Below are 40,805 nucleotides of genomic sequence, written 5' to 3' on the forward strand. Positions count from 1 at the left end.
CTGTCGGTGCGCAGCCCGAGCCCGCCCGGCTCGAAGTAACCGGCGATCCAGTTGAGCAGCATCAGGCCGATCGCGCCGAAGGCGGCGGCCACCACGAACTTGGTGAACTTGGGCGTCGGCCGGAAGATCCTCAGGGCGTAGACGGCGAGGGTGCCGCCGAAGGCGACCATCGTCCCGACGACCGCCTGCAGGACGATCCCGTCGTACGCGGTGTTCATCCCGTGGCTGAGCACGCCGATCGCGATGCCGTAACAGACCGAGTAGCCGAGGATGAGCGCCGGATTGGTGCTCTGCCGGAACGAGACGATCAGTCCCAGGACCAGGCCCACGATCATGGCGGGGAAGGCCAGGCCCCAGCCGACGTCGAAGTACCACGACAGGGCCGCCGCCAGGAAGAGCGTGCCCAGGGTCATGGAACCGCGTACGACGACGTCGTCGATCGTCATCGCGCGTTCGGCGGGCGGGGCGTACGACGGGGCCGCGTACATGTCGTTCAACTGCCCGACCGTCGGCGTCGGGCCGGACCACGACGACCGGCCGGCCGCCCCCCGACGGGCGAATATGGGGTTCCTGCTCTCCACCGCTGCCTCCAGGACGCGACTTCTGCTCAGCCTTCCACGGCTTCCGTGCGGATGACAGCCGGAAGGGAAGACTCCCCCGCCCGGCTCCGACACTTCACCGACCCGCTCAACGACCGGACTTCGGGCTGAGTTCCCACCGGCCCCGCCGACGGTTCCGGCCATGTCCCCCACAATCCGGGACAAACTTGGATAGTTCCTTTACTTGAGTCATTCAAGTCTGATGTTAGCGTGGGCTTCATGCGTAGAGGTGGAATCGGTGGACGGGAGCGGCACTCCCGCTTCTCGACCGCGGCGACCCCGGTGTCATATCCGGCGCCGTCGGTCCGCCTCGTGCCGCGGTCGATCCGAGGACGTCTCACGGCTCTGGTGACGGTGCTGGCCGTGACGCTCCTGATCCCGTCCGGGATCGTGGGAGCGCTGACGGCCCGCCAGGCCTTCGCCAACCCGATGTGGCAGGACGCCCGGCGGCAGGCCACGCTCACCGCCGAGTCCATCCGGGCGGGCCGGTTGATCGACCCCATCGTCCCCACCGTCGAGGGGGTCGACCTGGTCCAGGTCGTGGCGGCCGACCATCAGGTGCTCGCCGCCTCCTCCACCGTCGCGGGAAAGCCCGCGCTCAGCACCGAGCGGCCGTCCGGGTCGGAGCCGCTGCGGGACATCGAGACCTGCCCCAAGGCCCACACCGGGTGCCTGCGCCTGGCCGCGGTGCGAGTCACCCCCGCCCCGTCCTCCCCCGTTGTGTACGCCGGCGGCCCCGCGCCCGGCATCGCCTCGGTCGGAAAGTTCGACCTGCTCTTCACGGTGGAGGTCGCCATGCTGCTGCTCATGACCGCGTGGGGGACGTGGAAGGTCGCCGGTCGCACACTGCGTCCCGTCGAAGGCATCCGACGCGATCTCGCCTCTATCAACGTGCACGACCTGAGCACGCGCGTGCCCGAACCGTCCGGAAACGACGAGGTCGCGAGGCTGGCCCGGACGGTGAACAGCACGCTCAGCCGCATCGAGGAGGCCAAGGAGGCCACCGAGCGCGCGCTCACGCAGCAGCGCCAGTTCGCCGCCGACGCCTCCCACGAGCTGCGCACGCCGCTCGCCGGGCTGCGGGCCCAGTTGGAGGAAGCCCAGATGCACCCGGGCCAGACAGATCTGGGCGAACTGCTGGAGCGGGCCCTGGGCGACGTCGACCGGCTGGAGACGATCATCTCCGACCTGCTCCTGCTCGCCAGGGTGGGCGCCCGCGGCCGTGCGGAACACTGCCCGATCGACCTGTCCGAGCTGGTCTCGGACGAGGTGGGCCGCCGGGCCGACCGGATCCCGGTCCGGCTGTCCCTGGAGAGCGGCATCGTCGTCAGCGGGCTCGCCGCCCACCTCACCCGGCTGCTCACCAACCTTCTCGACAACGCCCAGCGGCACGCCCGCCACCAGGTGGCCGTCGCGATCCGCAGGGACGGCGCGGTCGCCGAGCTGTCGATCTGCGACGACGGGACCGGCGTGCCGCCGAGCCAGCGCGAGCGGATCTTCGAGCGGTTCACCCGGCTCGACAGCGCCCGCAGCCGCGACCAGGGCGGGAGCGGCCTGGGGCTGGCCATCGCCCGCGACATCGCCTCGGCCCACTGCGGCACCCTGGTGGCGGAAGAGTCGCCGTCCGGCGGGGCGCGCTTCGTGCTGCGTGTTCCGATCGTCGGCTGCGGCGAGGAGGACGCCGCGCCCGTCCGCAACCGGGCCCTCAGAGCCGTCTGAACCAGTCGCGCACGGCCTCGATCCCGCCTCCGCCGAGGGCCACCATCAGGGCCACCCTCGCCTTCGCCGGAGCGATCCCGCGTGCTCCGACGGCGCCCACCTTGCCCGCCAGGCCGTACCCGTCGGGCAGGTCGTCCAGGGACGCGGAGCCCGTTCGGGACCGTGAGGCGACGACCACCGGCACACCCCATCCGACCAGTTCGTCGATCGTGCCGAGCAACTCAACCGGCACGTTGCCCAGGCCCGTCCCCTCAAGCACGACGCCACGCGCCCCCGCGTCGACGACGGCGCCGAGCAGCGAGGCGGGCATCTCGGGATAGGTCTTGATCAGTGCCACGTCGGCCTCGGGCTCGCCCAGCGCCTCGGGCGGCCGGGGCGGCGGCACGCCCAGCCGCTCGACCCGCCCCGCAACGACCCGGCCGAACAGCGGGTGGGGCGCGGAGGAGAAGGCCCCCCGCACCGCGTGGGCGTCGACCTCGGTGACCCAGCGCGCCGCGTGCAGCAGGCCGTCGAAGCAGGCCATCGCCCCCGCGCCCACGAGCGCCGGGTCGGCGGCCGCCGCGAGGGACGCGGCGAGGTTGCCGGGGCCGTCGCCGCCCGGCTCGTCGAGCGGACGCATGGCGCCGGTGAACACGATGCCGCCTCGGGCCGCGGCCGGTCCGGCGAGCAGGTCGGCCAGGAAGGCCGTCTCCTCCAGCGTGTCCGTGCCGTGCGTGACGACCACGCCGTCGAAGCCCTCCTCCAGGATCGCCGTACGGACCCGGCGCGCCAGGCCGAGCATGGTCGCCGGCGAGGTGTCCCAGCTCGGCTCCGCCCGGACGTCCACCGGCGTGACCCGCACGTCGGGGGGCAGGCCCGCGACCTCGCCGAGCAGTTCGCCCGCTGTGGCGAGCCCGGCGAAAGGCCCGGTGAACGGCCCGCTGGATGACCCCGTGGATGACCCCGTGGATGACCCCGTGGATGACCCTGTGACCGGCCTCTTGACCTGGCCTGTGGAGGGCCCGGTGCGGTCCCGCCGGCGGGAGTAGGCGATCACGTCGCCGGTGGCCAGCAGGAGGACCCGTCTGGTCACCGGCCGTCCTCGGGCGTGTCCGCCGCGTCGGCGATCCCCGCGTGGCGCTCCAGCCGTTCGAGGCGCTCCACCAGCGGGTGGAGCTCCCGGCGGACGGCAGCGGCCACCAACTGCGCGGGGTCCTGCGCCTGGGTCTGGCCCTGCGCCTTGAGGTGGACGTAGCCGGCGAGCGCCGACGCGACCGCCCTGCGGGTCAGCCGCGGCTCCGCGCCACGCGCGCGGAGCAGTTGCCCGGCCTTCCCGTCCGGCTCGGCGACCAGGCCGAGCAGCAGGTGCTCGCACCCGATGTAGTTGTGGCCGAACGCCTGGGCGTCGGTGACGGCCAGTTCGAGCGCGTTCGCCGCGGTCCCGTCGAACCGGATCGGCTCCTCGCCCCCGGAGGAGGTGGTGGGCGGGGGGCCGCCCAGATCTCGTTCCAGCTCGGCGGGTTCGATGTCGATGGCACGCAGGACGTGCAGCGCCAGGTTCTGGCCCTCGGCCAGGATCCCCGCGAGCAGGTGCTCGGTGCCCACGGCTCCGGCGCCCTCCGCCCGGGCGCGTTCGACGCCCAGGCGGAGGGCCTGCCGGGACCTGGGGGTGAAGTGGGCGAGCCGCCCGGACGACTCGTCGATGTCCATACCCCTCACCACGGTTTCCCTGATCGCCGTCACCCGTCGCACGGCCTGCTCCAGGGCCCGCTGGCAGATCGCGGAGACCGGCAGTCCCGCGTCCTTCACGGCCTCGGCCAGCTCGTCCGGCAGGTACACGTTGATTTTTGGCATGACCCCTTTATAACCCCTTAGGGGGTACATGTCGATGGGAGGACGTCGAGACGGCCTTCAGGAAGCTGGGCGCGTCACTCCACCGCACACTCCGTGACCGGGCCCGAGCCGCCCTCGGCCGCCACCGCGTGATGGCCGTCGCCGGCCCCGGACCCCAGGCCCTGGACCCGGACGTGCCCCTCGGCGTCGGAGGCCCGGCCGGGCCCGGATCCGTCCCGCGTGACGTGGCCGCTCGCGTCCGACGGGATCCCGAGTGCCTCGGCGTCCTTGCCGACGTAGACCTTGCCGTCCTTGCTCGCGACGATGTTCGCCTCGCCGGGCGGGACCGTCGCGACCAGCTTCCCGTTGTGGTAGACCTTGCCGTCCTTCACCTGGATCCGGTCGGCGCCCGCGGCGCCGGGCGGCGGGCAGGACGTCGTGGCGTAGGGCTGCGTACGGTACGTCGGCCCCGGGTCCGTTCCGCTCGCCTGGGCGGCCGCCGCGACAGAACCCGCCAGCCCGAGGGCCAGGGCCCCCACGAGGATCAATCGGGAGCGCTTCATCAATCTCTCCTTCTCGTTCGGTTTGCGCGCCCAGGCTGCCGGGACGTGCCTGAAGCGGAGCTGAAGGCGCCAGAAATGATCTTCAGGCTCGCTTTAGGTGGCCTCGGCCAGGCTTTACGTCATGCGGGTGCTGCTGGTGGAAGACGAGGAACGGCTGGCCGAACTGCTGCGCAGCGGGCTGGCCGAGGAGGGCTTCGCGGTCGACGTCGCCAGGAACGGGCGCGAGGGCCTGTGGATGGCGACGGAGAACCGGTACGACGCGATCGTGCTCGACGTGATGCTGCCCCTGCTCAACGGCTACGCCGTGTGCCGGCGGCTGCGCGACGCGGGCGACTGGACGCCGATCATGATGCTCACCGCCAAGGACGGCGAGTACGACGAGGCCGAGGCGCTGGACACGGGTGCCGACGACTTCCTGTCCAAACCGTTCTCCTACGTGGTGCTGCTGGCCCGGCTGCGCGCGCTCGTCCGGCGGGGCGGGCGCGAGCGGCCGGTGGCGCTGACCGTGGGCGACCTGGTCGTCGACCCGGCCGGGCTGCGCTGCCGGCGCGGCGGCGCCGAGATCACGCTCACGCCCAAGGAGTTCGCCGTACTGCACGCGCTCGCGCGGCGGCCGGGCGAGGTGGTCTCCAAGGCCGAACTGCTCGAACAGGCCTGGGACTTCGCGTACGACGGCGACCCCAGCATCGTCGAGGTCTACATCAGCGCCCTGCGCCGGAAGATCGACGCGCCGTTCGGCCGGTCGAGCCTGGTGACCGTCCGGGGGGCCGGATACCGGCTGGACGGTGGATCATGACCCGCTGGTCGGTCCGGCTCCGCGCCACGGCGGTCGCGACCGCGGCGGTCGCGGTGGCGCTCGCCGCCGTGGCCGCCGTACTGGTCGTCACCCTGCGGAGCAGCCTTGAGGCCAGCGCCGCCGAGGAGGCGGCGCGGCGGGCCGACTCCACCGCGCAGACGCTCTCCGTGAGCACCGAGCCCGGCTCGGCGTCCGTGCCGGGCGGCGAGGGCGGCGTGAGCGTCGGCGGCGGCGTGGGCGTCGGGGCCGACCCCGACGTGCGGGTCGGCGTGGGCCCGGGGCCGGTCGCCTTACAGGGATGGTCCGACGGCTACGTCACGGCGACACGCACCGTGGCGACCGAGAAGGGCCCGCTCGTCGTGCAGGCCCGCACATCGATGGGACCGGCGCGCGACGCGCTCAACGCGCTGCTGCCGCTGCTGTCCGTCGGCGTTCCCGCGGTGCTCCTGCTGGTCGCGGGGCTGACCTGGCTGCTGGTCGGGCGGGCGCTCGCGCCCGTGTCGGCGATCAGGACGAAGTTCGCCGAGATCACGGCCAGCGACCTGCACCGCCGGGTGCCGGTGCCGGCCGCACGAGACGAGGTCGCCCGGCTGGCCCGGACCATGAACGCGACCCTCGACCGGCTGGAACGCGCCGTGGAGCGGCACCGGCGGTTCGTCGCCGACGCCGCGCACGAGCTGCGCAGCCCGCTCGCGACCCTGCGGACCCGACTGGAGCTGGGGCGGCGCGAGAGCCCCGAGCTGACCCGGGAGGCGCTGACCGACGTCGCGCGGATCCAGGCGCTCGCCGCCGACCTGCTGCTCCTGGCCCGCCTCGACGCCGGGGAGCCGATGCCCGGCGAGCCGGTCGACCTGGGTCAGGTGGCGGCCGAGGAGGCGCTGCGGCCTCGGCGCGCCGACGTCACGGTCGTCGTGGACGCCGCCCCCGACGTCGTCGTCCCCGGATCGCGGGCCCACCTCGGCCGCATGGTGGCCAACCTCGTCGACAACGCCGTACGGCACGCCGCGACCACGGTCACCGTACGGGTGACGACGCCCGCGATCATCGAGGTGGCCGACGACGGCCCCGGCATACCGCCGGACCAGCGCGAATCGGTCTTCGACCGGTTCACCCGGCTCGACGAGGCGCGGGCCAGGGACGCCGGGGGGTCGGGCCTGGGCCTGGCCATCGCCAGGGACATCGCCCAGGCTCACGGCGGCACCCTCGTCGTCGCCCACCCGGACACGATGCCTGCCTTTGGCGCGGCTCCGCTAACGGGCGCCGTGTTGCGGGCCGACCTTCACGGGCGCGCATCCGGGGCCCTCGCCGATGCGGCGCGGCCGGCACGTCACTCGGAGTCGTGATCGTCTTCAGCGGCCCGAGCCTCCAGCACGCTCGCCAGGTGGTTCCGGCTGACCAACGTGTCCGGATGCTCCTCACCAAGCACGCGACGGTGAGCCTCCAGCACTGCGCGATGCTCCGCCTCCGCCTCCTGTAACATCCCAGCTCAGCCAGCACACCCGCCAGGCTGGCCCGGCTCATCAACGTTTCCGGATGCTCCTCACCGTGCTGGTCACGAAGGGCGTGAAAAGCCTGGCGCTGAGCCTGAGCGGCCAGATCGTAACGACCTTGCGCCCACATCTGCCAGGCGATGGCGTCGACATCGGTTGGATCGGCGTAAGCGAGCATCGTGATGATGGCACGGTCCGGCACGTGCGCGACCGGCCCGACGCGCTGCTGGTGGCGGTCGACCAGGTAATCGAACACATCCACGCGCGCCTCGTCGCCGTCCGCCGGCTCCAGAAGCGCGGCGGTTGAACGGCGCTGCCTGGTCGCCCACGTCCAGGCCTGCTCCATCGGCTCAGGTCGGAGCCGATGCCCCCCACGCTCGTCGAGATTGTCCTTGTGTAGTTCCTCCAGCAATGCCCTTGGCAGGGAAGAGAAAAAACCCGCCCGGCGGCAGTCGATCGCGGCGGACACCAGCGCCGCGCCACGAGGGTTGCGGCCGACCGCCCAGGCGTTGTCATAGGCATCCTGCAGGTGTGGGCCGGCCGCCAGATATTCGCCGACGCCGTACTTGTCGGCGTAGCCGAGCGCCTCGGCGATCCGGTCGTCATCTGCCGCCTCCTCGGCCCTCTCCAGCTCCGCGGGGCTGAACAGCCGCTCCAGACGGATCCGATAGGCCTGCTCCACGACCTGGGGGCCTGTTCGCTCAGCGCGCGCTGGCCCCTGTCGGCATCCGCGGCGATCTGTGTCAGCTGGTCGTCTTCGGCGCTGGGCAGCGTGGCCACGATCGCCTTGTGTCCCCTGCCGCCCAGGACGCGGGCGATCTGCGCGGGTGTGATCGCACCGGAGCGCAGAACGTGCTCCAGGTCGTCCAGCCAGAGCACCGCTCGCCTGGATTGACCGATCCGGTCGACGATGGCGGCCACCATGTCCTTCGCGACGCTCTTCTCGCCAGGCACGAACAACTCGTGATCAGGGAGTCGGGCGCGCATCGCCTCGAAGGCCGCCCGCGACTTGCCTGCGGTGGAGTCTCCCACCAGCAGCACGAACTCGCCCCTGCCGAGCCGCTCACGGAGATCGGCGTCGACATCCCGCGGCACGTAGACCGGCACCCGGTCGCCCACCCTTGGCCTGGATTGGAGGCTCCTCGCCGGGGCCGGAGCGGCGGCGTGGACTCCCAGGGCCAGCGGATCCCGCACCTGACGTACTCTCGGCACCCGGCCTGATCTGAGCGTCAACAGGCCGTCAGCGATCTTGAATCGCTGCTCGTCGCCGCGTTGGGCCAGCCGTTTGAAGCGTTCCTGCCAGAGACCGGCCGCCGCGAGCGCCAGCGCCGCGACCAGAGTCCCGGTACCCACGAGCCACGGGTTGCCGACCTTGAAGGCGGTCAGCACCGCCGGAACGGCTCCCACCAGTGCCAGCCCGCCGATCACCGCGGCTATCCGGCCCCGTTCCATCCCACGCCTCCGGCCCGCGAGAGCCCCTCGCCCTCAAACCTCCGTAGATCACAGGAAAACGCACACCGTAGAGCCGCGCCACCGCTTCGACCCATCCGATCCCGATCCAGTGCGCGGCGCGCGCATGGTGGCGGGGATACACCGATCTGTTTTCGCTTCCTCGTCGGAGGCCTAGACTCTTGTCGTGTTCGCAGAAGCCAAGCCCGACAAGGTCCGCGACCGGATCCTCAAGACCGCGGGCGAGCTGTTCTACTTCGAGGGAATCAACGCGACCGGCGTCGACCGGATCAGCGAGGTCGCCGGAGTGTCCAAGCGGAGCCTCTACCAGCGCTTCGCCAGCAAGGACAAGCTTGTAGCCGACTACCTGGCCGTGGCCGGCGCCGCGTTTGTGGACGGCGTCATGCCGCCGGAGGATGACGACACGACGCCTCGCGAGAGGATGCTCGCGGTCTTCTCCAGACTTCAGGCCGAATCCCTCGAGCCGCGCTTTCGCGGCTGTCCCTGTATCAACGCGGCAGCGGAACTGGCGGACGCGGCGCATCCGGCCCGGGCGACGGCCGTGGAGAACAAGCTGTGGCTGCAGGAGTTCTTCACGCGTCAGGCCACTCTTGCCGGCGCTCTCGATCCACACGGCCTCGCCCAGCAGCTCACGATGGTCTTCGACGGTGGGGTGTCCTATGCCCTCGTGCGTAACGCCGCCATTCCTGACAGCTGCTACGCCGCCGCCGAGACCCTCATCGAGGCCCAACTACCGCATTGAGGGCCGGCTGCCACCATCTCAAGCGGTCTTCCAACAGCGGCGGCTTGAACATCCATAAGAGCATCCCCTCCTGAAGCTCGAAGCTTCGGGAGGGTTTTTCTTGCCCGGCCCCGGTTCTGCCGGCCACCCCCGCGTCTCGTCGGCGTGCCCGCTCGTCTGCGCCGTTCCCCGACTTGCCCGAGAAAACAGTCGGTGTACGTTTTCCGAGCAAGGAAACAGATCTGTTTCCTCAGGTTCGTGAAAACGGAGACCGCCATGTCCCAGACCGTCAGCCAGCTGACCGCACCCAACCAGAGCATCGAGGCCGCCAACGGCATCCGATACGCCTACCGCCGCTTCGGCAACACCGAGACCGCGGCCGTGCCGCTGGTCTTCCTCCAGCACTTTCGCGGCAACCTGGACAACTGGGACCCGATCCTGGTCGACGCCATCGCCGCGCGGCGCGAGGTCATCCTCCTCGACAACGTCGGCGTCGGCGGCTCGACCGGTACGGTTCCCAGCACCGTCCAGGAGATGGCGCTGGGCGCTCTGGCGTTCATCGACGCCCTGGGTCTGAAGACCTACGACCTGTTCGGATTCTCCCTCGGAGGGTTCGTCGCCCAGGAAGTGGCACTGATCCGGCCGCCCCAGGTCCGCCGTATCGTCCTGGCCGGCACCGGCCCGCAGGGCGGCAAGGGGTTCCACCTCTGGGCAGGTGAGATCTTGGAAGCGGCGATTCGTGACGAACCGGGGGCCGAAGACCTGCTCACCCTGTTCTTCACACGCAGCGAGAACGGCAAGGCCAAGGGCTGGGAGTTCGTGCTGGATCTTCACCCGGCAGGAGGATCGCGATGAGCCCACCGATCTGTTCACCCGGGACGCCCAGCTCACTGCGATCTCAGCATGGGGCGTCCCGGACGAGAGCCGTCTGATCCGCCTGGCCGCCATCAGCCAGCCGACGCTCGTGGCCAACGGCGAGAACGACCTCATGGTTCCCACCGAGAACACCCATCTTCTCGGCGAAGTCCTTCCGAACTCCAGGGTCGTCATCTACCCCGACGCCGGCCACGGGTTCCTCTTCCAGTACCCGGCCGAGTTCGCCGACGAGGTCAACGACTTCCTGGACCACTGACCTTCCGTACGCAGGGGTCACGGAAGTAGCGGCGCATGATTCAACAGATACTGGGAGGTGTTGTGCCCCCGGTGGGACTCGAACCCACAACGCAGCCCTTTTAAGGGGCTTGCCTCTGCCATTGGGCTACGGGGGCGCCGCGATCATATGTCACGGATCACTCATGTGTAAGCAAGTTACCGTTTAAGCGGCTTCTCCCCCCTCCCTGACCGTGAACGGCCCGGGCGCCGATGGCCCGGTCGAGGAAAAGCAGGCCGTTCAGATGGTCGATCTGGTGCTGGATGCAGCGGGCTTCGAAGGCGTCGGAGCGGATCGTGAGCGGTTCTCCCGTGTACGGCCGCACGCCCCGGACCGTGACGCGTCCGGCCCGGCGTACGTCGGCCGTGAGGCCGGGCACCGACGGACAGCCCTCTCTGGCCACCTCCCATCGGGCGGCCTCTACGATCTCCGGGTTGACGAGCACCAGCTCGCCGGCGCACGACCTGGTCAAAGGATGCCCGGAAACGTCCACACACATGAGCCGCCAGCCGATTCCGAGCTGGGGAGCGGCCAGGCCGCGGCAGCCCGGCAGCCCGCGCATGGCGGCGAGCAGCCGCGACGCGGCGGCGGCGACCTCGGTGTCCTCGGGGTCGACCCGGACCGCGGGACGCGTCAGCACGGGATGCGGCGCGGTGATCACCCCCTCCACCAGCCGGGCGACGCCCGTCCTCTCCATCACATCACCACCGGCTCCGCCGGGTGCAGGGCGACGCGGTATCCGTCCAGGGCGGTCGCGACGCGCCGCATGAGCGAGGCGACGTCGGCGGGAGCCGGGATGCCGACGTCGGCCACGGCGACGAGCAGCTCGCCCGGCGCCCGGGTGGTCAGCGAGGTGATGTCGCAGCCGGCCTCGGCCAGCAGGCCGGTCAGCACCGGAAGCGTCGGCGCCCGGGACGGACCGTGCACGGTGAGCACGTAGGCCAGCCGCTCCGGGGCGTCCGGACCGCGGGACGCCAGGTCGGCGACCGTGACGGTGAGCCCGGGTAACCGGTGCGCCAGCCCTTCCCTGAGCCGATCGGCCCCGTCGGGCGCCGAGGCGACCAGGGTCATCGCGAAACGGCCGCCGAGCGTGATCGCCGCGGAGTCGCCGATCGCGCCGAAATCCGCCAGGGCACGGGTCACGTCGGCGATCGCGCCGGGGCGGTCCCTGCCGACCGCCGTCACCGCGTAGAGCCCCACCTTCGTCCCACCTCCGTCGCAGTCACACGTGGACCGCACCGCCGACGGAAGGGGAGCCGGCATCGTGCCGGGCGCCGATGGCAGGCGTCCCGTCCGGGTCGCCTGCTCCACGGGCTCGGTTATCGCTTGCGGCCACTCTCCGCCGCCGCCCGGAACTCCTGGCGCGGGTTCTCGATCTCGCCCAGCGAGATCGTCTCGCGCTTGAAGAACAGCGACAGCGTCCAGTCGGCCATCACGCGGACCTTGCGGTTCACCGTGGGCACCCGCGACAGATGATACGTCCTGTGCATGAACCACGCCGGGATCCCGCGAAGCTTCACACCGTAGACGTTCGCGACGCCCCGGTGCAGGCCGAGGCCGGCGACCGAGCCGACGTACTTGTGCCGGTACTCCTTCAGCGGCTCGTCCCGCAGGTACGCCGTGATGTTGTCGGCCAGCACCTTCGCCTGCCGTACGGCGTGCTGGGCGTTCGGGGCGCAGTACTTGCCGGGGTTGGTCACGTCGGGCACGCCCGCGATGTCGCCGGCGGCGAAGGCGTCCTTGACGCCCGTGACCGTCAGCTTGGTGGTGGTCATGACGCGGCCACGCTCGTCGACGGGCAGGTCGCTCGCGTTCACGATCACGCTGGGCTTGACCCCCGCGGTCCAGACGATGGTGGCCGACTCGAACTCGTCTCCGTCCGAGGTCTTCACCAGGCCGCCGACGCACGACTGCAGGAAGGTCTTCATCTTGAGCTCGATGCCGCGTTCGCGCAGCTCCACGGCGGTCCACTGGCCCATCTCGGGGCCGACCTCGGGGAGGATGCGGTCGCTGGCCTCGATCAGGACCCAGCGCAGGTCCTTCGTGTCGATGCTCGGGTAGTACTTGACCGCGTCGCGGGTCATGTCCTCGAGCTCGGCGAGGGCCTCGATGCCGGCGAAGCCGCCGCCGACCACGACGAAGGTGAGCGCCCGGCGGCGGACGTCCTCGTCGTTCGAGGACTCGGCGCGGTCGAGCAGGCCGAGCACCCGGTTGCGCAGCGCGATCGCCTCACCGACGGTCTTGAAGCCGATCGCGGCGTCCTCCAGACCGGGGATCGGCAGGGTACGCGAGATCGAGCCGGCCGCCATGACGATGACGTCGTACTCGATCTCCCTCGACTGGCCGACGGCCGGCTCGAAGGTCAGGATCCTCGCCTCGTGGTGGACCTTGGAAACCTTGCCGTTGAGGATGCGGACCTTGGGCAGGATCCGGCGGAGCGGGGCGACCACGTGGCGCGGCGAGATGTTGCCCGCGGCGGCCTCCGGCAGGAACGGCTGATAGGTCATGTAGGACTGCGGGTCGATGATCGTGATGTGCACGCTGCCGTCGCGCAGCTCCCTGCGCAGGCTGCGCTGGAGCCGCAGGCCCGTGTACATGCCCACGTATCCACCGCCGACGATGACGATGTGCTTCGACTTGCGGTTCACCGCGATGCCCTTCACTAGATGCTTGTGAAAGCATTCACAAGGATAGGTCACGGGTGGGCATCGAGGCCAATGCCCAGAGGCCTCAAGAAGAGCGATGTTTCTCACACTCGCAAGCTCATGGCATCCTTCCAGGCAGAAGAAGTAAAGATCTTCTCACCGTGACCGACTTCACATTCGTGAAACGTTTCACAAGCACCTGCGCGCGGCCGGTGCGCGGAGCCTGAGCGGGCTCTACGGGCGCTCTACAGGGGCTCTATCGGGGATCTACCGGTCGCCGGCATCGGCCGTGGTCTCCGTCCCGTCGTCCAGAGAGGACAGAGAGGACGGGGCGGACAGGGCCGCCGCCCGGTTGAAGATCGCGTCGAGCATCGGCGCCGTCACCCGTCCGGTGAAGGTGTTCTGCTGGCTCGGGTGATAGCAGCCGAGCAGCGTCGCGCGCGCCGTGCCGTACGAGATGGGCACCTCCACGCCGTGGCCGAAGGCCGGCCGGCGCGGCGGGAGGAGATAACCGGCCCGGCGCAGCGCGGGCCAGATCGCCTGCCAGGCGAAGCCGCCGAGGGCCACCACGACCCGCACGGAGCCGGCGGTCATCTCGATCTCCCTGGTCAGCCAGGGGAAACAGGTGTCGCGCTCCTCCGGAGTGGGCTTGTTCGCCGGGGGCGCGCAGCGCACCGCCGCGACCATGCGGGCGCCGATCAGCCGCTGGCCGTCACCCGCGTGGACGCTGGTCTCCCGCGCGGCGAAGCCGGTGCGGTGCAGCGAGGCGAACAGCCAGTCGCCGCTGCGGTCTCCGGTGAAGATCCGGCCGGTACGGTTGCCGCCGTGGGCCGCCGGGGCGAGCCCGACCAGGAGCACCCGGGGCTCGTCGTCGCCCCAGCCCGCGATCGGCCGGCCCCAGTAGGTCTCCTCCGCGAAGGACCGCCGCCTGACGTCGGCGACGTGCTCCCGCCACTCCACGAGGCGGGGGCAGGCACGGCACACCGACTCCCGCGCGGTCAGCTCGGCGAGCGTGGGGCTGCCGGCCGCCAGCGCGGCGACCTCGGCGGAGTCGCGGGCCACCGGCGTGTCCGGCCGGGCGGGGTCACCGGGCCAGCCGGTGCCGGGAGGAACGGAGCTCATGGTCCCGATCGTGCCACCCCCGACGGGCCCGCCGGGGGCGACCCCCACGCCCCCTGTGCCCCTACGACTTCGGCGTCCCGGACGACCCAGACTCGGACGGCCCAGGCTCAGCCGACCCAGACTCGGACGGCCCAGGCTCCGCGGAGGGCGACGGCGTCGCAGACGCGTCTGCGGCCGAGGGTGTGACCGAGGGGGCGGCCGACGGGCTCGCCGACGGGGTCGGGCCGGTGGGCACACATCCGGGTCCTCCCGGCTTCGGCCGTGGCCATTCTCCGGCCCCGAAGGAGCTCAGGGGCAGCGGGTACGCGTTGCGGATGGGCGGCTCGCCCTCACACGGCACGATCACCGACTGCCCGAACATCTCCGGGTTCACGATGATCGGCCGGCCGTCCTGGTCGTAGAGCCGCACATCGTGCAGCGGGGTGCCGTCCGCCGCGTACGGAAGGATGTTGTAGACCTCGTCGCCGAGGCCGGCCGCGTTGTCCACCCAGACCCTGCCCATCTGCGGAGAGGCGAAGGTCACCTCCTGCGCGTCGGGCCGGTCCCACGAGGTGAGGAGGACGAGCAGCAGCAGCGCGGCCAGCGCGTCGGCACCGGTCAGCAGCGTCCGGCGCCAGCGCCGCTCCCGCAACCGGGGCCGCCGGCCCAGCCAGACCGATCCGCACGCCAGGACGACCACCAACACCCACCCCGCGAGGTCGCCGGGGATGGGCCCGCCGCGGCCGATCATGCCGAGCAGGGCCAGGGCGACGACGTATCCGCGCACGAGCCACCACGCGGGCCGCAGCTCCGGCCAGAAGGCGACGACCTCGCGGTACGCCGGCAGCCCGAGCAGTCGCCCGTGCGCCGCGCGGATCAGGCCGGTGGCCCAGGCCCAGGGACCCCCGCGACGGGGACGGGTGGTCGTGGGCCGGCCCCCGTAGGCGGCCCGCAGTTCCGCCGCGTAGGACTCGGGTGGGCCCAGCCGTTCCTCCAGGGGCATGCCAGACTCCGACGCGATCTCCGCCAGGTGGTCGTCGAGGTCGTCGAGCAGTTCCTCCCGGTCGTCCGGGGGCAGGTCGGCGAGGGCCGCGCGCACGGCGTCCGCGTACTCACCTGGGGTCATGGGGGGCTTCGTCATGGGGCGGCATCCTTGAGGAGGTCGTTCATGGTCGCGGCGAATGAGGTCCACGTCGACGCCGACGAGGCGAGGCGCGCCCGGCCCACGTCGTTGAGCCCGTAGTACTTGCGGTGCGGCCCCTCGTCAGAGGCGACGACGTAGGAGGTGAGAGCGCCCGCCTTGAACAGGCGCCGGAGCGTGCCGTACACCGAGGCGTCGCCGATGTCCTCAAGCCCCGCCTCGCGCAGCCGCCGCACCACGTCGTAGCCGTAGCCGTCGCGCTCGGCGAGCACGGCCAGGACGGCGAGGTCGAGGACCCCTTTCAGAAGCTGGCTGCTGTCCACGCATCGCACAGTACTACGCAATGCACAGTAGCGGCAACGGGACAGCGGAGCCGCCCCCCTCAGCGGTCGAGGAGGCGGCCGGGGAATCGGAAACGGAGGACGCGAGCGAGGACCGGGGAACGGTCAGACGAGCGACCAGGCGATGCCGTCGAGGATGTCGTGCTCGCTCACCACGACCTCGGCGAAGCCGTACCGCCGCACGATCCGGTCGAGGATCAGCGCGCCCGCGCCGATGACGTCGACCCGGCCCGGGTGCATCACGGAGATGGCGGCCCGCTCGTCGTGGGTCATCTCCAGCAGCCGCGCGGAGATCTCGTGGACCCGGTCCGCCGCGATCCGCGCGTGATGGATCGCCGCGGGGTCGTAGGCGCCGAGATCGAGGGCGATCCCGGCCACGGTGGTGACGGAGCCCGCCAGCCCGACCAGTGTGCGGGCGCGCCGCACCGGCACGGCCGCCTCGACGCGGTCGATGGCCGCCTCGATGTCGGCCACCGCCGCCCGGACGGCGTCCTCTCCGGGCGGGTCGTCGCGCAGGTGCCGCTCGGTGAGCCGGACGCAGCCGATGTCGACCGACAGCGCCCCCTCGACCGCGTCGGAGCCGACGACGAACTCGGTCGAGCCGCCGCCGATGTCGACGACCAGGTAGGGCGCGGCGTCGCCCAGGCCGGGGGCGAGGCCCCGGGTGGCGCCCGTGAAGGACAGCCGGGCCTCCTCGTCGCCGCTGACGACCTCGGGGTCGACGCCGAAGATCTCCCGCACGCCCGTGACGAAGTCGTCGCGGTTGGCGGCGTCGCGGGTGGCCGAGGTCGCGACCACGCGGACCGGCATCGGGCCGTCCGGAGCAGCGTGCTGAGCGATCAGCTTCGCGTAGCCGCGCATCGCGCCGAACGTGCGCTCCAGCGCCTCGGGCGCGAGCCGCCCGGTGCGGTCGACGCCCTGCCCGAGCCGGACGATCTCCATCCGCCGCTCGACGTCCGTCAGCTCGCCATCCGTCTCGCCGCGGGAAGCAGTGGAGGCATCGGCGACGTCGGCGATCAGCAGGCGCACCGAGTTGGTCCCGCAGTCGATCGCCGCGACACGCGTCATGACCGGCCCTTTCCGGACCGCACCGCGTGCCGCCCTTCCGGCTGTTCGCCCGGCTCGTCTTCGCCCGGTATGGCCACGCACGGCCCGTCCGCCCACCACTCGGGCAGCGCGTCGAGCGCCTCCCGGCCGAGCGGGTTGGCGCCGGGCGCGGCCAGCTCGTGGGCGACCAGCGCGTGCAGGCACTTCACCCGGTCGGGCATGCCGCCCGCGGTCTGCGTTCCGCGCGGCAGCGGCTCCATGCCCTCCTCGCGCGCGGCCCGGTCACGCCGCTCGATGTAATCCTCGTGGGCCGCGAGATAGGCGGCGGCCAGCTCCGGGTCGTCCGCCAGCCGGGCCTGCATCCGCTTCATCAGGCCCGACGACTCCAGCGTGCCGATTGCGGAGGCCGCCTTCGGGCAGGTCAGGTAGAACAGCGTGGGGAACGGCGAGCCGTCGGGCAGCCGGGGCGCCGTCTCCAGCACGTCGGGCAGGCCGCACGGGCAGCGGTGCGCCACCGCGCGCACGCCCCGTGGGGGCCGGCCGAGCTGGGCCTCCGCCGCCGCCAGGTCAGCCTGGTCCGTCACCCTCGCGCTCCTCGCCGTCTCTCGCCGTTCTCGCCGTTCGATGATCTGCCGAATTCCGTCAGCGGGCCGCCTGCACCGCGCCCCGGCCCTGGTCGGCGGCCTGGACGGACTGCCACAGCGTCACATACCACGCGGGCTTGGCGGGCTGCTCGTCTCCGGCCCGAGCCGTGCTCGTGCCGGAGTTCTGGTCGAGGACCACATAGCACTTCGCGCCGGGCTCGCAGTAGTGCAGCCGCTCCTTGGCCAGGCGCTTGACGTACTCCGGGTCCTCCAGCTGCCTGCGCCGCTCCTCCAGCCGCTGGAGCCGGTCGAGCGCCCGCGACTGCTGCGCCTCAAGCTGCGCGATCTGCCGCCGCTGGGCGACGTACTCGCGCACGGGGTAGGCGAGGCTCATGGCGATCGCGCACACGACCACCGCCAGGATCGCCGCGCGTCCGGTCAGCTGCGGCCGCTTCGCCACCGACAACCACCCCTTCCGTACGGTCCGACCGCCGGCGCCCCGCGCCACCCCTGCGTCGTCCGGCGCCTTCCGGCGCCCGTCCCGTTACCGCTTGAAGCGGGGGAACGCGGCGCGACCGGCGTACCGCGCGGCGTCGTCGAGCTGCTCCTCGATGCGCAGGAGCTGGTTGTACTTGGCCACCCGGTCGGAGCGGGCCGGGGCACCGGTCTTGATCTGACCGCAGTTGACGGCCACCGCCAGGTCGGCGATCGTCGTGTCCTCGGTCTCGCCGGACCGGTGGCTCATCATGGTGCGGTAGCCGCTGCGGTGGGCCAGGTCGACCGCGTCGAGGGTCTCCGAGAGCGTGCCGATCTGGTTGACCTTCACCAGCAGCGCGTTGGCCGCGCCGTCGCGGATGCCGCGCTCGAGCCGCTCGGGGTTGGTCACGAAGAGGTCGTCGCCGACGATCTGGACCTTGGCGCCGAGGGAGGTGGTGATGGCCTTCCAGCCCGCCCAGTCCTCCTCGTCCAGCGGGTCCTCGATCGAGACGAGCGGGTAGGAGTCGACGAGGTCCTCGTAGAACGCGATGAGCTCCTCGGCCGACAGGCCCTTGCCGTCGATCGTGTAGACGCCGTTGGAGTGGAACTCGGTGGCGGCCACGTCGAGCGCGAGCGCGATGTCCTCGCCGGGGGTGAAGCCGGCCCGCTCGATCGCGACCAGGATCAGGTCGAGGGCGTCGCGGTTGGACGGCAGGCTCGGCGCGAAGCCGCCCTCGTCGCCGAGGCCGGTGGCGTAGCCCTTCTCCTTCAGCACGCTCTTCAGGGTGTGGTAGGTCTCCGCACCCATCCGGACGGCCTCGGAGAACGACTCGGCGCCGATCGGCGCGATCATGAACTCCTGGATGTCCACGTTGGAGTCGGCGTGCGCGCCGCCGTTCAGGATGTTCATCATCGGCACGGGCAGCACGTGGGCGTTCGGGCCGCCGACGTAGCGGAACAGCGGCAGCTCGGCGCTGACGGCCGCGGCCTTGGCCACGGCGAGCGACACGCCCAGGATGGCGTTGGCGCCGAGGCGGGCCTTGTTCGGCGTGCCGTCCAAGTCGATCATGGTCTGGTCGATGAGGCGCTGCTCCTCGGCGTCGAAGCCGACGACCTCCTCGGCGATCTCGTCGGTCACACCGAGGACCGCCTTCTCGACACCCTTGCCGAGATAGCGCTTCTTGTCACCGTCGCGCAGCTCGACGGCCTCGAACTGGCCGGTGGAGGCACCACTCGGAACGGCGGCACGACCGGTGCTGTAGTCGTCCAGCCGGACCTCGACCTCGACCGTGGGGTTGCCCCGGGAGTCGAGGATCTCTCGGGCGGTGACGGTCTCGATGGCAGCCACGAACGCTCCTAGGAAAATCACGGGCGGTTTGCCACCCGAGCCTATCGGTCCCTCCCCTCCGCCAGTGCGGAGGGCTTCCCGTTCACGGCGTGCCGCGCGCGGCGGCCTCCGACTCCCACTGCTCCACCCGGCGCCGGTACTCCCGGGCCGCGGCCCGCAGCTCGGCCTCCGGGTCGATTCCGGCGTCCCCGGCCTGCCGTACGAGGTCGAACAGGCGCGCCCCGGCGGACCCGGGGAGATCATCGGCGAGCTCGGCGGGGGCGTCGGCGCGGCCGGCCCGGCGCAGGAGCTGGGCCGCGAGCGACAGCGCCGGCTGTCCCATCGGCACCCCGCTCAGCACGGAGCCCGTCTCGCCCTTGGCGGCCCGCTCGGCCGCCTTGATCGTCTCCCAGTTGTCGCTGACCTCGCCCGCCCCGGACACCGTCACGCCGGAGAACACGTGGGGGTGGCGGCGGACCAGCTTCTCGACGATCCCGGCGGCGACGTCGTCGATGTCGAACCCGTCACCGTCAGCCTCGCCCGCGACCTCCCCCGGAGTCAGGCGCTCCTGGGCGAGCCGGGCGTGGAACACCACCTGGAGCAGCAGGTCGCCGAGCTCCTCCCGCAGGGCCGGGTAGTCGCCCTGGTCGATGGTCTCCAGCACCTCGTAGGCCTCCTCGACGAGGTAGGGCACGAGGGACTCGTGGGTCTGCCCCTGGTCCCAGGGGCACTCGCGGCGCAGCCGGTCCATCACCTGGACCAGGTCGAGCAGCCGCGCCCCGGGCAGGTCGTACGAACCGGGCACCACCTCGATGACCGGCGGCTCGTCGAGGGCGATCGCGGCGTGGCCGACCGCCCGCATCAGGTCCTCGTCGCCGTCCTGCGCGGCCAGCCACACCACCGTCTCCGTACGGCTGTCGCGCGCGAGGGCCGCCGGGTCGGGCGTGACCGTCTCGACGGCGACGCCCGCCTCGTCCAGGTACGGCAGGTATGGGTGATCGGCCGAGCCGGTGAGCACCCGGCCCCGGCTCAGCACGGCCCAGGCCGCCGGCGTCAGCAGCCCGGGGGCCACCCGGGGCGACGTCGTCACCACGATCAGCGGCATGGGACCGCGGATCAGCCGGCGGGAGCGGCGTCCGGCGGGGCGGCGCCGTCGGGCGGGGGCGCGCCGTCGCCGGCCTCCGGCATGCCCGCGGCCGGGGCCTGCGGGGCCTCGGCGGCGATCCCGAAGCGGTCGTCGGGTACGAACCCCTGCTGCGGGTCGAACTTGCCGTAGCGCGGGCTGTACTTCACCGGCACGGCCGCTTCGGCCTCCTGCGTCAGCTTCTGCAGCGCCGCCTGCTGGCTCTGCTGGTCGGCGCCGGCGCCCTCCTGCTGGGCCAGCTTCTGCCGGATGAGCACCGAGCGGACGGCCTCGCGGCCCTCGTCGAGCGGGATGCCGCTGGCCAGCAGGACCTTGTCGAACTGGGCCTGCCCGCCCTGCGCGTTGACCACGTCGTCGATCTCGCGGTCGGTGACGGTCACGCCCTTGCTGCGGCCCAGCTCCAGGAACTGACGGCTGTTGACCATGTTCAGCAGGATCATCTGCGGCAGCGGGAGCTGGAGGCCGAGCTGGTCCTCGGTCATCTTGTTGGCAGCCAGGTCCTTGCGGAACTCCTGGATCTGGTCGTCCAGCTGGCTGGAGGTGATGCGCTCCTTGCCCACGATGGCCGCGGAGCCGGCCTGCACGGGGCCGCAGGCGCTCAGCGCGGCGCACGCCGCGGCAAGCAGGGCGACGGCGCCCACTCGATACGACTTCACGAACGATCCTCCCGACGACACCGGCCAGGCAATTGTGCCGAATTCCTGCGTTCCCGCAATTTCGATCCGCGGGTCACTGTACCCGTACGGGTTCGAGGAACATGGCCTCGACCAGGTCCCCACACCATTTGAGCAGTTCCAGGTCGCGCAGCGGCTGCCCGCCGATGGGCCGGGTCTTCGGCACCGGCACCAGAAGGATCTCGCTCGCCTGCTTGTGGATGGACTTCGGGTAGAGCCGCTGGAGGCGCACCTGCTGGGAGTCCCTCAGCGTGACCGGCGCGAACCTGATCTGCTGCCCCTGCAACGTCACGTCCGTGAGACCCGCCTTGCGGGCCCTGATCCGGAACCTGGCCACCTCCAGCAGGTTCTCCACCTCCTGCGGAGGCCGGCCGTACCGGTCGGTCAGCTCGTCGCGGACGGCGACGATGTCGTCCTCGGAACCGACCGCGGCGATCCGCCTGTACGCCTCCAGCCGGAGCCGCTCGGACGTCACGTAGTCGTGCGGGACATGGGCGTTGATCGGCAGCTCGACCTTGACGTCCGGCCGTTCCTCGACCTGCTCCGCCCCCGTGAGCTTGGACTTCTGCTCCTGGACGGCCTCGGCCATCATCCGGACGTACAGGTCGAAGCCGACGCCCGCGATGTGGCCCGACTGCTCGGCGCCCAGGATGTTGCCGGCGCCGCGGATCTCCAGGTCCTTCATCGCGACATACATGCCGGCGCCCATCTCGGTGTGCTGGGCGATCGTGGCGAGCCGCTCGTGGGCGGTCTCGGTGAGCGGCGACTCCGGCGGATAGAGGAAGTAGGCGTAGCCGCGCTCGCGCCCCCGGCCGACCCGGCCCCGCAACTGGTGCAACTGGGACAGGCCGTAGTTGTCGGCGCGGTCGACGATCAGCGTGTTGGCGTTGGGCACGTCCAGGCCCGACTCCACGATCGTGGTGCTCACCAGCACGTCGAAGTTGCGCTCCCAGAAGTCCACCATGATCTTTTCGAGCTGGGTCTCGTTCATCTGGCCGTGCGCGACGGCGATCCGCGCCTCCGGCACCAGCTCGTGCAACCGGGCGGCGACCTTGTCGATCGTCCGCACCCGGTTGTGCACGAAGAACGTCTGGCCGTCGCGCATCAGCTCGCGCCGGATCGCCGCGGCGATCTGCTTCTCGTCGTACGGGCCGACGAACGTGAGGATGGGGTGGCGCTCCTCGGGCGGCGTGAGGATGGTGGACATCTCCCGGATGCCGGTGAGGCCCATCTCCAGGGTGCGCGGGATCGGCGTGGCCGACATCGCGAGCACGTCGACCTGGGTGCGCATGTGCTTCATGGCCTCCTTGTGCTCGACGCCGAACCGCTGCTCCTCGTCCACGATGATCAGCCCGAGGTCCTTGAACCTGACCTCGGGCGACAGCAGCCGGTGGGTGCCGATGACCACGTCGACACCGCCCGTGCGGAGACCCTCTAGCGTCTCCTTCACATCGCCGTCCGTCTGGAACCGGGAGATCGGCTTCACCGTCACGGGGAAGCTGGCGAACCGCTCGCCGAACGTCGACAGGTGCTGCTGCACCAGCAGGGTCGTCGGCACGAGCACCGCCACCTGTTTGCCGTCCTGCACCGCCTTGAAGGCAGCCCGCACCGCGATCTCGGTCTTGCCGTAGCCGACGTCGCCGCAGATCAGCCGGTCCATCGGGACCGCGCGCTCCATGTCGCGCTTGACCTCGTCGATCGCCTCGAGCTGGTCGCCCGTCTCGGCGTACGGGAAGGCGTCCTCCATCTCCCGCTGCCACGGGGTGTCGGAGCCGAAGGCGTGACCGGGCGAGGCCATCCGGGCCGAGTAGAGCCGGATCAGCTCGCCCGCGATCTCCCGCACGGCCTTGCGCGCCCGCGTCTTGGCCTTGGCCCAGTCGGCGCCGCCCATGCGGTTGAGCGTGGGCGCCTCGCCGCCGACGTAGCGGGTGACCTCGTCGAGCTGGTCGGTCGGGACGTAGAGCCGGTCGCCCCTGGCGTACTCGATGACCAGATACTCCCGGGTGGCGCCCTGCACCGTGCGCTGCACCATCTCGACGTACCGGCCGACGCCGTGCTGCTCGTGGACGACGTGGTCGCCGACCTGGAGCTGCAGCGGGTCGACCATGTTGCGCCGCCGGGACGGCAGGCGCCGCATGTCCTTGGTCGACGCCTTCTGCCCGACCAGGTCGAGATGGGTCACCACCGCGACGTCCGGGGTGACGAAGCCGTGATCGACCCGGCCGGTGGTGACCTGCACGACGTCGCGCGCCGGCGGCCCGCCGAGCGACGGCACCAGCCGGGCGGCGACGTCGACGCCCCTGAGCAGCTCGACCATGCGTTCCGCCGGGCCGTGCCCCTCGCTCAGCATCACCACGGCCTTGCCCGCGCCGAGCCAGCCCTTGATGTCGGCGAGCGCCCGCTGGGTGTCCCCGCGGTACGCCTCGACGTCCTGGACGTCCAGCTCGGCGCCCTCGCCGAAGGGCGCGATGCCCCACCACGGCTGGCCCAGCTCGCGGGCGTGGTCGCGCACCTCCTCAAGGGTGCGGAACGCGGCCGCCTCCAGGTCGATCGGCGCCACCCCGCCCGCCGCGGCGGCGATCCACGACGCCTCCATGAACTCCTGGCTGGTCCGCACCAGCTCGACCGCCCGGCTGCGGATGCGCTCGGGGTCGCAGACGAACACGGCCGACCGCACCGGAAGGTGATCGATCAGCAGGTCCATCGACCCGGCGAGCACAGGGGCGAACGCCTCCATGCCCTCCACCGGCACACCCTCGGCGAGCTGGTCGAGCACCTCCTTCAGGGCCGGATACTCGTCCCCCAGCTCCCGCGCCCGCCGCCGTACGTCGTCGGTGAGCAGCAGCTCCCGGCACGGCGCGGCGAACAGGCCCTCCTGCGCCACCTCAAGGGACCGCTGGTCGGCCACCTTGAACCAGCGGACCTCCTCGATCGTGTCGCCCCAGAACTCCAGCCGCAGCGGGTGCTCCTCGGTGGGCGGGAAGACGTCGAGCAGCCCGCCGCGCACGGCGACCTCGCCCCGCTTCTCCACCATGTCGACCCGGTGATAGCCGTTCTGGACGAGCCGGGCGAGCACATCCTCAAGGTCGGCCTCGTCGCCCGCGCGCAACCGGACCGGCTCCAGGTCGCCGAGACCGGAGACGATCGGCTGCAGCAGCGAGCGGACCGGCGCCACGACGATCCGCAGCGGCCCGGCGGCCGGGTCTCCGGCGATCGGGTGGGCGAGCCGGCGCAGCACGGCCAGGCGCTGCCCCACGGTGTCGCTGCGCGGCGACAGACGCTCGTGGGGAAGGGTCTCCCAAGCGGGGAAGACGGCGACCGACGTCTCGTCGACGAGGCTGGTCAGGGCGGCGGCCAGGTCCTCGGCCTCCCGGCCCGTCGCGGTGATCGCGAGCACGGGACGCCCGCGCGACAGCGCGGCCACGGCGAACGGCCGCAGCGCGGGCGGCGCGACCAGGTCCGAACCCGGGTCGGCGGGTTGCCTGGCCGCCTCGAGCGCGGCGGCGAGCTTCGGTTCAGCGGAGACGAGGTCGAGCAGTCCGGAAAGAGACATTGATGCCTTCAGAGCCCCACGACGGCAAGCGAAAGCGGCCCCGAACGGGCCGGGATACCAAGGCTACGCCCGTCGACCGGTGCCCCGCCCCCCGAGCCCGCGCCCCGTAGTGGCCGGATCAGGTCCGATCAGACCGCGCTCGGCTTACGCCGGACCGCGAAACCCGTCCGCAAATCCACTACCGTCGGCCCCGGTGTGATTACTCTCGGTGGCATGCCTGAGGTGCGGTGGTCGCCGGTCGACCAGGACGACGTGTTCAGCCAGCGGATCCGCGAGCAGTGGACCGACCAGCTCGGGCGGCGGCTCGACATCCTGATCGCGGGCTGCGGGCGGGGCGGCACCCTCGATGTGGGCAGGTACGACGTCCGGATCACGGGAGTCGACGAGGACCTGCCGCCGCTGCGCGAGCACGCGGCGGCCCGCGACGATCTCGCCATGTGTCACCTGGGCGACCTGCGCCTGGCTCCCATCGCCCCCCGCTCCTTCGATGTGATCTACGTGTCGTTCCTGCTTGAGCGGGTCCGCAACGCGGAACTGGTGCTCGACCGGCTCGTGGCCGGCCTGCGCCCCGGCGGGCTGCTGCTGCTCAAGATGCGCGACGGCAGGTCGGCGTACGGCTTCTGCGACCGGGTGACGCCCCGCTGGCTGCGGCGCCCGCTGTGGAAGGCCCTCGCCCCGGCCGGTTCGGTCGGCCCGCTGCCCGGCGTCTACGAGCCGATCACCACCCGCGAGGGCTTCCAGGCGTACTGCCTGATGCGCGGCCTGATGATCAGTGAGGACTATTCGGCGGTGAGCGGACCGGCCCGCAGGGGCCCGCGCGGCGAGCTGGTCTCCCTGGTCTGCCGTACCGTGGCCGCGCTCTCCCGGGGGCGGCTCAACGGCGTGGAGGACGAGATCACCCTGGTCGTCCGGCGACCGCAGAATCACTTCGCCCGGCTCATCTGAGGCTTCGCGTCCGCATCGGCACGGGTACGCCCACCCGCCGCGCGCCGGCGCGAGGTAAGGTGCGAAACCGAAGAATCGAGCGGAACGGAACCATGACCGAGTGGACTCCCGACGCCCGTGAGCTGGCCGACCTCGAGTTGCTGCTCTCCGGGGCGTACGCGCCGCTGACCGGCTTCCTCACCTCCGCCGAGGTGAACGCCGTGATCGAGCGGGGCCGGCTGCCCGGAGGCGCGCCGTGGCCCGACCCCGTCACCATCGCGCTTCCCGAGGAGATCCAGCCCGGCGACCGGGTCACGCTGAAGGATCCCGAGGGCGCGGCGGTGGCGGTGCTGACCGTCGGCGAACGCGACGGGCACCACGCGGCCGGCCCGGTTGAGGCGCTCGACACCCCCGCGTACGGGCCCTTCGCCCGGCTCCGCCGCACACCGGAGGAGGTCCGCAAGGACCTGCCCGAGGGCGAGGTGCTCGCGGTGACGATGCGCGGGCCCCTCGACGCCGCCTCGCTCGACGACGTGGCCGCGACGGCGGAGGAGCTCGACGCCACCGTCCTGCTGATGCCGCTGGTGTTCGGCGAGAGCGGGCCCGCCGTCGTGCGCGCGGCGCTCACCGCGTCGGAGCGGCTGCCCGGATCGACGGTGGTCGCGGTGCCGCTCGCGCCGCGCGACGACGTCGAGATCGACCTGGAGCTGCGCGAACACGTCGCCCGCAACTACGGCGCGACCGAGCACTACGCCGGTCCGCGGCCGGTCTCCATCCCCGGCCCGCCGCACCGCCGTGGGCTGGTGGTCTTCTTCACCGGCCTGTCCGGCTCCGGCAAGTCGACCATCGCCCGTGGGCTGCGCGACGCCCTGCTCGAACGCGGCGGCCGGACCGTCACCTACCTCGACGGCGACGTGGTCCGGCGTCTGCTGTCCGCGGGTCTCACCTTCTCCCGGGCGGACCGCGACCTGAACATCCGCCGGATCGGCTTCGTCGCCGCCGAGGTGGCCCGGCACGGCGGGCTGGCCATCTGCGCCCCCATCGCGCCGTACGCCGCGACCCGCGAGGAGGTCCGCGCCATGGTGGAGGAGGTCGGGGCCGACTTCCTGCTGGTCCACGTGGCCACCCCGCTGGAGGAGTGCGAGCGGCGCGACCGCAAGGGGCTGTACGCCCAGGCGCGGGCGGGGCTGCTCCCCGAGTTCACCGGAATCTCCGATCCGTACGAGGAGCCCGACGACGCCGAGCTCGTCGTCGACACGACCGGGATGACCGTCGAGCGCTCGGTCGGCGCCGTGCTCGGCCTGCTGACCTCCGGCGGCTGGGTGCGCTGACCCCGCCCCCGGGGCTCATCTCAGCGGTCCGTCTCAGCGGTCCGTCTCAGCGGTCCGTCTCAGCGGTTCATCTCAGCGGGACGGGCGTGGCGTTGAAGCGGTGCAGGCGGCCCAGGTCGGCGAAGGCGCGGGTCGCCCCCGGCGTGGTGTCGAACCGGGTGTCCCCTCGCGGGGCCACCGCGGAGTCGAAATACACCAGCGCCTTGATCTGGGGATACTCGTCGATCTGGCGGGCGGCCGACGCGAAGAGGTCGCGCTTGAAGCGCGGAGCGTCCGGCCGCTCGAAGACCCCCCACTCGGCCAGCATGATCGGCTTCGCCGGGAACCGGGCCTGCATCCAGCGGTAGAACCCCGGCCAGGACGGCGTCTCCGGGCGGGTCTTGTCGACCAGTGAGCCGAAGTCGCTCACGCGGGCGTCGGCGTACGGGTCGATGGCCACCCAGTCGACCACGTCGTCACCCGGATAGAGCGCGTCGAACCACGGCTTCGCCGCCCAGTTGGGCGCGCCCATGTACGTCATGACGGTCACCGCGTTGCGCACGCCCCGTGCGCGCAGGCGAGTGATCACGTGCCGGTACATCGCGGCGTAGTCGGCGGCCGACCAGCCCGGGCCGGAACGGACGTCGTTCTCCGGCTCGTGGTGGACCGTCAGGAAGAAGCGGCCGGGAAAGGTGGTGGTGATGTACGAGGCCAGCCGGTCGATCCGCTGGTCGGCCACGCCCGCCGCGATGTCGGCCCAGCTGCGGCCCGGCGCGGGCTTCCAGTTGACCAGCAGCAGCCGGGGGCCGCGGGCGATCTCCCGCTCCTCCGCCGTGGGGAACAGCTCGCCGCCCCGGTGGTAGACGTGCACGATGTCGGCCCGGCGGCCCATCCGCCGTTCGGCCATCTCCACCGACCGCAACGGCCCCCGGCCAGAGAACACGTCGGGCGCGATCCCCCACCACGCCCCGCACGTCGGGATCAGCTTCTCGGTCACCACGCAGGCGCCCGGCGTCCCGCCGGCGGCGCCGGGAAACGTCCCCACGGCCCGCGACGTCCCGCTCGCGGCCGTGCACCCGCTGGCGCAGGCCCCCGCCACCAGTGCGGCCAAGCCGGCGATGATCCTCATCGCGCCCCCTTCTTCGGCTTGCGAATGGAAAGGCAATCACCTTCCCATCAACAGGGGCACGACCGGGGGAGGTTTTCCCATCTCACCGGTAGTGATATTTCCAGCGAAAATGGATTATAGGGCGGCCGTCGATTGAGGAAATCACCAATAGCAGGGGGACGGACGCACCACCCCGCCTATAGTTCGAATCCACGCTGAGGCCGGCGCGAGGTCGCCGGGCGCAGCGGTCCCGCAACCCGCACCCGACGGAGCGTTCCGATGAGTCTGCCGCCGCACAGCCGGGACCTCTCCGAGTACGGTTCCGTCCTCAGGCGCCGCTGGGTGACCTTCACGTCATGCCTGGTCACGGGGGTAACCGGCGGTGTCGTACTGCTTCTGGCCACGCCGGCGGCGTACACCGCGACGGCCGAGGTCCAGGTGCTCCCCACCGGCGTGCAGGACCAGCTCAATCCGATCACCTGGCGACAGCGTGAACCGCTGAATCTCGATACGGAATCCCATATCGCCCGTTCGTCAGTTGTCGCCGATATCGCCGCCCAGGCCCTGAAAAATCCGGATTCGGAGGCGTTGCGGCATAAGGTGACGGTCGCCGTACCGCCCAATTCCGCCATTCTTGCCATTTCGTTCACCGCGCCCGACGCGCGCGCAGCGGCGACCGGCGCGCAGGCGTTCGCCGACGCGTATCTGCGCAACCGCACCAGCGCCGCGCGGGACGCCGTGGACGCCGAGCTCATGATGGTGATCGACAAGCTCCGCCAGGTGAACAACGCCCTCGCCGGGGCCGCTCCGGCCGGAAACACGTCCGGTGCCGCGACCGGAAACGCGGCCGAAGACACTTCGGGAAACGCGTCCCTGGGCGCCCGCACGAACCCGATGGCCGCGAAGGCGGCGGACGCCGTGGACACGGCCGGTACGCCGGGCGCGGCGGGCGTGGCGGGCTCCGGGGGCCCGGCGCAGGCGGCCGACGTCGCCCTCACCGGCGGAGACGGGACCGAGCGCAACCGCTCCCTCCTCGCCCGGCAGGCGTCCGTGCTCACCCTCAGATACGACACGCTCAGGACCACGGCGATCATCCCGGGCACCGTCATCAGCCCGGCCCTGCCGCCGACGGCGCAGAGCAGCCCGGACGTCCCGATCTACCTCGGCAGCGGGCTCTTCCTGGGGCTGCTCGTGGGGGCCGCGGCGGCCTTCGGCCGCGATCGGCTGGACACCAGGCTCCGCGCGCCGGAGGACGTCGAGCGGCTGACCGGGCTGCGGCTCCTGGCCGAACTGGCCGACCAGCCGGAGTCGGCGGCCTTCCACGACCTGGCCTCGGCGGTGGCCGCGTCGCTCGACGGCCGTCCGCACACCCTGCTGATCGAGGGCGTCGGGGCGGAGAGCGCGGCCAGGCCGCTCGCGAAGGTGCTCGGCGCCGCGCTCGCGCACCTCGCCCCCGTCGCCGTCGTGACCGGTAGGCCGACCCGGCCGGACACCGTCCTCCTGCTCGTCGGCCTGCGGCGGACGACCGGGCCCGAGGTGATCCGGGCCGTACGGCGGCACGCCCGGCTGGGCGCCCGGGTGCTCGGCGCCGTGACGGTCCCGTCCGAGCACGCGGTGCCGTCCGCCGAGGGGGCGCGGGCGCGATGAGCCCCCGGCCGTCGCTCCACGTCCGCGGCCGGGCCGCCCGCCGTCTGCCGCCGCCGTCGACGTGGCCGGTCGCGGCGCTCGTGCTCGGCTACCCGGTCTGGTGGGCGCTCGGGCTGGGCGGGCTGTCGATCCTGGTGCTCGCCGTGCCGATGGCGGTGGTGCTGGTGCGGCGGCGGCCGATCAGGGCGCCGCGGGGCTTCGGCCTGTGGGTGCTGCTGCTCGCCGGCTATCTGATCAGCGCCGCCGCGCTCGGGGAGAACCCCCCGGAGGCGCACGGCGACCTCGCGGCGGGCCGGGCCATCGGCTATCTCGTCCGGCTGGCCGTCTACGTGGCGCTCCTGGTGATGGTGCTCTACCTGGGCGCCCTGCGACACGACGAGCTGCCGCAGCTCACTCTCGTCCGCTGGCTCGGGGTGCTGTTCCTGACGACCGTCGCCGGAGGGCTGCTGGGCGTCCTCGCGCCCCACCTGGAGTTCACCTCTCCCCTGGAGATGGCGCTGCCGTCGTGGATCCGCGCCAATCCCTTCGTTACCAACCTGGTGCACCCCACGGCCGCCCAGGTGCAGCACGTGCTCGGGCACGCCTCGCCGCGTCCCGAGGCCCCCTTCGAGTGGGCCAACGCCTGGGGCGGCGACCTGTCGGTGCTCGTCGTCTGGTTCATGGTGGGCTGGTGGGCGTACGGCGGGACGTATCGGCGGGTGGCCGCCATCGCGGTGCTGGCCGTCGCCGCCGTCCCGGTCGTGTACTCGCTCAACCGCGGCCTGTGGATCGGGCTCGCCCTGTCGGCCGCGTACCTCGTCGTGCGCGGGCGGCGTCCCGTCCTGCTGGCCGGGGCCGCGGCGGTCGCGGGAGCGGTGTTCCTGCTGTCGCCGCTGAGCGGGATCGTCGGCGAACGGCTCGACAGTCCGCAGAGCAACGGCATCCGCGCCTTCACGGTCGTCTCCACCGTCAGGGCGGCGGCGTCCTCGCCCGTGATCGGCTACGGCACGACCAGGAACGCGTACGGCAACCAGCGCACGGTCACCACGGGCCGCACGAGCTGGTGCCGCGAGTGCGGCCATCCGCCGCTGGGCAGTGACGGGCAGCTCTGGCTGCTGCTGATCAGCCAGGGGTTCGCCGGGGCGCTGCTGTACGTCGCCTTCTTCGGCGGCGCGGTGCGCCGCTACTGGCCGGACCGGTCGCCCATCGGCCGGGCCGGCACGCTCGTCATGATCCTCGTGCTGCTCTACATGGTCGTCTACGACGGGATGATCAGCGCGCTGATCCTCTACCTGATCTCGTTCGCCCTGCTCTGGCGCAACGCCGCCGCCGTCCCCGCCACCGTCCCCACCGCCGTCCCCACCGCCGTCCCCACCGCCGTCCCCACCGCCGTCCGCGAGGTGGTCACATGACAGACGCCCAGCTCCGGCTGCGCTACCTCGACGAGGTGCTGCGCCTGCTCTATCCGTCGGGCGGCGGGCGCAGCGCCCGCACCGTGCTGCCGCACCGGCTGGCGCCCCGGCGCGTGGTGCCCCGCGCCCGGTGGCACGCCGCCCTCGGCCGCCCGGTGCTGGTCTCCGCCGGTCCCGACACGATCGAGACCTACCTCGGTGACGTGCTCGGACGGCGGGTGCACGCCGTGGTCCGCGTCCGGCCCGCCCGCCGGCCCAACCGCAAGCCCATCCTGGAGGCGCACGGCGACGACGGGCTCGTGGGCTTCGTCAAGATCGGCGACTCGGAACGGGCGGCCCGGCTGGTGCGGCACGAGAGCGAGGTGCTCCACATGCTCGCGGGCCGCGTCCTCAAGGTGGTCGCCCCGCCGACCGTCCTCCACCACGGCGTCTGGCGCGGGCTGGACGTGCTGGTGATCTCGCCGCTCCCGGTGACGCACCGGACCGTCCCCGCCGGCCTGTTCAACGACGCCGTACGGGAGATCGCGTCTCTCGGGACCGAACCCGGCGAGACGCCGTTCCCGCCGCCGTCCCCGCTGCCGCCGCCGTTGCCGTACGCGCCGGGCCTCGGGCCGTGCACCGGGCCGACTGCCGGGCGGGGCGCCGGGCCGGGTGCCGGAGCGGAGACCGGGCCAGCTAGCGGGCCGGGTGCCGGAGCCGATGCCGGAGCGGCCGCCGAGGCGGCGGCGCCCTCCTGGCACTGGCACGGCGACCTGTCGCCGTGGAACGTCGCGGCTGGGGCCGACGGGCGGCTGCTCGTGTGGGACTGGGAGCGTTTCGCCGGCGGCGTGCCGTTAGGGTTCGACGCCCTGCACCACTTCTTCCACCGCGCCCTGCGCCGGATGCGCCCGCCGCAGGCCGCGCGGGCCTGCCTCGCCCGGTCCGGGACGGTGCTTGAGCCGTTCGGGATCTCCCCGGGGCAGGCGCGGCGGACCGCCGTGCACTATCTGCTCACCCTCGCCGACCGGCACTACCGGGACGGTCACGAGCCGCTCGGCCCGCCGTCGGAGTGGCTCAACCCCCTGGTCGACCATCTGGAGTGCCTGCTGTGAGGGCGGCGGTGAAGCGCTCGGCGCACGCCGTCTCGTTCGCGGCGGGCCGGGTCACCGCGGCCGGGCGGATGCTCCCGTCGTTCCTGATCGTGGGCGCCCAGCGGTGCGGCACCACCTCGCTCTACCGGGCGCTCGCGCGGCACCCGCTCGTCGCCAAGCCCGTGCTGCGCAAGGGCGTCCACTACTTCGACGTGGCGTATGGCCGGGGCCTGCCGTGGTATCGGGCCCACTTCCCAATGGCCGCCCGGAGAGAGCGGGGCCGGGTGCTGGCCTTCGAGGCATCCCCCTACTACCTGTTCCATCCGCTCGCCCCCGCGCGCATCGCCCGCGACCTGCCCGGAGTCCGGCTGATCGCGCTCGTCCGCGACCCGGTCGAACGCGCCTTCTCCGCCCACGCGCACGAGCTGGCCCGGGGGTTCGAGACCGAGCCGAGTTTCGAGCGCGCCGTCGAACTGGAGGAGCAACGGCTCGCCGGTGCGGAGGAGCGGCTGCGCGGCCATCCCGGCCACGTCAGCCACGCCCATCGGCACCACGGCTACCTCGCCCGCGGCCGGTACGCCGAACAGCTGGCCCGGCTGGACCCCCTGTTCGGCCGCGAGCGTGTGCTGGTGCTTGACAGCGGCGACTTCTTCCGCCATCCCGAGGCGGAGTACGGCCGGGTGCTGGAGTTCCTGGGCCTGCCGCGGCTCGGCGACCCGCCGTTCGGCGTCCACAACGCGCGCCACCGTCCCGAGGGCATGCCGCGCCGGCTGCGGGAGCGCCTGGCGGACCGTTTCGCGCCCATGGACGCCTTGCTCGAACCCTGGCTGGGAGGGCCGCCCTCGTGGCGCCGGTGAGCGCTACCGGCCGGTCGCGTGGTGACGGCGGCAGCGGCAGGGGCGGCGACGGCGTTGGCAGCGGCGGCGTTGGCAGCGGCGGCGGGAGGGGCGGCGGCCTGGCCCGGCACGGGCTGGCGGGCGTCGCCGTCGCCACGTCGAACGCCGCCGCCCAGTTCCTCATCGTGCTGGCGGTGACCCGCTCGCTGGACCCCCGGACGGCCGGGGCCTTCTTCACCGCCACGGCCCTCTGCCTCATGATCGCCGGAATCCTGCGGCTGGACGCCGGCAACGGGCTCGTTCACGCGTTCGCTGCGGCCCGCCCGCCGGACAGTGCGGAAATCAGTGCGGAAATCAGCACAGAAAGCAGCACAGAGATCAGTACGGAAACCAGGCCGCAGACCGGGCCCGAGACTGAACCGGACGCCGGGCCGGGGTGCGGCCGGGAGCTCGGGCCGGGGCGCGGGGTGAGGCGGGGAGCGGGCCGAAGCCACGCCACGGTACCGCGGCGCGTCCTGGTGCCGGTCGCCGCCTGCGCGGTCGCCGCGGCGACGGCGGTGAGCGTGGGGCGGGGCGGGCTCGCCCACACGACGAACGTGCCGGAGAGCGTCTGGCCGGTGCTCGCGACCGCGATCCCGGTAGTGACGCTGGCCGACCTGCTGGTCACGGCCACCCGGGGCACCGGCGCGATGCGGCCCACCGCCGTGCTCGCCGGGCTCGTCCAGCCAATGTGCCAGCTCGTCCTCGTCTCGGTCGCGGCGCTCGGCCACGCCCCGCTGCCCGTCCTCGTCGCGGCCTGGGCGCTGCCGTCCCTTCTGGTGGCCGTCGCGGCGGCGGCCTGGCTGGGACGGCGGCAGCCGTCCGGCGCGGGGCTCACCGGCTTCTGGCGCCGCACCGCGCCCCGATCGGCCGCGGCGGCGCTGCAGTCCGCCTTCCAGCGCCTGGACGTGGTGCTCGTGGCTGTGCTGGCGGGCCCCGCCGCTGCGGCCGTCTACACCGGAGCGACCCGCTTCAAGGTCGTGGGGCAGCTCGCCGGGCACGGGCTGGCGCAGGCGGCCCAGCCCCGGCTCGTCCGGGCGCTCGCCGCGGGGAACGTGGCACGGGCCGGACGGCTGTACCAGACGTCCACCATTTGGCTGGTCGCCCTCACCTGGCCGGTCTGGCTGGGGTACGCCGCGTTCGCGCCGACCCTGCTGCCGGTCTTCGGCCGTGGGTACGCGAGCGGGGTGCCGATCGCGCTCGTGCTGGCGGCCACGATGCTGGTCGCGACCGCCTGCGGGATGGTCGACGTGATGCTCACCGCCTCCGGCGGAGCGGCGGCCAGCCTGGTCAACACGGCGGCGGCCGTGAGCGTGACGGTCGTCCTCGACCTGCTGCTCGTGCCCGCGCACGGCGCTCTGGGCGCCGCCCTCGGCTGGTCAGGCGGGGTCCTCGTGAAGAACCTGTTGCCGCTCCGGCAGATCCACCGCAGGCACGGCCTTCGGCCGTTCGGACCGCACTCCCGCGCCGCCCTTCGGCTGGCACTGCGAGCGGGCGTGCGGGCGGGGCTGCGGGCGGCGGCGCGCGTACGGGCGGCGGCATGACGGCGGCCGCACCCTCCGCTCCGCCCCTCCTGGTGACGGGGCTGCCCCGCAGCGGCACGAGCTGGGCCGGGAAGATGCTGGCGGCGAGCGGCCGCCTGGTCTACGTCAACGAGCCGCTCAACCCGCAGCGACCGCCCGGCCGCTCACCGGGCGTGCTGTCCGCCTCGGTCACGCACCGCTTCCAGTACATCTGCCCGGACGACGACGCGTCCTGGCTGCGTGCCTTCACCGCGACCGTCGGTCTCAGGTACGGCTGGGCCGCCGAGCTGCGCGCCAACCACCGGCCGGGAGACCTCGCCCGGATGGCGAGGCACGGCACCGCGTTCACCGCCGGTCGCCTGCGCGGCCTGCGGGCGCTGCTCGACGACCCCTTCGCCGTGCTGTCGGCCGGGTGGTTCGCCTCCCGCCTCGGTTGCCGGGTCATCGTGCTGGTCCGCGACGCCGTGCCGTTCGCGGCGAGCTGGCGGCGGCTCGGCTGGACGGTGGACGTCCGGGAGCTTCTCGGCCAGCCGTCGCTGCTCCGCGACCACCCGTACGTCGAGCAACTGCGCCGCTTCGCCGGCTCACCGGACCCGCTCGCCGCCACCGCCGCCCTGTGGACGGTCACGCACCGGGTGGTGCACGACGTCGCCGCGCGCACGCCGGGCATCCGGGTGGTCCGCTACGAAGACCTGTGCGCCGCCCCGCTCGACGGCTTCCGCGACCTCTACGAATGGTGCGGCCTGCCCTGGACGGATCGCGCCGCGCGCAGGATCGGCCGCGCCTGTACGGCCCCCCGCGCGGACCGGGGCCCGGACCGGGCCCCGGACCTGCGCACGGGCCTGAACACGGGCCTGAACACGGGCCTGAACACGGGCCTGAACACGGAGGGCGGCACGGCCCGGGGCGCGTTCGCCTGGACCGGCCTGTCGCGCACCGCCTTCCGCCCGACGGACTCACGCGCGGCGGCGCTGGCCCGCCGACTCCCCGCCGAGGACGCCTCACGTGTCCTGGCCCTCACGAAGTTCCTCTCCTCGCGGGCGTAGGGGGAGATCCACCGGTCCACCCACAAGGGCGTCGTCCAACGCGCGGCCTATAACGCGATTCGCGCTACCTGCAGACCTCAACTGTCGGTACTAGAGGTATGCCTCTGTGCTGCAGACTCCGTGGCTGTTGCAAACATGGAAGCTACGGAACCTGGATTTACTGGTGATCGGAGAGGCTTGCACGCACTTTCCAGCCGACGTGATCAGGTTGTCGCCGATTTCCTTACCTGGGATTTCCGACTCCGTAAACCAGAGTTGCCCCCAGGGTTCGCTTGAAGCTACGCAGAGAGTGGCACTGGTGGAGCTTACCGACCCGGAGACACCAGGAACTGACCGAGTAGCAGCCCACGCCGACTGCGCCCCGACCACCGAGACGAGCCCCCCGACTGCCAAAGACAGCGCTAACGCCGTCGAGCGTCGCACGCGGCGGTTGCGTCGTACCCTGACAACTTCTGGACGTTCTGCCATTTGGAGATTCTCCTCACTCATCCGACGCTCAGAACTCCCTGTCGAACTCCGACGATCGAGAAAAGTATCGGTGAATTGGGCCCACTATGTCATTGACGTTGCGTGCCAGGCGCTTGGCAATGCGCGCCACCCTCGTAATCCCCTGCGATTGGCCTGCAGGGCGGTCTGTTCACCGGGGCGCGTCCGCGCGCCTTGCCGAAGAGGCTGTGTGCTTGTGCCGGTAGTCCCTAGGGCTGAACCCGTAGGCGGCATGGAAGGCGCGGGAGAAGGAAGCGGCATCGGTGTAGCCCCATCGAGCCGCGATGGCACGGATCGGACGATCTGCTTGAGCCCGGTCGCACAGGTCCCGCCGGCAGCGTTCCAGCCGCTGTGCGCGGATCCATGCGGCGGCCCCGATGCCCTGCGACTGGAAGAGCCGGTGCAGAGTGCGGACGGAGATGTTGTGGGCAGCGGCGATAGCGGCGACATCCAGGGCGGGGTCACCCAGGTGCCGCTGGATGAAGATGCGGATCCTCATCATGAGGACGTTCTGCTGACTCTCTGGCGGTATAGCGACGTCGCTGTCGAGCCGTTCAGCGAGGAGGGAGACCAGCAAGTCGATCAGGGTGTCTCCGAGGTGAGGGCGCGCGGAGGCCGCGTAATGGTGCGTGCCGGCCGTCAACTCGGTCAGGAAACCGGCCAGCAGTGCAGCGATCCCCTCTCGGCCAGAGAAGGACGTGGCGATCAGCTTCTCCACCTTGTGAGCGGGGAGGTGCAGCACTGTGCGGGGAAATACCGCCATCACACCATCGGTCGATATCCCGCCAACCCCGGAGCGCACATAGGAGGGACGAGACGAATGGTACAAAACCAAGTCCGAGGACCGAGATAAGGCGGCAGCTTTCCGGTCCTGATTTATCTCCACGCGACCGCGGAGGGAGAGCGAAAGTTGGAATACCTCGGGATCCGACTGGCGGATCATTCGCGACGTCCGGCTTCCTTCACAGGGCGAGGCCCTCACTCTGGAGACGTGGACGACACCAAGGTCCATCCCGTCGATTTGACCGTGAAAATTGGCCGGATCGCTGCAAGCTATCTCCATCGGCGCTACCGCTCGGAACATATGGTCCGCCCAGGACTCCAACCGTTCCAGCTTAGGCAGACTGTTCGTCCGGAAAAGTTTTTCCATCATCCCTCCTGTTTACCAATACTCATTGACCGTGTCCTATTCAGTCCGGTCAACCAATCTAGCCCTTCAGTTGTAGAACGCCGATGGCGTTGCAGTTACCTTGCATTGAGGCGCGGGTAACCGTTTTGTATGCCGACGCGGGTGCTGGATGTTCCGTTGGACATGACACGCGGGGAGAGAGGGCGCGGTGTTCGCGCGGGCGGATTTGGGCCGTCGAGTTCCAGCCTGCTTCGGAGTCGCGCTCAGCCAAGGCGCCGCTCGACGGGCCGTCCCGGCCGTAAACGGCGCGTGTGGGAGGATTCCCCGGGCTTGTGCGAGCGGGCTCAGGCGAGACCCGAGGCGACAGCGAGGGAGCGAACGGCATGCGCGATGAAACGATCTCGAGCTTTCTGACCCGGCTCGCCGACCGGGTGCCCGCGCCGGGCGGAGGCGCGTCCGCCGCGCTGCACGCGGCTCAGGCGGCGGCGCTGCTGGGCATGGTCGCGCGCTACACCACCGGGCAGAAGTACGCCGCGCACACCGCTCTCGTGGATCGGGTGGTCGCCGAGACCGACGACCTGCGAGACACGGCGGTAGGCCTGGCCGAGGAGGACGCCGCCGCGTTCACCGCGGTCACCGAGGCGTACACGCTGCCCAGGGACACCGACGAGGACAGAGCGGCCCGCTCAGCGGCGATCGCCAGGGCGCTCTCCGGCGCGGCCGGGCCGCCGGCCGCGGTGATCGACGTCGCGGCGCGCGCGGTCGCCCTCGCCGGGGAACTGCTTCCCGTCGCCAACCGGAACGTGATCACCGATGTGGCCGCGGCCGTCGAGGCGGCCCGGGCGGCGGCGACCACGGCCCGGGTGAACATCGAGGTCAACCTGGCGGGCGTGCGCGACGACGCCACCCGGTCCCGCCTCACGGAACAGGCCGGTCAGGCCGACGGGATCGCCGCCCGCGCCGACCGGATCACCGCCGCCGTCCGAGAGGAGATCACGCGATGAGCGCGATCATGTTGTCCGGGCGGGAGCTCGCCGCCGAGATCCGTACGGAGACGGCGGCGCGTGCCGCCGCGCTCGCGGAGGGCGGCACGCCGCCGAAACTCGTGGTGGTCGTGGCGACGGCCGACGAGTCCACCGCCTGGTACGTCCGCTCCATCGCCGGGGCGGCCGGAAAGACCGGGATCGTCTGCGACATCGCCGACCTCGGGCCGGACGCCGCCGCCGAGGACATCCGCGGCACGCTGACGTCGCTGAGCGCGGACCCGACGGTCCACGGCGTCATCCTGCAGACCCCGCTGCCGCCGGGCGTCCGCCAGGAGGAGGCGGCCGGCGCCATCGCCTCCGGCAAGGACGTCGACGGCGCCAACCCGCTCTCCCTGGGCCGTCTCGCGGCCGGGCTGCCCGCGTTCGCCCCTGCGACGGCCGAGGCGGTCGTGACGCTCCTCGACCATCACGGCGTGGAGCTCAGGGGCCGGCACGTGGCCGTGGTCGGCAGGTCCACCGTCGTCGGCAAGCCCGTCGCCCACCTGCTGCTCGACCGGGACGCCACGGTGACCGTGTGCCACTCCCGCACCCGTGACCTGGCCGCCGTCACGTCGACCGCCGACGTCGTGGTCGCGGCCGTGGGCCGGACCGGCCTGATCACCCCCGATCACGTACGGCGAGAGGCCGTGGTGGTCGACGTGGGCACCAACCCCACCGCCGACGGCGGCCTCGCCGGCGACGTGGATCCCGCGGTCGCGGAGAAGGCCGGGGCGCTGACCCCGGTGCCGGGCGGCGTCGGGGCGGTCACCACCGCGCTGCTCCTGCGCCACACCGTGCGCGCCGCGGACGTGCTCACAGCCGGCCATCAGATGCCGTGACCGCGCGCGTTCAGCGCCCGGACCACCGTCGCGGGGGACACGAGCCCGCACGCCACGGCCAGGGCGAGCGCGGCCCTCGGCTCGCTCACCCGGGCGGCGGCGGCCCGCAGCGCCCACCGGGCGGCCTCGCCGCGCCGCCCCAGCGCCGCGTGTGAGAAGGCGAGCTGCCCGAAGACGCGGGCCACACCCCTGGAGTCGGCCGACAGCTCGGGGTGGCGGGCGAGCATCCATTCGAGCCCGGCGATCCGGTCGGCCCACCGGTCGGCGTAGTGGGACGCGCCCCAGCGGATCCGCACGAGCGGGCGGTCGACGTGCACGATGGGGTGCCGCCAGGCGGCCCGCAGCGCCAGGTCCCAGTCTTCGTTCTGACCGCCGGGCGCGCTCTCGTCCACCCAGATCGCCCCCCGCCGGAACAGGAACGTCGAGGAGTGGACCATCATCATGCGCGACCGGGTCAGGTGCTCGCGGGTCACCTGGTCGGTGTACGCCAGCCGGGGCGTCCGGCGTGAGCCGTACTCGACCTCCACGGAGCAGCTCGCGAAGTCGGCCTCGGGCCGCCGGGCGAGCGCCGCGACCTGGGCGGCCAGCTTCCCCGGCAGCCACAGGTCGTCGTCGTCGCAGAAGGCGACCAGGTCGGTGCCGAGCGCCTCGATCGCGGTGTTCCGCGCCCCCGGCAGCCCCGGCGTACGGCGGTTGGGCAGGACCAGCACGTCCGCGGCGGCCTCGCGCGGCACCCCGGCCGCCCGGACCGCGTCGCACAGGGCCCGGCGACCGCCGTCCACCACGACGATCACCTCGACCCGGCCCTCGTACGCCTGACCGAACACGCCGGTGAGCGCCGCCGCCAGCGTTCCCGGGCGGTCGCCGCGGGTGGGGACGACGACGCCGACCGAGGGAGTCATCTCCTGCCCCGTGTGGCGGGGCGGCGCGGGCGGTAGCCGTACGCCAGGAAAAGCGGGAGAGTGAGCGCGGTCACCAGCCACCGCTGGTAAGGCGGGAGCGGGGCCGGCCTGCGGCGCAGCGCGATCCGCCCGACGGCGAACCGCATGGGATTGCCGGAGACGGTGTGCGCGACCCCCAGACGCGCCTCCCGGTCGCCGAGGAAGCCGAGGTCGCCCGCGTCGAGCCCAAGCCTGGCCGCCAGATCGCGCACCGTGCGGGCCGGGTCGTCGAGAAGGTCCTCGTAGCGGACCCGGACGACCTCCACGCCTTTGCGGCGGAGCGCCTCGAACGCGAGGTTCTGCGCGAGCCAGTGGACGGCGGTCCGCGCGGGGGTCCACCGCGTCATCGGCCGGCCGTCCTCCGGGCGCCGCACCACGCTGCGCCACGACGCGGCCACCGCGCGCGGATCACGCACCACGTGGACGACGCGCAGGTCCATGATGGCGGTCAGGCAGTACGCGAGAGAGGCGTGCTTGCTGGAGTCGACGATCGCGCGGGCGTCGGCGACCTCGGCCGCGGCCGCGTAGACCCGCGAGTAGGCCAGGACGTATTCGGAGAGTTCCGCCTCACGGCCGACGAATCCGACGGCGAGGGCGGGGACCCGGCGGGTGCGGTCGACCCGGTTGCGCAGCCGCTCCACCGCGGCCCTGCTCCGCCGCCAGTCGCCGAACGCGCGGGCGCCGACCTTGCCCCAGAACGGGCACTGGGAGAACCGCTGCCCGCAGCCGCAGGGCTCGTCCGCGCCGACGCCACGCGCCCACAGGTGGACGACCTCACCGAGCGGCGTGACCCCGGGAAGCTCGCCGAGCAGGCGCTCCAGCAACGTGCTGCCGCTGCGGCCCAGGCCTCCCACGAAGATCACCGGCTGAGCGTCGGCCACGGGCCCTCCACGTCCGAGTTACGGAACGTGACGACCCTAACGCTGGCCGTGATCGCTCAGCCGGGGATCTTCCAATGATCTACTCAGTGGGCGTCGACGATCATCCCCGCGGCTACGGTGCCGTTGGTGGCCTCGTCGATGAGGATGAATCCGCCGGTCATGCGGTTGCGGGCGTAGTCGTCGACGAACAGCGGCTGGGTGGTCCGCAGCGAGACCCGGCCGATCTCGTTGAGCCCGAGAGCGGTGGCCGACTCAT

41 protein-coding genes and 1 tRNA gene (1 of these 42 only partly in view) are annotated in these 40,805 nt (G+C 72.2%); 18 read left to right on the forward strand and 24 right to left on the reverse strand.

The window, feature by feature from the left end; genetic code table 11:
* Positions 1-581, reverse strand: the 5' portion of a protein-coding gene (locus tag JOL79_RS25655) for a Bax inhibitor-1/YccA family protein (RefSeq protein ID WP_210158447.1). Its footprint begins 205 nt before the window's first position; the window shows 581 of its 786 coding nt (coding positions 1-581); the start codon lies at positions 579-581; its stop codon lies beyond the left edge, outside the window.
* Positions 582-818: 237 nt separating this feature from the next.
* Here JOL79_RS25655 and JOL79_RS25660 point away from each other — a divergent pair, with 237 nt between their 5' ends.
* Positions 819-2,318 carry a sensor histidine kinase gene (locus tag JOL79_RS25660; protein ID WP_210158448.1) on the forward strand — a complete coding sequence of 500 codons (1,500 nt, stop codon included), beginning with the start codon at positions 819-821 and terminating at the stop codon, positions 2,316-2,318.
* On the opposite strand, the gene JOL79_RS25665 is transcribed toward JOL79_RS25660, so the two are convergent.
* From JOL79_RS25665 to JOL79_RS25675, 3 genes are all read right to left on the reverse strand, one after another.
* Positions 2,305-3,390, reverse strand: a complete 1,086-nt coding sequence (locus JOL79_RS25665; RefSeq protein ID WP_307848727.1) for an asparaginase — start codon at positions 3,388-3,390, stop codon at positions 2,305-2,307. The two genes, JOL79_RS25660 and JOL79_RS25665, sit on opposite strands and share 14 nt — an antisense overlap.
* Positions 3,387-4,151 (reverse strand): Clp protease N-terminal domain-containing protein, encoded by a 765-nt coding sequence (locus tag JOL79_RS25670; protein ID WP_210158449.1) that lies wholly within the window; start codon positions 4,149-4,151, stop codon positions 3,387-3,389. Before JOL79_RS25670 ends, JOL79_RS25665 begins: the two co-directional genes overlap by 4 nt.
* 74 nt (positions 4,152-4,225) lie before the next feature.
* Complete coding sequence (locus JOL79_RS25675) at positions 4,226-4,693, reverse strand: hypothetical protein (RefSeq protein WP_210158450.1); 468 nt, start codon at positions 4,691-4,693, stop codon at positions 4,226-4,228.
* Between the two features lie 121 nt (positions 4,694-4,814).
* Between JOL79_RS25675 and JOL79_RS25680 the strand changes: the two genes are divergently transcribed.
* On the forward strand, positions 4,815-5,489 hold the full coding sequence (locus JOL79_RS25680) for a response regulator transcription factor (protein WP_210158451.1): 675 nt from the start codon (positions 4,815-4,817) through the stop codon (positions 5,487-5,489).
* On the forward strand, positions 5,486-6,832 hold the full coding sequence (locus JOL79_RS25685) for a sensor histidine kinase (protein ID WP_210158452.1): 1,347 nt from the start codon (positions 5,486-5,488) through the stop codon (positions 6,830-6,832). Before JOL79_RS25680 ends, JOL79_RS25685 begins: the two co-directional genes overlap by 4 nt.
* Here the strand turns inward: JOL79_RS25685 and JOL79_RS35885 are convergent.
* Positions 6,817-6,969, reverse strand: a complete 153-nt coding sequence (locus JOL79_RS35885) for a tetratricopeptide repeat protein (RefSeq protein WP_372446812.1) — start codon at positions 6,967-6,969, stop codon at positions 6,817-6,819. The genes JOL79_RS25685 and JOL79_RS35885 overlap by 16 nt on opposite strands.
* A gap of 53 nt (positions 6,970-7,022) precedes the next feature.
* Between JOL79_RS35885 and JOL79_RS25695 the strand changes: the two genes are divergently transcribed.
* The 5 genes from JOL79_RS25695 (at position 7,023) to JOL79_RS34480 (ending at position 10,302) form a co-directional block, all read left to right on the forward strand.
* Positions 7,023-7,286, forward strand: a complete 264-nt coding sequence (locus JOL79_RS25695) for a hypothetical protein (RefSeq protein WP_210158454.1) — start codon at positions 7,023-7,025, stop codon at positions 7,284-7,286.
* Positions 7,287-7,768: 482 nt separating this feature from the next.
* Positions 7,769-8,200 (forward strand): hypothetical protein, encoded by a 432-nt coding sequence (locus tag JOL79_RS25700; RefSeq protein WP_210158455.1) that lies wholly within the window; start codon positions 7,769-7,771, stop codon positions 8,198-8,200.
* Between the two features lie 415 nt (positions 8,201-8,615).
* Positions 8,616-9,191: a TetR/AcrR family transcriptional regulator gene (locus JOL79_RS25705; protein WP_210158456.1), complete on the forward strand. Its 576-nt coding sequence runs from the start codon at positions 8,616-8,618 to the stop codon at positions 9,189-9,191.
* Positions 9,192-9,446: 255 nt separating this feature from the next.
* The gene (locus JOL79_RS25710; RefSeq protein WP_210158457.1) at positions 9,447-10,025 is read left to right on the forward strand and encodes an alpha/beta hydrolase; all 579 of its coding nucleotides are present in this window, start codon (positions 9,447-9,449) and stop codon (positions 10,023-10,025) included.
* A complete protein-coding gene (locus tag JOL79_RS34480) occupies positions 9,910-10,302 on the forward strand; it encodes an alpha/beta fold hydrolase (protein WP_210158458.1) in 393 nt (130 codons plus the stop codon). The genes JOL79_RS25710 and JOL79_RS34480 overlap by 116 nt, the downstream gene beginning before the upstream one ends.
* 63 nt (positions 10,303-10,365) lie before the next feature.
* Here the strand turns inward: JOL79_RS34480 and JOL79_RS25720 are convergent.
* The 14 genes from JOL79_RS25720 to mfd form a co-directional block, all read right to left on the reverse strand.
* Positions 10,366-10,438, reverse strand: a tRNA-Leu gene (locus JOL79_RS25720).
* A gap of 21 nt (positions 10,439-10,459) precedes the next feature.
* Positions 10,460-11,017 (reverse strand): peptide deformylase, encoded by a 558-nt coding sequence (locus tag JOL79_RS25725; protein ID WP_210158459.1) that lies wholly within the window; start codon positions 11,015-11,017, stop codon positions 10,460-10,462.
* Complete coding sequence (locus tag JOL79_RS25730; RefSeq protein ID WP_210158460.1) at positions 11,017-11,520, reverse strand: glycine cleavage system transcriptional repressor; 504 nt, start codon at positions 11,518-11,520, stop codon at positions 11,017-11,019. The genes JOL79_RS25725 and JOL79_RS25730 overlap by 1 nt, the downstream gene beginning before the upstream one ends.
* A 119-nt stretch (positions 11,521-11,639) precedes the next feature.
* Positions 11,640-12,917 (reverse strand): NAD(P)/FAD-dependent oxidoreductase, encoded by a 1,278-nt coding sequence (locus JOL79_RS25735; RefSeq protein ID WP_230985487.1) that lies wholly within the window; start codon positions 12,915-12,917, stop codon positions 11,640-11,642.
* A 315-nt stretch (positions 12,918-13,232) separates the two neighbouring features.
* Positions 13,233-14,087, reverse strand: coding sequence for a uracil-DNA glycosylase (locus JOL79_RS25740; RefSeq protein ID WP_210158462.1), 855 nt, complete (start codon positions 14,085-14,087; stop codon positions 13,233-13,235).
* A 61-nt stretch (positions 14,088-14,148) separates the two neighbouring features.
* Complete coding sequence (locus JOL79_RS25745; RefSeq protein ID WP_210158463.1) at positions 14,149-15,207, reverse strand: HAAS signaling domain-containing protein; 1,059 nt, start codon at positions 15,205-15,207, stop codon at positions 14,149-14,151.
* The gene (locus JOL79_RS25750) at positions 15,204-15,530 is read right to left on the reverse strand and encodes a PadR family transcriptional regulator (RefSeq protein WP_210158464.1); all 327 of its coding nucleotides are present in this window, start codon (positions 15,528-15,530) and stop codon (positions 15,204-15,206) included. Before JOL79_RS25750 ends, JOL79_RS25745 begins: the two co-directional genes overlap by 4 nt.
* A gap of 123 nt (positions 15,531-15,653) precedes the next feature.
* Positions 15,654-16,616 (reverse strand): Ppx/GppA phosphatase family protein, encoded by a 963-nt coding sequence (locus tag JOL79_RS25755; RefSeq protein ID WP_210158465.1) that lies wholly within the window; start codon positions 16,614-16,616, stop codon positions 15,654-15,656.
* Positions 16,613-17,179 (reverse strand): DUF501 domain-containing protein, encoded by a 567-nt coding sequence (locus tag JOL79_RS25760; RefSeq protein WP_210158466.1) that lies wholly within the window; start codon positions 17,177-17,179, stop codon positions 16,613-16,615. Before JOL79_RS25760 ends, JOL79_RS25755 begins: the two co-directional genes overlap by 4 nt.
* A gap of 58 nt (positions 17,180-17,237) precedes the next feature.
* Positions 17,238-17,639, reverse strand: a complete 402-nt coding sequence (locus JOL79_RS25765; protein ID WP_210158467.1) for an FtsB family cell division protein — start codon at positions 17,637-17,639, stop codon at positions 17,238-17,240.
* Positions 17,640-17,723: 84 nt separating this feature from the next.
* A complete protein-coding gene (gene eno / locus JOL79_RS25770) occupies positions 17,724-19,004 on the reverse strand; it encodes a phosphopyruvate hydratase (RefSeq protein WP_210158468.1) in 1,281 nt (426 codons plus the stop codon).
* 82 nt (positions 19,005-19,086) lie between these two features.
* A complete protein-coding gene (locus JOL79_RS25775) occupies positions 19,087-20,088 on the reverse strand; it encodes a nucleoside triphosphate pyrophosphohydrolase (RefSeq protein WP_210158469.1) in 1,002 nt (333 codons plus the stop codon).
* 11 nt (positions 20,089-20,099) lie between these two features.
* Positions 20,100-20,783: a SurA N-terminal domain-containing protein gene (locus JOL79_RS25780; protein WP_210158470.1), complete on the reverse strand. Its 684-nt coding sequence runs from the start codon at positions 20,781-20,783 to the stop codon at positions 20,100-20,102.
* 73 nt (positions 20,784-20,856) lie between these two features.
* Positions 20,857-24,354, reverse strand: coding sequence for a transcription-repair coupling factor (mfd, locus tag JOL79_RS25785; protein WP_210158471.1), 3,498 nt, complete (start codon positions 24,352-24,354; stop codon positions 20,857-20,859).
* Positions 24,355-24,567: 213 nt separating this feature from the next.
* Between mfd and JOL79_RS25790 the strand changes: the two genes are divergently transcribed.
* A complete protein-coding gene (locus tag JOL79_RS25790) occupies positions 24,568-25,299 on the forward strand; it encodes a class I SAM-dependent methyltransferase (protein ID WP_210158472.1) in 732 nt (243 codons plus the stop codon).
* A gap of 59 nt (positions 25,300-25,358) precedes the next feature.
* Positions 25,359-26,609, forward strand: coding sequence for an adenylyl-sulfate kinase (gene cysC / locus JOL79_RS25795; protein ID WP_307848728.1), 1,251 nt, complete (start codon positions 25,359-25,361; stop codon positions 26,607-26,609).
* Positions 26,610-26,676: 67 nt separating this feature from the next.
* Here cysC and JOL79_RS25800 read toward each other — a convergent pair whose 3' ends face one another.
* Positions 26,677-27,717, reverse strand: a complete 1,041-nt coding sequence (locus JOL79_RS25800; RefSeq protein WP_210158474.1) for a glycoside hydrolase family 26 protein — start codon at positions 27,715-27,717, stop codon at positions 26,677-26,679.
* 258 nt (positions 27,718-27,975) lie between these two features.
* Here JOL79_RS25800 and JOL79_RS25805 point away from each other — a divergent pair, with 258 nt between their 5' ends.
* Genes JOL79_RS25805 through JOL79_RS25830 form a run of 6 tightly spaced genes read left to right on the forward strand, consistent with a single transcriptional unit; the run spans position 27,976 to position 35,248 of the window.
* A complete protein-coding gene (locus tag JOL79_RS25805) occupies positions 27,976-29,343 on the forward strand; it encodes a YveK family protein (RefSeq protein ID WP_210158475.1) in 1,368 nt (455 codons plus the stop codon).
* Complete coding sequence (locus JOL79_RS25810; RefSeq protein WP_210158476.1) at positions 29,340-30,734, forward strand: hypothetical protein; 1,395 nt, start codon at positions 29,340-29,342, stop codon at positions 30,732-30,734. Before JOL79_RS25805 ends, JOL79_RS25810 begins: the two co-directional genes overlap by 4 nt.
* On the forward strand, positions 30,731-31,825 hold the full coding sequence (locus JOL79_RS25815; protein WP_210158477.1) for a hypothetical protein: 1,095 nt from the start codon (positions 30,731-30,733) through the stop codon (positions 31,823-31,825). The genes JOL79_RS25810 and JOL79_RS25815 overlap by 4 nt, the downstream gene beginning before the upstream one ends.
* Positions 31,822-32,661 carry a sulfotransferase family protein gene (locus tag JOL79_RS25820; RefSeq protein WP_307848729.1) on the forward strand — a complete coding sequence of 280 codons (840 nt, stop codon included), beginning with the start codon at positions 31,822-31,824 and terminating at the stop codon, positions 32,659-32,661. Before JOL79_RS25815 ends, JOL79_RS25820 begins: the two co-directional genes overlap by 4 nt.
* The gene (locus tag JOL79_RS25825; protein WP_307848730.1) at positions 32,658-34,223 is read left to right on the forward strand and encodes a lipopolysaccharide biosynthesis protein; all 1,566 of its coding nucleotides are present in this window, start codon (positions 32,658-32,660) and stop codon (positions 34,221-34,223) included. The genes JOL79_RS25820 and JOL79_RS25825 overlap by 4 nt, the downstream gene beginning before the upstream one ends.
* Complete coding sequence (locus tag JOL79_RS25830) at positions 34,220-35,248, forward strand: sulfotransferase (RefSeq protein ID WP_210158478.1); 1,029 nt, start codon at positions 34,220-34,222, stop codon at positions 35,246-35,248. The genes JOL79_RS25825 and JOL79_RS25830 overlap by 4 nt, the downstream gene beginning before the upstream one ends.
* A gap of 637 nt (positions 35,249-35,885) precedes the next feature.
* On the opposite strand, the gene JOL79_RS25835 is transcribed toward JOL79_RS25830, so the two are convergent.
* Positions 35,886-36,887 (reverse strand): AraC-like ligand-binding domain-containing protein, encoded by a 1,002-nt coding sequence (locus JOL79_RS25835; RefSeq protein ID WP_307848731.1) that lies wholly within the window; start codon positions 36,885-36,887, stop codon positions 35,886-35,888.
* A gap of 359 nt (positions 36,888-37,246) precedes the next feature.
* Here JOL79_RS25835 and JOL79_RS25840 point away from each other — a divergent pair, with 359 nt between their 5' ends.
* Together JOL79_RS25840 and JOL79_RS25845 are read left to right on the forward strand one after the other, a co-directional pair.
* The gene (locus tag JOL79_RS25840; RefSeq protein WP_210158480.1) at positions 37,247-37,867 is read left to right on the forward strand and encodes a cyclodeaminase/cyclohydrolase family protein; all 621 of its coding nucleotides are present in this window, start codon (positions 37,247-37,249) and stop codon (positions 37,865-37,867) included.
* Positions 37,864-38,727 carry a bifunctional 5,10-methylenetetrahydrofolate dehydrogenase/5,10-methenyltetrahydrofolate cyclohydrolase gene (locus JOL79_RS25845; RefSeq protein ID WP_210158481.1) on the forward strand — a complete coding sequence of 288 codons (864 nt, stop codon included), beginning with the start codon at positions 37,864-37,866 and terminating at the stop codon, positions 38,725-38,727. The genes JOL79_RS25840 and JOL79_RS25845 overlap by 4 nt, the downstream gene beginning before the upstream one ends.
* Here the strand turns inward: JOL79_RS25845 and JOL79_RS25850 are convergent.
* From JOL79_RS25850 to JOL79_RS34485, 3 genes are all read right to left on the reverse strand, one after another.
* A complete protein-coding gene (locus JOL79_RS25850; protein ID WP_210158482.1) occupies positions 38,715-39,629 on the reverse strand; it encodes a glycosyltransferase family 2 protein in 915 nt (304 codons plus the stop codon). The genes JOL79_RS25845 and JOL79_RS25850 overlap by 13 nt on opposite strands.
* Positions 39,626-40,549 (reverse strand): sulfotransferase family protein, encoded by a 924-nt coding sequence (locus tag JOL79_RS25855; RefSeq protein WP_307848732.1) that lies wholly within the window; start codon positions 40,547-40,549, stop codon positions 39,626-39,628. Before JOL79_RS25855 ends, JOL79_RS25850 begins: the two co-directional genes overlap by 4 nt.
* 83 nt (positions 40,550-40,632) lie before the next feature.
* Positions 40,633-40,805, reverse strand: a 173-nt coding sequence (locus JOL79_RS34485; RefSeq protein ID WP_443674006.1) for an elongation factor 1-alpha C-terminal domain-related protein, incomplete at its 5' end; no start/stop codon positions are given.

Origin of the sequence: Microbispora oryzae (genome assembly GCF_017896165.1) — a bacterium.
Lineage (GTDB): Bacteria > Actinomycetota > Actinomycetes > Streptosporangiales > Streptosporangiaceae > Microbispora > Microbispora oryzae.

Coding starts and splice junctions, on each gene's coding strand:
- JOL79_RS25710 (WP_210158457.1), top strand. CDS start 9,447: ATGTCCCAGACCGTCAGCCAGCTGACCGCACCCAACCAGAGCATCGAG.
- JOL79_RS25670 (WP_210158449.1), bottom strand. CDS start 4,151: ATGCCAAAAATCAACGTGTACCTGCCGGACGAGCTGGCCGAGGCCGTG.
- JOL79_RS25835 (WP_307848731.1), bottom strand. CDS start 36,887: ATGATGGAAAAACTTTTCCGGACGAACAGTCTGCCTAAGCTGGAACGG.
- JOL79_RS25800 (WP_210158474.1), bottom strand. CDS start 27,717: ATGAGGATCATCGCCGGCTTGGCCGCACTGGTGGCGGGGGCCTGCGCC.
- JOL79_RS25830 (WP_210158478.1), top strand. CDS start 34,220: ATGACGGCGGCCGCACCCTCCGCTCCGCCCCTCCTGGTGACGGGGCTG.
- JOL79_RS25685 (WP_210158452.1), top strand. CDS start 5,486: ATGACCCGCTGGTCGGTCCGGCTCCGCGCCACGGCGGTCGCGACCGCG.
- JOL79_RS35885 (WP_372446812.1), bottom strand. CDS start 6,969: ATGTTACAGGAGGCGGAGGCGGAGCATCGCGCAGTGCTGGAGGCTCAC.
- JOL79_RS25805 (WP_210158475.1), top strand. CDS start 27,976: ATGAGTCTGCCGCCGCACAGCCGGGACCTCTCCGAGTACGGTTCCGTC.
- JOL79_RS25735 (WP_230985487.1), bottom strand. CDS start 12,917: ATGTACACGGGCCTGCGGCTCCAGCGCAGCCTGCGCAGGGAGCTGCGC.
- JOL79_RS25840 (WP_210158480.1), top strand. CDS start 37,247: ATGCGCGATGAAACGATCTCGAGCTTTCTGACCCGGCTCGCCGACCGG.
- JOL79_RS25695 (WP_210158454.1), top strand. CDS start 7,023: ATGCTCCTCACCGTGCTGGTCACGAAGGGCGTGAAAAGCCTGGCGCTG.
- JOL79_RS25790 (WP_210158472.1), top strand. CDS start 24,568: ATGCCTGAGGTGCGGTGGTCGCCGGTCGACCAGGACGACGTGTTCAGC.
- JOL79_RS25845 (WP_210158481.1), top strand. CDS start 37,864: ATGAGCGCGATCATGTTGTCCGGGCGGGAGCTCGCCGCCGAGATCCGT.
- JOL79_RS25740 (WP_210158462.1), bottom strand. CDS start 14,087: ATGAGCTCCGTTCCTCCCGGCACCGGCTGGCCCGGTGACCCCGCCCGG.
- JOL79_RS25775 (WP_210158469.1), bottom strand. CDS start 20,088: ATGCCGCTGATCGTGGTGACGACGTCGCCCCGGGTGGCCCCCGGGCTG.
- JOL79_RS25725 (WP_210158459.1), bottom strand. CDS start 11,017: ATGGAGAGGACGGGCGTCGCCCGGCTGGTGGAGGGGGTGATCACCGCG.
- JOL79_RS25680 (WP_210158451.1), top strand. CDS start 4,815: ATGCGGGTGCTGCTGGTGGAAGACGAGGAACGGCTGGCCGAACTGCTG.
- JOL79_RS25745 (WP_210158463.1), bottom strand. CDS start 15,207: ATGACGAAGCCCCCCATGACCCCAGGTGAGTACGCGGACGCCGTGCGC.
- JOL79_RS25660 (WP_210158448.1), top strand. CDS start 819: ATGCGTAGAGGTGGAATCGGTGGACGGGAGCGGCACTCCCGCTTCTCG.
- JOL79_RS25810 (WP_210158476.1), top strand. CDS start 29,340: ATGAGCCCCCGGCCGTCGCTCCACGTCCGCGGCCGGGCCGCCCGCCGT.
- JOL79_RS25815 (WP_210158477.1), top strand. CDS start 30,731: ATGACAGACGCCCAGCTCCGGCTGCGCTACCTCGACGAGGTGCTGCGC.
- JOL79_RS25850 (WP_210158482.1), bottom strand. CDS start 39,629: ATGACTCCCTCGGTCGGCGTCGTCGTCCCCACCCGCGGCGACCGCCCG.
- JOL79_RS25675 (WP_210158450.1), bottom strand. CDS start 4,693: ATGAAGCGCTCCCGATTGATCCTCGTGGGGGCCCTGGCCCTCGGGCTG.
- mfd (WP_210158471.1), bottom strand. CDS start 24,354: ATGTCTCTTTCCGGACTGCTCGACCTCGTCTCCGCTGAACCGAAGCTC.
- JOL79_RS25755 (WP_210158465.1), bottom strand. CDS start 16,616: ATGACGCGTGTCGCGGCGATCGACTGCGGGACCAACTCGGTGCGCCTG.